Source organism: Variovorax sp. 10N432 (assembly GCF_056394465.1).
In genome coordinates this window covers 54,991-107,806 of record NZ_JBFTHX010000019.1, presented here as the reverse complement: position 1 = coordinate 107,806, position 52,816 = coordinate 54,991, and the positions used below count along the sequence as shown (strand labels likewise).

General features: G+C 68.5%; 62 protein-coding genes (2 of these 62 running past the window's edge). 44 read left to right on the top strand and 18 right to left on the bottom strand.

The window, feature by feature from the left end; all coding sequences use genetic code 11:
* The 6 genes from rplV to AC1DF3_RS21945 all read left to right on the top strand — a co-directional run.
* Positions 1-154, top strand: the 3' portion of a protein-coding gene (gene rplV, locus AC1DF3_RS21970; RefSeq protein WP_007838134.1) for a 50S ribosomal protein L22. The gene continues 179 nt to the left of window position 1, outside the view; the window shows 154 of its 333 coding nt (coding positions 180-333); its start codon lies beyond the left edge, outside the window; its stop codon occupies positions 152-154.
* Positions 155-167: 13 nt separating this feature from the next.
* The gene (gene rpsC / locus AC1DF3_RS21965; protein ID WP_286371178.1) at positions 168-1,094 is read left to right on the top strand and encodes a 30S ribosomal protein S3; all 927 of its coding nucleotides are present in this window, start codon (positions 168-170) and stop codon (positions 1,092-1,094) included.
* 28 nt (positions 1,095-1,122) lie between these two features.
* Positions 1,123-1,539 carry a 50S ribosomal protein L16 gene (gene rplP / locus AC1DF3_RS21960; RefSeq protein WP_028250943.1) on the top strand — a complete coding sequence of 139 codons (417 nt, stop codon included), beginning with the start codon at positions 1,123-1,125 and terminating at the stop codon, positions 1,537-1,539.
* Positions 1,540-1,553: 14 nt separating this feature from the next.
* Complete coding sequence (rpmC, locus tag AC1DF3_RS21955) at positions 1,554-1,799, top strand: 50S ribosomal protein L29 (RefSeq protein ID WP_286370948.1); 246 nt, start codon at positions 1,554-1,556, stop codon at positions 1,797-1,799.
* Positions 1,800-1,808: 9 nt separating this feature from the next.
* A complete protein-coding gene (gene rpsQ / locus AC1DF3_RS21950) occupies positions 1,809-2,078 on the top strand; it encodes a 30S ribosomal protein S17 (RefSeq protein WP_286521867.1) in 270 nt (89 codons plus the stop codon).
* Between the two features lie 163 nt (positions 2,079-2,241).
* Complete coding sequence (locus tag AC1DF3_RS21945; protein ID WP_286534990.1) at positions 2,242-2,748, top strand: peroxiredoxin; 507 nt, start codon at positions 2,242-2,244, stop codon at positions 2,746-2,748.
* On the opposite strand, the gene AC1DF3_RS21940 is transcribed toward AC1DF3_RS21945, so the two are convergent.
* Together AC1DF3_RS21940 and AC1DF3_RS21935 are read right to left on the bottom strand one after the other, a co-directional pair.
* Complete coding sequence (locus tag AC1DF3_RS21940; RefSeq protein ID WP_286534989.1) at positions 2,745-3,326, bottom strand: GNAT family N-acetyltransferase; 582 nt, start codon at positions 3,324-3,326, stop codon at positions 2,745-2,747. The genes AC1DF3_RS21945 and AC1DF3_RS21940 overlap by 4 nt on opposite strands.
* A 7-nt stretch (positions 3,327-3,333) precedes the next feature.
* Positions 3,334-4,047: a cytochrome b/b6 domain-containing protein gene (locus tag AC1DF3_RS21935; protein WP_286534988.1), complete on the bottom strand. Its 714-nt coding sequence runs from the start codon at positions 4,045-4,047 to the stop codon at positions 3,334-3,336.
* Between the two features lie 142 nt (positions 4,048-4,189).
* On the opposite strand from AC1DF3_RS21935, the gene AC1DF3_RS21930 reads away from it, so the two are divergent.
* Entirely contained in the window at positions 4,190-4,636 is a 447-nt protein-coding gene (locus AC1DF3_RS21930; protein ID WP_478140836.1) for a c-type cytochrome, read from the top strand.
* A 9-nt stretch (positions 4,637-4,645) separates the two neighbouring features.
* Here the strand turns inward: AC1DF3_RS21930 and AC1DF3_RS21925 are convergent, their stop codons facing one another.
* Positions 4,646-5,143, bottom strand: coding sequence for a TlpA disulfide reductase family protein (locus tag AC1DF3_RS21925; protein WP_286506358.1), 498 nt, complete (start codon positions 5,141-5,143; stop codon positions 4,646-4,648).
* A gap of 68 nt (positions 5,144-5,211) precedes the next feature.
* Here AC1DF3_RS21925 and AC1DF3_RS21920 point away from each other — a divergent pair, with 68 nt between their 5' ends.
* The 11 genes from AC1DF3_RS21920 to AC1DF3_RS21870 all read left to right on the top strand — a co-directional run bounded on the left by AC1DF3_RS21920 (position 5,212) and on the right by AC1DF3_RS21870 (position 13,839).
* Positions 5,212-5,739 carry a hypothetical protein gene (locus AC1DF3_RS21920; protein ID WP_286534986.1) on the top strand — a complete coding sequence of 176 codons (528 nt, stop codon included), beginning with the start codon at positions 5,212-5,214 and terminating at the stop codon, positions 5,737-5,739.
* 63 nt (positions 5,740-5,802) lie between these two features.
* Positions 5,803-6,258, top strand: coding sequence for a PTS sugar transporter subunit IIA (locus AC1DF3_RS21915; RefSeq protein WP_286534985.1), 456 nt, complete (start codon positions 5,803-5,805; stop codon positions 6,256-6,258).
* The gene (locus AC1DF3_RS21910; protein ID WP_286521874.1) at positions 6,227-6,496 is read left to right on the top strand and encodes an HPr family phosphocarrier protein; all 270 of its coding nucleotides are present in this window, start codon (positions 6,227-6,229) and stop codon (positions 6,494-6,496) included. The genes AC1DF3_RS21915 and AC1DF3_RS21910 overlap by 32 nt, the downstream gene beginning before the upstream one ends.
* Positions 6,493-8,292, top strand: a complete 1,800-nt coding sequence (gene ptsP / locus AC1DF3_RS21905; protein WP_286534984.1) for a phosphoenolpyruvate--protein phosphotransferase — start codon at positions 6,493-6,495, stop codon at positions 8,290-8,292. Before AC1DF3_RS21910 ends, ptsP begins: the two co-directional genes overlap by 4 nt.
* Positions 8,293-8,853: 561 nt before the next feature.
* Positions 8,854-9,201 (top strand): hypothetical protein, encoded by a 348-nt coding sequence (locus AC1DF3_RS21900; RefSeq protein ID WP_478140835.1) that lies wholly within the window; start codon positions 8,854-8,856, stop codon positions 9,199-9,201.
* Between the two features lie 22 nt (positions 9,202-9,223).
* Complete coding sequence (locus tag AC1DF3_RS21895; protein WP_478140834.1) at positions 9,224-9,682, top strand: hypothetical protein; 459 nt, start codon at positions 9,224-9,226, stop codon at positions 9,680-9,682.
* Between the two features lie 100 nt (positions 9,683-9,782).
* Positions 9,783-10,241 carry a Spy/CpxP family protein refolding chaperone gene (locus tag AC1DF3_RS21890; RefSeq protein ID WP_478140833.1) on the top strand — a complete coding sequence of 153 codons (459 nt, stop codon included), beginning with the start codon at positions 9,783-9,785 and terminating at the stop codon, positions 10,239-10,241.
* The gene (locus AC1DF3_RS21885; protein WP_478140832.1) at positions 10,234-10,692 is read left to right on the top strand and encodes a DUF4260 domain-containing protein; all 459 of its coding nucleotides are present in this window, start codon (positions 10,234-10,236) and stop codon (positions 10,690-10,692) included. The genes AC1DF3_RS21890 and AC1DF3_RS21885 overlap by 8 nt, the downstream gene beginning before the upstream one ends.
* Before the next feature lie 31 nt (positions 10,693-10,723).
* Positions 10,724-11,413, top strand: a complete 690-nt coding sequence (locus tag AC1DF3_RS21880) for a response regulator transcription factor (RefSeq protein ID WP_286534981.1) — start codon at positions 10,724-10,726, stop codon at positions 11,411-11,413.
* Complete coding sequence (locus AC1DF3_RS21875) at positions 11,410-12,702, top strand: HAMP domain-containing sensor histidine kinase (RefSeq protein WP_478140831.1); 1,293 nt, start codon at positions 11,410-11,412, stop codon at positions 12,700-12,702. Before AC1DF3_RS21880 ends, AC1DF3_RS21875 begins: the two co-directional genes overlap by 4 nt.
* Positions 12,703-12,807: 105 nt before the next feature.
* Positions 12,808-13,839 (top strand): NADP-dependent oxidoreductase, encoded by a 1,032-nt coding sequence (locus AC1DF3_RS21870; RefSeq protein ID WP_478140830.1) that lies wholly within the window; start codon positions 12,808-12,810, stop codon positions 13,837-13,839.
* Here AC1DF3_RS21870 and AC1DF3_RS21865 read toward each other — a convergent pair whose 3' ends face one another.
* The 4 genes from AC1DF3_RS21865 to AC1DF3_RS21850 all read right to left on the bottom strand — a co-directional run bounded on the left by AC1DF3_RS21865 (position 13,840) and on the right by AC1DF3_RS21850 (position 18,151).
* On the bottom strand, positions 13,840-14,685 hold the full coding sequence (locus AC1DF3_RS21865) for a DMT family transporter (protein WP_286534977.1): 846 nt from the start codon (positions 14,683-14,685) through the stop codon (positions 13,840-13,842). It abuts the gene before it with no gap.
* A 71-nt stretch (positions 14,686-14,756) separates the two neighbouring features.
* Entirely contained in the window at positions 14,757-15,458 is a 702-nt protein-coding gene (locus tag AC1DF3_RS21860; RefSeq protein WP_286534976.1) for an AraC family transcriptional regulator, read from the bottom strand.
* Between the two features lie 37 nt (positions 15,459-15,495).
* A complete protein-coding gene (locus AC1DF3_RS21855) occupies positions 15,496-16,626 on the bottom strand; it encodes an SLC13 family permease (RefSeq protein WP_478140829.1) in 1,131 nt (376 codons plus the stop codon).
* Positions 16,607-18,151 carry a class I adenylate-forming enzyme family protein gene (locus AC1DF3_RS21850; protein ID WP_478140828.1) on the bottom strand — a complete coding sequence of 515 codons (1,545 nt, stop codon included), beginning with the start codon at positions 18,149-18,151 and terminating at the stop codon, positions 16,607-16,609. The genes AC1DF3_RS21855 and AC1DF3_RS21850 overlap by 20 nt, the downstream gene beginning before the upstream one ends.
* Before the next feature lie 172 nt (positions 18,152-18,323).
* Here AC1DF3_RS21850 and AC1DF3_RS21845 point away from each other — a divergent pair, with 172 nt between their 5' ends.
* Positions 18,324-19,403, top strand: coding sequence for a hypothetical protein (locus tag AC1DF3_RS21845; RefSeq protein WP_478140827.1), 1,080 nt, complete (start codon positions 18,324-18,326; stop codon positions 19,401-19,403).
* 59 nt (positions 19,404-19,462) lie between these two features.
* Entirely contained in the window at positions 19,463-20,032 is a 570-nt protein-coding gene (locus tag AC1DF3_RS21840) for a hypothetical protein (RefSeq protein ID WP_478140826.1), read from the top strand.
* A gap of 49 nt (positions 20,033-20,081) precedes the next feature.
* On the opposite strand, the gene lipA is transcribed toward AC1DF3_RS21840, so the two are convergent.
* The 4 genes from lipA to AC1DF3_RS21820 are packed head-to-tail and all read right to left on the bottom strand — an operon-like array spanning position 20,082 to position 22,965.
* On the bottom strand, positions 20,082-21,062 hold the full coding sequence (gene lipA, locus AC1DF3_RS21835; RefSeq protein ID WP_286534971.1) for a lipoyl synthase: 981 nt from the start codon (positions 21,060-21,062) through the stop codon (positions 20,082-20,084).
* 21 nt (positions 21,063-21,083) lie between these two features.
* Positions 21,084-21,764, bottom strand: a complete 681-nt coding sequence (lipB, locus tag AC1DF3_RS21830; RefSeq protein WP_286522271.1) for a lipoyl(octanoyl) transferase LipB — start codon at positions 21,762-21,764, stop codon at positions 21,084-21,086.
* A complete protein-coding gene (locus AC1DF3_RS21825; protein ID WP_286521897.1) occupies positions 21,761-22,054 on the bottom strand; it encodes a YbeD family protein in 294 nt (97 codons plus the stop codon). Before AC1DF3_RS21825 ends, lipB begins: the two co-directional genes overlap by 4 nt.
* Positions 22,051-22,965, bottom strand: coding sequence for a D-amino acid aminotransferase (locus tag AC1DF3_RS21820; RefSeq protein WP_286534970.1), 915 nt, complete (start codon positions 22,963-22,965; stop codon positions 22,051-22,053). The genes AC1DF3_RS21825 and AC1DF3_RS21820 overlap by 4 nt, the downstream gene beginning before the upstream one ends.
* Positions 22,966-23,138: 173 nt before the next feature.
* On the opposite strand from AC1DF3_RS21820, the gene AC1DF3_RS21815 reads away from it, so the two are divergent.
* The 18 genes from AC1DF3_RS21815 to pdeM all read left to right on the top strand — a co-directional run bounded on the left by AC1DF3_RS21815 (position 23,139) and on the right by pdeM (position 42,445).
* Positions 23,139-23,636 (top strand): ATP synthase subunit I, encoded by a 498-nt coding sequence (locus AC1DF3_RS21815; RefSeq protein WP_286534969.1) that lies wholly within the window; start codon positions 23,139-23,141, stop codon positions 23,634-23,636.
* A 12-nt stretch (positions 23,637-23,648) separates the two neighbouring features.
* Positions 23,649-24,518, top strand: a complete 870-nt coding sequence (atpB, locus tag AC1DF3_RS21810; RefSeq protein WP_286534968.1) for a F0F1 ATP synthase subunit A — start codon at positions 23,649-23,651, stop codon at positions 24,516-24,518.
* 52 nt (positions 24,519-24,570) lie between these two features.
* The gene (atpE, locus tag AC1DF3_RS21805; RefSeq protein ID WP_019657641.1) at positions 24,571-24,834 is read left to right on the top strand and encodes a F0F1 ATP synthase subunit C; all 264 of its coding nucleotides are present in this window, start codon (positions 24,571-24,573) and stop codon (positions 24,832-24,834) included.
* A gap of 80 nt (positions 24,835-24,914) precedes the next feature.
* The gene (locus AC1DF3_RS21800) at positions 24,915-25,385 is read left to right on the top strand and encodes a F0F1 ATP synthase subunit B (RefSeq protein ID WP_286521901.1); all 471 of its coding nucleotides are present in this window, start codon (positions 24,915-24,917) and stop codon (positions 25,383-25,385) included.
* A 7-nt stretch (positions 25,386-25,392) separates the two neighbouring features.
* Positions 25,393-25,926: a F0F1 ATP synthase subunit delta gene (locus AC1DF3_RS21795; RefSeq protein WP_286534967.1), complete on the top strand. Its 534-nt coding sequence runs from the start codon at positions 25,393-25,395 to the stop codon at positions 25,924-25,926.
* Between the two features lie 37 nt (positions 25,927-25,963).
* Complete coding sequence (atpA, locus tag AC1DF3_RS21790; RefSeq protein WP_286535340.1) at positions 25,964-27,517, top strand: F0F1 ATP synthase subunit alpha; 1,554 nt, start codon at positions 25,964-25,966, stop codon at positions 27,515-27,517.
* 99 nt (positions 27,518-27,616) lie between these two features.
* On the top strand, positions 27,617-28,492 hold the full coding sequence (gene atpG, locus AC1DF3_RS21785) for a F0F1 ATP synthase subunit gamma (protein WP_286534966.1): 876 nt from the start codon (positions 27,617-27,619) through the stop codon (positions 28,490-28,492).
* 43 nt (positions 28,493-28,535) lie between these two features.
* Positions 28,536-29,951 (top strand): F0F1 ATP synthase subunit beta, encoded by a 1,416-nt coding sequence (atpD, locus tag AC1DF3_RS21780; RefSeq protein ID WP_286534965.1) that lies wholly within the window; start codon positions 28,536-28,538, stop codon positions 29,949-29,951.
* Between the two features lie 9 nt (positions 29,952-29,960).
* Positions 29,961-30,380, top strand: a complete 420-nt coding sequence (locus AC1DF3_RS21775; RefSeq protein ID WP_286506402.1) for a F0F1 ATP synthase subunit epsilon — start codon at positions 29,961-29,963, stop codon at positions 30,378-30,380.
* Between the two features lie 226 nt (positions 30,381-30,606).
* Complete coding sequence (locus tag AC1DF3_RS21770; RefSeq protein ID WP_286535339.1) at positions 30,607-31,776, top strand: ROK family protein; 1,170 nt, start codon at positions 30,607-30,609, stop codon at positions 31,774-31,776.
* Positions 31,773-33,263: a sugar ABC transporter ATP-binding protein gene (locus AC1DF3_RS21765; RefSeq protein ID WP_478140825.1), complete on the top strand. Its 1,491-nt coding sequence runs from the start codon at positions 31,773-31,775 to the stop codon at positions 33,261-33,263. The genes AC1DF3_RS21770 and AC1DF3_RS21765 overlap by 4 nt, the downstream gene beginning before the upstream one ends.
* Positions 33,241-34,260 (top strand): ABC transporter permease, encoded by a 1,020-nt coding sequence (locus AC1DF3_RS21760; RefSeq protein WP_286521907.1) that lies wholly within the window; start codon positions 33,241-33,243, stop codon positions 34,258-34,260. The genes AC1DF3_RS21765 and AC1DF3_RS21760 overlap by 23 nt, the downstream gene beginning before the upstream one ends.
* A gap of 58 nt (positions 34,261-34,318) precedes the next feature.
* Positions 34,319-35,284 carry a substrate-binding domain-containing protein gene (locus AC1DF3_RS21755; RefSeq protein ID WP_286534963.1) on the top strand — a complete coding sequence of 322 codons (966 nt, stop codon included), beginning with the start codon at positions 34,319-34,321 and terminating at the stop codon, positions 35,282-35,284.
* The gene (locus AC1DF3_RS21750) at positions 35,284-36,450 is read left to right on the top strand and encodes a Gfo/Idh/MocA family protein (RefSeq protein ID WP_286534962.1); all 1,167 of its coding nucleotides are present in this window, start codon (positions 35,284-35,286) and stop codon (positions 36,448-36,450) included. The genes AC1DF3_RS21755 and AC1DF3_RS21750 overlap by 1 nt, the downstream gene beginning before the upstream one ends.
* A 93-nt stretch (positions 36,451-36,543) precedes the next feature.
* Complete coding sequence (locus AC1DF3_RS21745) at positions 36,544-37,581, top strand: ligase-associated DNA damage response exonuclease (protein WP_301806446.1); 1,038 nt, start codon at positions 36,544-36,546, stop codon at positions 37,579-37,581.
* Complete coding sequence (locus tag AC1DF3_RS21740) at positions 37,578-39,224, top strand: ATP-dependent DNA ligase (protein ID WP_478140824.1); 1,647 nt, start codon at positions 37,578-37,580, stop codon at positions 39,222-39,224. Before AC1DF3_RS21745 ends, AC1DF3_RS21740 begins: the two co-directional genes overlap by 4 nt.
* On the top strand, positions 39,224-41,737 hold the full coding sequence (locus AC1DF3_RS21735; protein ID WP_478140823.1) for a ligase-associated DNA damage response DEXH box helicase: 2,514 nt from the start codon (positions 39,224-39,226) through the stop codon (positions 41,735-41,737). Before AC1DF3_RS21740 ends, AC1DF3_RS21735 begins: the two co-directional genes overlap by 1 nt.
* A 33-nt stretch (positions 41,738-41,770) precedes the next feature.
* Positions 41,771-42,445, top strand: a complete 675-nt coding sequence (gene pdeM / locus AC1DF3_RS21730; RefSeq protein WP_286534956.1) for a ligase-associated DNA damage response endonuclease PdeM — start codon at positions 41,771-41,773, stop codon at positions 42,443-42,445.
* Between the two features lie 12 nt (positions 42,446-42,457).
* On the opposite strand, the gene AC1DF3_RS21725 is transcribed toward pdeM, so the two are convergent.
* The gene (locus AC1DF3_RS21725) at positions 42,458-43,378 is read right to left on the bottom strand and encodes a LysR family transcriptional regulator (RefSeq protein WP_478140822.1); all 921 of its coding nucleotides are present in this window, start codon (positions 43,376-43,378) and stop codon (positions 42,458-42,460) included.
* A 126-nt stretch (positions 43,379-43,504) separates the two neighbouring features.
* Between AC1DF3_RS21725 and AC1DF3_RS21720 the strand changes: the two genes are divergently transcribed.
* Both AC1DF3_RS21720 and AC1DF3_RS21715 read left to right on the top strand, forming a co-directional pair.
* A complete protein-coding gene (locus tag AC1DF3_RS21720) occupies positions 43,505-43,843 on the top strand; it encodes a protocatechuate 4,5-dioxygenase subunit alpha (protein WP_478140821.1) in 339 nt (112 codons plus the stop codon).
* Between the two features lie 20 nt (positions 43,844-43,863).
* Positions 43,864-44,697 (top strand): class III extradiol dioxygenase family protein, encoded by an 834-nt coding sequence (locus tag AC1DF3_RS21715; RefSeq protein ID WP_286534952.1) that lies wholly within the window; start codon positions 43,864-43,866, stop codon positions 44,695-44,697.
* On the opposite strand, the gene AC1DF3_RS21710 is transcribed toward AC1DF3_RS21715, so the two are convergent.
* The 3 genes from AC1DF3_RS21710 to AC1DF3_RS21700 are packed head-to-tail and all read right to left on the bottom strand — an operon-like array spanning position 44,694 to position 46,793.
* Positions 44,694-45,209 (bottom strand): TPM domain-containing protein, encoded by a 516-nt coding sequence (locus tag AC1DF3_RS21710; RefSeq protein ID WP_286534951.1) that lies wholly within the window; start codon positions 45,207-45,209, stop codon positions 44,694-44,696. The genes AC1DF3_RS21715 and AC1DF3_RS21710 overlap by 4 nt on opposite strands.
* Positions 45,210-45,211: 2 nt before the next feature.
* Complete coding sequence (locus tag AC1DF3_RS21705) at positions 45,212-46,180, bottom strand: TPM domain-containing protein (protein WP_478140820.1); 969 nt, start codon at positions 46,178-46,180, stop codon at positions 45,212-45,214.
* A 16-nt stretch (positions 46,181-46,196) separates the two neighbouring features.
* On the bottom strand, positions 46,197-46,793 hold the full coding sequence (locus tag AC1DF3_RS21700) for a LemA family protein (RefSeq protein WP_478140819.1): 597 nt from the start codon (positions 46,791-46,793) through the stop codon (positions 46,197-46,199).
* A gap of 45 nt (positions 46,794-46,838) precedes the next feature.
* Between AC1DF3_RS21700 and AC1DF3_RS21695 the strand changes: the two genes are divergently transcribed.
* From AC1DF3_RS21695 to AC1DF3_RS21680, 4 genes are read left to right on the top strand one after another with little or no spacing between them, the layout of a single operon-like run.
* On the top strand, positions 46,839-47,594 hold the full coding sequence (locus AC1DF3_RS21695) for a hypothetical protein (RefSeq protein ID WP_286534948.1): 756 nt from the start codon (positions 46,839-46,841) through the stop codon (positions 47,592-47,594).
* Positions 47,595-47,640: 46 nt separating this feature from the next.
* Complete coding sequence (locus AC1DF3_RS21690) at positions 47,641-48,093, top strand: YybH family protein (protein ID WP_286506421.1); 453 nt, start codon at positions 47,641-47,643, stop codon at positions 48,091-48,093.
* An 8-nt stretch (positions 48,094-48,101) separates the two neighbouring features.
* Positions 48,102-49,076 (top strand): YheT family hydrolase, encoded by a 975-nt coding sequence (locus AC1DF3_RS21685; protein ID WP_478140818.1) that lies wholly within the window; start codon positions 48,102-48,104, stop codon positions 49,074-49,076.
* Positions 49,077-49,107: 31 nt separating this feature from the next.
* Positions 49,108-49,644 carry a DUF2946 family protein gene (locus AC1DF3_RS21680; RefSeq protein ID WP_478140817.1) on the top strand — a complete coding sequence of 179 codons (537 nt, stop codon included), beginning with the start codon at positions 49,108-49,110 and terminating at the stop codon, positions 49,642-49,644.
* Positions 49,645-49,687: 43 nt separating this feature from the next.
* On the opposite strand, the gene AC1DF3_RS21675 is transcribed toward AC1DF3_RS21680, so the two are convergent.
* The 3 genes from AC1DF3_RS21675 to AC1DF3_RS21665 all read right to left on the bottom strand — a co-directional run.
* Positions 49,688-50,302, bottom strand: coding sequence for a c-type cytochrome (locus tag AC1DF3_RS21675; RefSeq protein ID WP_286534945.1), 615 nt, complete (start codon positions 50,300-50,302; stop codon positions 49,688-49,690).
* 100 nt (positions 50,303-50,402) lie between these two features.
* Positions 50,403-51,812 carry an efflux transporter outer membrane subunit gene (locus tag AC1DF3_RS21670; RefSeq protein WP_478140816.1) on the bottom strand — a complete coding sequence of 470 codons (1,410 nt, stop codon included), beginning with the start codon at positions 51,810-51,812 and terminating at the stop codon, positions 50,403-50,405.
* Positions 51,805-52,816, bottom strand: partial view of an efflux RND transporter permease subunit gene (locus AC1DF3_RS21665; RefSeq protein ID WP_286534943.1) — the 3' end only. 2,150 nt of this gene lie beyond the right edge of the window; 1,012 of the gene's 3,162 nt are visible here — the last part of the coding sequence; its start codon lies off the right edge, out of view; the stop codon is at positions 51,805-51,807. The genes AC1DF3_RS21670 and AC1DF3_RS21665 overlap by 8 nt, the downstream gene beginning before the upstream one ends.

The following is a 52,816-nucleotide window of genomic DNA, read 5'->3' as shown; positions in this document are numbered from 1 at the left end:
GCACAACGACGGTGCCGACATCGACGAACTGAAGGTCAAGACCATCTACGTCGAGCAAGGCGCCACGCTCAAGCGCTTCACCGCGCGCGCCAAGGGTCGCGGCAATCGCATCAGCAAGCCCACGTGCCATGTGTACGTGACGGTTGGCAATTAAGGCTGGAAGAAATATGGGACAGAAAATCCACCCTACCGGCTTCCGCCTCGCGGTCAGCCGTAACTGGTCCAGCCGCTGGTACGCAAGCAACAAAGACTTCGCCGGCATGCTGGCCGAAGACATCAAGGTGCGCGAGTACCTGAAGAAGAAGCTCAAGAACGCATCGGTTTCGCGCGTGCTGATCGAGCGTCCCGCCAAGAACGCCCGCATCACGATCTACTCGGCACGTCCGGGCGTCGTGATCGGCAAGAAGGGCGAAGACATCGAGAACCTCAAGCGTGAACTCGGCCGCCAGCTCGGCGTGCCGGTCGCGGTCAACATCGAAGAAGTGCGCAAGCCCGAAATCGATGCCCAGCTGATCGCCGACAGCATCACGCAGCAGCTCGAAAAGCGGATCATGTTCCGCCGTGCCATGAAGCGCGCCATGCAGAACGCCATGCGCCTGGGTGCCCTCGGCATCAAGATCATGTCGTCGGGCCGCCTGAACGGCATCGAAATCGCTCGTTGCGAGTGGTACCGCGAAGGTCGCGTGCCGCTTCACACGCTGCGCGCCGACATCGACTACGGCACCTCGGAAGCCAAGACCACCTACGGCGTCATCGGCGTCAAGGTCTGGGTCTACAAGGGCGACACGCTGGGTCGCAACGACCTGCCGGCCGTCGAAACGCCGCGTCCCGACGACGAGCGCCGCCCCCGCGGTCCGCGTCGCGATGGCCGCCCGGGTGGCGACCGTCCGGGTTCGGACCGTCGCGGTCCTGGCCCGCGCGCCGGTGCCCGTGGCCCGATCGGTGGCAACACCGCGCCGGCCGATGGCAGCGACAAGCCCGCAGAAGCCACTGGTGGAGCTCCGGCTCAACCGGGTGCAGACTCGAAACCCGCCGTTAAGCGCGTACGCAAAGCCGCGCCAGCTGCAGCAGCTGACGGTGCCAAGACCGAGTGATCGGTCTTAGAACTACGGAGTAACAAAAATGCTGCAACCTGCACGCAGAAAGTTCCGCAAGGAACAAAAGGGCCGCAACACCGGCATCGCGACGCGCGGCAACGCAGTGTCGTTCGGTGACTTCGGCCTGAAGTCGATCGACCGCGGCCGCCTGACGGCCCGCCAGATCGAAGCCGCACGTCGCGCGATCTCGCGCCACGTCAAGCGCGGTGGCCGCATCTGGATTCGTGTGTTCCCCGACAAGCCGATCTCCCACAAGCCCGCAGAAGTGCGGATGGGTAACGGCAAGGGCAACCCCGAGTACTACGTCGCCGAAATCCAGCCTGGCAAGGTGATCTACGAGATCGTCGGCGTGCCCGAAGAACTCGCTCGCGAGGCCTTCCGTCTGGCCGCTGCCAAACTGCCGCTGCGCACGACCTTCGTCGCACGCCAGCTCGGCGCCTGATCGAGGACAACACCATGGCAACACGTAAGAAGAAGGAAGTCGCGGCTCCGGCCAAGACTTCGAAGGCCGCAGTGCTTCGCGACAAGGACGTCGCCGGCCTGCAAACCGAAATCAAGGACCTGCAGAAGGCCCATTTCGGCCTGCGCATGCAGAAGGCCACGCAACAGCTGTCGAACACCTCGACGCTGCGCGTCACCCGCCGCGACATCGCGCGCGCCAAGACCATTCTTGCTCAGAAGCAGCAAGAAGCCGCCAAGTAAGGAGTGACCATGACGGAAGCTAAAAAATCCCTCAAGCGCACCTTGATCGGCAAGGTGGTCAGCGACAAGCGCCAGAAGACCGTGACCGTGCTGGTCGAGCGTCGTGTCAAGCACGAGCTCTACGGCAAGATCGTGGCCAAGACCAGCAAGTACCACGCCCATGACGAAAAGGGCGAGTACAAGCTGGGCGACACCATCGAGATCACCGAAAGCCGGCCGATCTCGAAGTCGAAGAACTGGGTCGTGACCCGCCTGGTGCAGAAGGCCGTTCTGGTCTGAATGTAGTAGCCCCCACGCTCCCCACTGCGTGTGGTTCGCTGCCCCCCGAGGGGGCCGCAGGCCGCCTTGGGAGCGGCCCGGCGCCGGCCTGAGCCCCGCGGCAGACGTCCAACCCGAAAGCGGCCCACAATGTGGGCCGTTTTTCTTTTTCTGGAGTACACACATGATCAAAGTCGGCGATTCCCTTCCTTCGGCCACCCTGCAGGAGTATTCCGAGGTGGAAGGCGAGGGCTGCAGCATCGGACCGAACCCGGTCGACGTCACCAAGGCGGCCGCGGGCAAAACCATCGCCTTGTTCGCGCTGCCCGGCGCCTTCACGCCCACCTGCTCGGCCAAGCACGTGCCGGGCTACGTGCAGCACTACGATGACTTCAAGGCCGCCGGCGTCGACGAGATCTGGTGCGTGAGCGTCAACGACGCCTTCGTGATGGGCGCCTGGGCGCGCGACCAGAACACCGGCACCAAGGTCCGCATGCTGGCCGACGGCAGCGCGGCCTTCGCGACCGCCACCGGCCTCACGCTCGACCTGACCTCGCGCGGCATGGGCGTGCGCAGCAACCGCTATTCGATGCTCGTGAAGGACGGCAAGGTCGCGACCCTCAACGTCGAAGGCCCGGGCAAGTTCGAAGTCAGCGACGCCGACACCCTGCTGGCCCAGGCCAAGGGCTAAAGATCCACCTTGAGGTAGTGCGACCCCGCGATGGGGTTGTGATAGTAGGGCGGCACTTCGGAGAAGCCCAGGTCCTCGTAGAGGGCCCGGGCCGACTCCATGTCGTCCAGGGTGTCGAGCAGCACGCAGGCATAGCCGGCGCCGCGGGCGGCATCCAGGATGGCCTCGGCGAGCTGGCGGCCGAGCCCCACGCCCCTGAACTGCGGCCGGACATAGAGCCGCTTCATCTCGGCGGCATTGGGATAGTCGGCCGTGTCGAGCGGCCGCAGCGCACAGCAGCCGGCCACGTGCGCCAGCTGGCCCTGCGACCTCGCCAGCGGCGCTGCATCGACCGGCACCGCCACTTCGCCGACGTCGACCACCGCCAGCAGCAAGGCACCGCGCGGCTCCGCGTACTCTCCCGGCAGGCTGGCCAGTTCCTGGTCGAAATTCTGGAAGCCGAGATCGATGCCCAGCGAATCGGCATAGTCCCGGAAGATCGCGCGCACGGCGTCCAGCTCGTGCGGCTCGTCCGGCGTGATCATGACGATTTCCGGCGTGTCTGCCAGGGGCAGCGGACGCGACAGGGAATGGCTCATTGGCGGTTCATGGACGCAGCGACGCAATCCAGGTCGCGAAAGCGGCACAGGCCGCGAACACGGCCATCGCCAGCAGGCGCGAGGCGGCGTCGTCGCGGCTCGGCGCCGTGCCGCCGTCAGGGAGCCGCTTGTCGCCGGTGATCATCGGCCGCACCAGCCGCTGGCGCCGGACGCCCACGTAGAACAGCACCGCCAGCACATGGAGGCTGGCCAGGCCGATCACGATCCACTTGCCGATCATTGCATGCCAATAGGTCGCTGCGCTGACGATGGCGCCGGGAACGAATTGCGCCAGCGGCCCGGAGGCGGCGATCTCGTCGTCGGACACGAGGCCGGTCGCGACCTGGACCGCCAGCAGCAGAAGCAGGGCGAACACCGACAGCGCGCCGAGCGGCGAATGGCCGACCAGATGGTCGGGAGGGGCCCGCCCTCGCAGGTAGTCGCGCAGCGAGCGCGGCGAATAGAGAAAGGACGAGAAGCGCGACCAGCGGCCGCCCACGAAGCCCCAGGCGATGCGAAACAGCAGCAGCGCCAGCAGCGCGTAGCCGATCCGGAAATGCCATTCCATGGCGCCGCCGAAGCCGGTCGCGATCTGGGCGATCACGGCCACGGCCAGCGCCCAATGGAACACGCGCGTCGGGAGGTCCCAGATGCGGGTCTGCGTGGCGGGACTGGCGTCCAGCCCCGCGCGCTGCGCCTGGGCCGGGATGGAAGCGGTCATCGGTCGGAAAGAAGCGGCTGGAGGCGCAGATTAGCAAACTTCCGGGGTTCCGCGACCTGCGGGTTGTCTCTAGTCGTATGCGGCGGCAAATCCCTAAACTGGCGCGGCGGCATCGCCCGCGCCCCAGAAGAAGGTCCCACGAATGAAGAATTCAGCCCTGCTGGCCTTGGCGGCCACCTCTTTCGCGCTGGCGCTGCCGGCGTCTGCGCAGTTCGCCAAGCCCGAGGATGCGATCAAGTACCGCCAGAGCGCGATGTTCATCCAGAACCAGCACTTGGGCCGGGTTGCGGCGATGGCGAGCGGTCGGGTCCCCTATGACGCGGCGGCCGCGACCGCCAATGCGGAGGTGGTGGCGATGATCTCGAAGCTGCCCTGGGCCGGTTTCGGGCCGGGCACCGAGGGCGGCAAGGCCAAACCCGACATCTGGAAGGAACAGGCCAAGTTCAAGGAACTCAACGAGCGCCTGATGGCCGAGACGGAAAAGCTCGCAGCGGCCACCAAGGCCGGCAACCTGGACGCCGTCAAAGCCGCGGTGTCGAGCGTCGGCGAGACCTGCAAGACCTGCCACGACACTTTCCGCAGCCGTTGAATACCGCGGCTACGCTTCGGCGAGCAGTTTCTCGATCAGCTTGTGCAGTTCGGCGAAGTCGGGTTCGCCGACATAGCGCTTGACGATCTCGCCGCGCTTGTTGACCACGTAAGTGGTGGGCGTCAGCTGGACATCGCCCCAGGCCTTGGCGACGGCGCCGGTGTTGTCGATCGCGACCTTGAACGGAAGCTTGCGCGTTTCGGCGAAATTGACCACATAGCTGGGGGGGTCGTAGCTCATGGCCACCGCCAGCGTGTCGTAGCCGCGCCCCTTGTACTTGTCGTAGGTGGCGATGACCTTGGGCATCTCGCCGACGCAGGTGACGCAGCTGGTGGCCCAGAAATTGACCAGCGTGACCTTGCCCTTGAGGTCCTCGGTGCTCTTCTTGCTGCCGTCGAGCAGCACGAAAGTCGAGGCCGGCGCCGCCGAGACGCCGGTGTTCAGGTAGACGCCGACCCCGACCGCCAGGGCGAGCGCGACAGCGGCGGCGGATATGACTTTTTTCATGGGCAAGGGATGGAGCGGGCCGCCGGATTTTAGTTCCGATCGGCGGCAGTTCGATAATCGATCTCCCGATGCCCCTGTCCACCCGTTCCCACGCCGCCGCCCTGGCTCTGGCCCTGGCCGGTGCGCTCGCCGGCTGCAGCCCGACCTTCAATTGGCGCGAAGTGCCGATCGGCAGTGAGGGCGTCATCGTCTTGCTGCCCTGCAAGCCGGACCGGGCGACCCGCGCGCTGCCGCTGGGTGTCGAGGCGGTCACGGTGGACATGGCCGGCTGCGAGGCCGGCGGCGCCACCTTCGCGGTGGCCCATGCGGTCGCTGGCAGCCCGGCGCAGGCCGAAGGCTGGGCCCGGGCCTGGCGGGCGGCGACGCGCAGCCAGCTGGCCGGGGCCCCGGCGACCGAGCGCCCGGCCGACTTGCCGCGGGCGGCCTCCGCGCCGCCACCGGTGCGGCTCGACACGCCCGAGGCCGGCGGGCTGCACGTGCTGTGGTTCGCCCAACAGCGCCCGGACGGCGTCTCGCTCTACCAGGCGACCGTGCTCGGCAGGCCGTCGTCGGCCGAGGCGCTCCCCACCTTCTTCGAGGGCTTGCGCCTGCCATGAGCCGTACCGAGGTTGCCTGACGAGCCCGCCCCCGCATAATCGAGAGACCGCCCACCGATCCGCATGACCAGCATTTTCATCATCGCCCACTCGCCGCTCGCCCAGGCGCTGCGCCAGTGCGCGCTGCATGTCTTTCCCGACAGCGAAGCGTCGATCGTCGCGCTCGACGTGCTGCCCAACGTATCGCCGGACGAAACCCTCGCCGCCGCCCGCATCATGCTGGCCCAGATCCAGGCCGCCCCGCGGTCCCAGGTGCTGGTGCTGGCCGACGTGTTCGGCGCGACTCCCTGCAACGTGGCGCAGAAGCTGGTCGATGGCGTCCGCTCGCGTCTCGTGGCGGGGGTCAACCTGCCGATGCTGCTGCGCGCGGTTAGCTACCGCAACGAGCCCCTCGACACGCTGGTGCAGCGGGCGGTCACCGGCGGAACGGCCGGCGTCATGCAGGTGGCCGTGGCGGCGCCGCAGAACCAGGCAAGAAGAAAGCACAGTGACCAAGACATCCGTGACCATCAGCAATAAGCTGGGCCTGCATGCGCGCGCCTCGGCCAAACTCACCAAGCTCGCAGGCAGCTTTCCGTGCGAGGTCTGGCTGTCGCGCGGCGACCGCCGCGTCAACGCCAAGAGCATCATGGGCGTCATGATGCTGGCCGCGGGCATGGGCGTCACGGTGGACGTCGAGACGATCGGCGACAGCGAGCAGGAGGCGCTCGATGCCATCGTCGCCCTCATGAACGACAAATTCGGCGAGGGCGAGTGACCTTCGTCGTCCACGGCCTTCCCGTTGCCCGAGGCATCGCCATCGGGCGGGCGGTGCTGGTGGTTTCGAGCCGCATCGACGTGGCTCACTACTTCATCAAGCCGGAACAGATCGAAGCCGAGATCGACCGGGTCCGCATTGCGCGCAACGCGGTGGCCGAAGAGCTGCTGAAGCTGCAGGCCAACGTCGCGCTGATGGGCCCCAACGACGCGCCGCACGAACTCGCGGCCCTGCTCGAAGTGCACCAGATGCTGCTGCAGGACGAGGTGCTCACGGGCGGCGTCAAGCACTGGATCGTCGAGCGGCTCTACAACGCCGAGTGGGCGCTCACCACCCAACTCGAAGTGGTGGCGCGCCAGTTCGACGAGATGGAGGACGAATACTTGCGCGAGCGCAAGGCCGACCTGGAGCAGGTCGTCGAGCGGCTGCTGCACCGCATGAAGGGCACGGCGGCGGTGCTGGCGCCGACGCCGCCGCGGCGCAAGCGCACCGCCGACGAGGACGATCACCACGACCTGATCGCCGGCGATGCCTTCGATGCGCCGCTGGTGCTGATCGCGCACGACCTGTCGCCGGCCGACATGCTGCAGTTCAAGAAGAGCGTGTTCGCGGGCTTCGTGACCGACGTCGGCGGCCGCACCTCCCACACCGCGATCATCGCCCGCAGCATGGACATCCCGGCCGTGGTCGGCGCCCGCAGCGCCAGCCAGCTGGTGCGCCAGGACGACTGGGTCATCATCGACGGCGATGCCGGGGTGATGATCGTCGACCCGTCGCCGATCATCCTCGCCGAGTACGGTTTCAAGCAGCGCCAGGGCGACCTCGAACGCGGCCGGCTCTCGCGGCTGCGCCACAAGCCGGCCGTCACCCTGGATGGCCAGCGGGTCGACCTGCTGGCCAACATCGAGATGCCCGAGGACACGATCGGCGCGGTCAAGGCCGGTGCGGTCGGCGTCGGCCTGTTCCGCAGCGAGTTCCTGTTCATGGGCCGCGAGGCGCACAACCTCGCGCGGCTGCCCGACGAGGAGGAGCAGTACCAGGCCTACCGGCGCGCGGTCGACGGCATGAAGGGCATGCCGGTGACGATCCGCACCATCGACGTCGGCGCCGACAAGCCGCTGGACGGAAAGCAGCAGCGCGAGGACTACCACCTGAATCCGGCGCTGGGCCTGCGCGCGATCCGCTGGAGCCTGGCCGATCCGGCGATGTTCCTGACCCAGCTGCGCGCCATCCTCAGGGCCGCGGCGCACGGAGAGATCCACCTGCTGATCCCGATGCTGGCGCATGTCAGCGAGATCCGCCAGACGCTGTCGCTGATCGACTTCGCGCGCGCCGAACTCGATAACCGCGGGGCGGTGCACGGCCATGTGAAGCTGGGCGCGATGATCGAGATCCCGGCCGCCGCGCTGACGCTCAAGACCTTCCTGAAGTACTTCGACTTCCTGTCGATCGGCACCAACGACCTGATCCAGTACACGCTGGCGATCGACCGTGCCGACGAATCGGTCGCGCACCTTTACGACCCGGCCCACCCGGCGGTGCTGCGCCTGGTGGCCGAGACCATTGCCGAGTGCCGGCGCCAGGGCAAGGGCGTCAGCGTCTGCGGCGAGATGGCCGGCGACGTCGTCTTCACCCGGCTGCTGCTGGGCCTGGGGCTGCGCAGCTTCTCGATGCATCCCTCGCAGATCCTGGCGGTCAAGCAGGAGGTGCTGCGGGCCGACACCAGCAAGCTCGAAGCCTGGGCGCAGGAGGTGCTGGAGTCGGAGAACCCGGCGGCGGCGCTGGTGCGAACCTAGCCAGAGGAATTCGGCGCCGTGCAGCGGGACGCGCAGTCCTGCGAGGGGCTTCTGCAAAGAAAGGTCGCTGCCGCCCGAGCCTCGATGCGCGACGGCCGGGGCGTATCGAATGAAGAGGTCGAGGCCGAATTCGCCGTCCGGCGCGCAGGCGCGTGAAGTGGTCTGGACGCCGGAAGCCCTGCAAGACCGGCCGCGACATCTGGGACCATATCGTGACCGACAATCCGGCCGCTGCGGCCCGGATGGACGCGCTGTTCAGCGAGGCTGCGGACAGACTGGCCGACCACCCGAAGTGCTTCTGCGCGTCGACGCGGGCAAGCTCGAGGCCTGAGTGCCCCGCGCAATCCAGATTCCAACGAGGTTTCGGCAAATCGTGTCGCATCGGGTCCACGCAGCTTCTCGCGCGGTCCCGATGGCGCGCGGAAATTTCGGAAGCACATGCTTCCTCCCGGATGCTCCGGGCGCGGGGACTAGGCTCGGTATCTCGATCATGGCCGGCTCTTCACGCGGAGAGGTGGGCCAGCCACTGTCGGGACAACACACGAATCAACGGAGATGCCAGTGTCCGAGCTTGCACCGGAAATGAAGGCCTATCTGAGCTCGGAAGAGCAAGGAGGTTTTTGCGCCAGGATCGCAGCGTCGATCGATTTGGCGCGGCGACAGGTCTTTGTGAGACAAATGGCCATTTTTGCCTGGAGCAATCAGGAACAAGTCCGATTCAAAAAATGGTTTGGAACCACGGACGACATGGCGGCCGCGAGAATCCAACAAGGGCTCATTTGCATGAAATCAGTACTGGAAAAATTGCGGTGCGATGATTTCTTGCCGCGAACAGCTGAGATGTTCATCGGGCCCTTGCTCTCGCCAAATCAGCGCCCGAGCGGGCGCTCTACAACAGCGACAATGTAGCTGGCTACGTCATGGCGGACGAATGAAGCGACGTGCATGCATTTTTATTTTGGCTTCGCTCATTGGGGCGGTTCACGGTGCATGTTCGCGTGGCTCGGATCTCGATGTTCATTTCGAGGTGAATTCCGATGAGTTGAGGGTTGCCGAAGTCAAGCGCCTGGCGAATTGGCGCATGGACAACCGGACTCGCTTCCCGGTTCAAGACCTGCTCATCATCGTCGGCAGTGCCGAAGCCACGGAAAAAAATGCCAGCGATCTTGCCGAGAGGCGCTCGGCTGTCGTGGCGGAATATTTCCGGCGGACAGGCTATAACGAGGCCGAGATCATCATCAAGCACATGGTTTACACCCAGGAAGCCGGTCGTTTCGGCGAAGGCTTCAAACGTGTGGAGTTGGAGATGATCCCGGCCTGCACGAATCAAGGTGAGATCGCCCCTGCATCGGGCGCCATGCCCCGCCAGGGACCCCCTCGCTCGCAATAAAACGAAACACGCCGAAACCGCCGCGAAAGGACTTCGGCGGGCCCCGCGCCGACCATCGAGTCTTCCGGATCACCCCGATCCCCTCTGAAGGAAGACTCTCATGAAACGCTGGTTCAAACGATCTCTTTTCGGCATCGCCGGTGCCGCCCTGCTGGCCGGCAGCCTGGCCGGATGCGGCGGCCATCGCTACGGCTGGAGCGGCTCCGAGCAGGACCGGGCCGAATTCCGGGCCCGGATGGTCGAACGGGTGGGCAGCAAGCTCGAACTCGACGCCGCCCAGAAGCAGAAACTCACTGTCCTGGCCGAGAAGCTGCAGGCGCAGCGGGCGGCGCTGCGCGGCGGCGGCGACCCGCGGGCTGAGTTCCGCAGCCTGTTCGCCGGCGCCAAGCTCGACCAGGCGCGGGCGAAGCAGCTGGTCGACGACAAGACGGCCGCGGTGCAGGCGGGCAGTCCGGAGGTGATCGCCGCGGCGGCGGATTTCTTCGACAACCTGAACCCGGCCCAGCAGCAGAAGGTGCGTGACTTCATGGACCGTCCGCGCTGGGGGCGCCGTGGCTGAGGCCCCTGTCGCCTGGGGGGCGGCCGGGCGCCGTCCGAGACCGGCCGAATCCGATGCGGTGCCGGCGGCAGGCGCCGCCAGTGGTGGCGTGCGCCTGCTGCTGCGGCTCGAAGGACTGGTCGTGCTCGCGGCCTCGCTGGCCGGCTATTCGCAGCTCGGCGCCGGCTGGGGCTCTTTCGCCTTGATGTTCCTGCTGCCCGACCTGTCGTGGCTCGGCTACCTCGCCGGCCCGCGCCAGGGCGCGGCGGCCTACAACGCGGCCCATTCCTACCTGGGGCCGGTGGCGCTGCTGGCGCTCGGCGGCCTGGGCGGCCAGCCGGTGGCGCTGGCGCTCGGGCTGGTCTGGTGCGCCCACATCGGCTTCGACCGGATGCTGGGCTACGGGCTCAAGTACGCGAGCGGCTTCGGCCACACCCACCTCGGCCGTCTCGGACCCGCGGACCCTTGGTGAGCGGCGCAGGCGGTGGGCCAAAATGCAGCGGATGCGCATCCTCCTGATCGACGACGACGAGCACCTCGGTGCCCCGCTGGCGAGCTACTTCGCGCGCTTCGACTTCGCGCTGGACAGCGCCAGCCGGCCGAGCGAAGGCCTGGCGAAGCTGCGCGCCGGGCACTATGACGCCGCGATCCTCGACGTCATGCTGCCCGAGATGGACGGCTTCGCGCTGTGCCGCGAGATCCGCCGGGAGAGCGACATCCCGATCGTCATGCTGACGGCGCGCGGCGACGTGATGGACCGCGTCGTCGGCCTCGAGATCGGCGCCGACGACTACCTGCCGAAGCCCTTCGAGCCGCGCGAGCTGGTGGCGCGCGTCCAGACCATCCTGCGGCGCCGGCGCGCCGTGGCGCCTCCCGCGGCGGCGCCGCAGCAGCGGCTGTTCGAGGGCCTGGCGATCGACCTCGACAAGCGCGAAGTGCTGCGCCACGGCGAGCGGATCGAACTGACCGGCACCGAATTCGAATTGCTGGCACTGCTGGCCGACCCGCCCGGCCGTGTCTGGAGCCGCGACGAGATCCTGAACCGGCTGCGCGGCCACGAGGCCGAGCTCTACACGCGCGCGGTCGACATCGTGGTCAGCCGGCTGCGCAAGAAGCTGGAGCCGCTGGACTGCATCAAGACGCTGCGCAATGCCGGCTACGCCCTGGCCGTCGGGCGGAGCACGCCGCCGTGAGGCCGGCAGGCCCGGGGCGCTCGCGCCGCTGGCGCCACAGCCTGCGGCATTCGCTCAGGGTGCGCCTGATCGTGGTGTTCGTGCTGCTGGCGCTGGCGATGACCGCGGTGTTCCTCGGCGGCGCGCAGCGGGCCTTCTCGACCGGCTGGCGCGACGCTGCCCGGCCGGTCGTGGCCGACTACATGGACCGGATCGTGACCGAACTCGGGACGCCCCCAGATGTCGCCCGTGCCCAGGCGCTGGTCGAACGGCTGCCGATCTCGATCCGCATCGAAGGGCCGGCCGTCAACTGGGATTCGCACCCCGACAGCCATCGCTTCGGCTTCGGCCCTCGCGGCGATTGGCTCAGCCGCACCACGGCGGATGGCCATCGCGTGAGCTTCGGCATCGGCACCTTGCCCTGGCAGCGCGAGCCCCAGGGCATCGGCTGGATCACGCTGGCCCTGCTGCTGGCCCTGATCGCCCTGGCCTATGCCTATGTCCGCAAGCTGCTGCGGCCGCTCGACGACATCCGCGCCGGCGCCGAGCGCTTCGGCCGCGGCGCCTTCGACACGCCGATCCCGCTGCGCCGTCGCGACGAGCTCGGCGACCTGGCGCAGCGGATCAACACCATGGCGCACGACATCCAGGCCATGCTCGATGCCAAGCGCGGGCTGCTGCTGGCGCTGAGCCATGAGCTGCGTTCGCCGCTGACCCGGGCCCGGCTCAATGCCGAGCTGCTGCCGGCGACGCCCGAGGGCGCGGCCGAGCGGGCCGCGCTGCTGCGCGACCTGGCCGAGATGCGCGACCTGATCAGCGACCTGCTCGAGAGCGAGCGGCTGGCCAGCCCGCATGCCGCGCTGCAGCGCGAGTCGGTCGACCTGGTGGCGCTGGTGCGCGAGGTGGTGGCCGAGCACCCCGAGGGCAGCCGCGTGGCCGCGGACCTGGCCGAGGGCCTGCCGGCCCAGGCGCTGGACCGATCGCGGCTCAAGGTGCTGGTGCGCAACCTGCTCGACAACGCGCTGCGCCACGGCGCCGGCGCGGCCCAGCCGCCGCGCATCGCTTTGCGCGGTGACGACGCGGGCGTCGAACTGGAAGTGCGCGACTTCGGGCCCGGCGTCGACCCGGCGCAGCTGGTTCACCTGACCGAGCCCTTCTACCGCACGGACGGAGCGCGCCAGCGCGCCACCGGCGGTGTCGGCCTCGGCATGTACCTGTGCCGGCTGGTGGCCGAGGCGCACGGCGGCAGGCTCGCGGTGCGCAATGCACAGCCGGGGCTGGCGGTCAGCGTCTGGCTGCCTGGCGCCTGAAGTCGCTCGGCTGAAAGCGACCGGGCGTTGTCGCCTGCGCTACCGACCGCCGGGCGGCTTGGGTCTACGATGCGCCGGCATCAGACACCCCAAGGAGACCCGCGCATGAGCACCCTCACCAATCGCCAGGTGCGCCTGGCCAAGCGACCCGAAGGCGCCGCGACGCGCGACAACTGGCAGTTCACCGACGAGCCGGTCGGCGAACCGGCCGAAGGCGGCGTTCTGGTCCAGACCCTGTCGCTCTCGCTCGACCCGGCGATGCGAGGGTGGATGAACGAAGGCAAGAGCTACATCGCGCCGGTCGAGATCGGCGCCGTGATGCGTGCCGGCGGGGTCGGCCGCGTGGTGGCCTCGCACAACCCGGCCTTCGCGGTCGGCGACACCGTGTACGGCACGCTCGGCGTGCAGCAGTACGCGCTGATCCCGCAGGAAGAGATCAAGCGCAACGGCCTGGTCAAGATCGACCTGCGCGCCGGCACCATCGGCCAGTGGCTCAACGTGCTGGGCATGCCGGGCATGACCGGCTACTTCGGCCTCATGGACGTCGGCCAACCGAAGCCTGGCGAGACCGTCGTGGTGTCGGGGGCCGCCGGCGCGGTCGGCCAGACCGTGGGCCAGCTGGCGAAGATCAAGGGCTGCCGCGTGGTCGGCATCGCCGGCGGCGCCGCCAAGTGCGACTGGGTCGTGAAGGAACTCGGCTTCGACGCCTGCATCGACTACAAGGCCGGGCCTTCGGCCGTGCGCGAAGGCCTGAAGGCCCATTGCCCGAAAGGCGTCGACATCTATTTCGACAACGTCGGCGGCGACATCCTCGACACGGTGCTGGTGAAGCTGGCGCGCGGCGCCCGGATCATCATCTGCGGCGCCATCAGCCAGTACAACAACACGACGCCGGTGCAGGGCCCGAAGAACTACCTCAGCCTGCTGGTCAACCGCGCGCGGATGCAGGGCATCGTCGTGTTCGACTACGCCGACCGCTATGGCGAGGCGGTGGCCGAGCTGTCGGGCTACCTGAAGGACGGCCGCATGAAGAGCCGCGAGGACGTCGTCGAGGGCATCGACACCTTCCCGGAGGCGCTGACCCGCCTCTTCACGGGAGAGAACTTCGGCAAGCTGGTGCTCAAGGTCAGCGACTGATCAGCGGGCCCGCGTCCCCATCACCGCGGCGCTGATGATCAGCACCGCGGCCAGTGCGATGCTCCAGCTGAGGGCCCGGCCGGTGACCAGCATCAGCAGCGCGGTCGAGGCCAGCGGCGTGAGGTAGCTCAGGATGCCGATCTGCCGCGCATCGCCGCGCTTGAGCGCCAGGTCCCAGAAGAAGAAGGCGGCGCCCAGCGGGCCCAGCCCGCACAGCACGACCAGCATCCAGTCGCGCGGCGACAGCGTGACCGAAGGTTCGAGCAGCGCATGGCAGACCAGCGAGAGTGCCCCCGACAGCAGGCCGAACAGGCCGATCGCGGTGGTCGGGAAGGCCGGCACGCGCTGCGTCCAGAGCGAATAGCTGGCCCAGATGAAGGCCGAGCCCAGCGCTGGCAGGAAGCCCCAGTACGAGCTCGCGCCCGCCGCGCCGGCGCCGCCGCGCGCGCCGAGGATCGCGATCGCCGCGCCGGCGAAACCCAGCAGCGCCGCCAGCACGTGCAGCGGACGCAGCGACATGCCGGGCAGCAGCACCGGCGCCAGCACCACCATGAACAATGGCCAGAGGTAGTTGACGAGGTTGGCCTCGACCGGCGGCGCATGGCGCAGCGCGATGAAGAGCAGGAAGTGGAAGCCGAACAGGCCGTAGACGCCGAGCGCCAGCGTGCGCGGCGGGATCGCCCAGGCCTTGCGGTCGCGCAGCGCCAGCGGCCAGCTCATCGCACTGCCGATCACCAGCGCGAGCCCGGTAAGCAGAAAGGGCGGCAGGTGCGAAAGCGAGGTGCCCAGCGAGGCCAGCGTCGCCCAGAGGGCGATCGCGGCGAGGGCATGGAGGGTCGACGACATGGCCGCCGAGCTTAAGCGCTGCGATCGTCGCGAATCGACGGGACGTCGTCGCGCGACGAGGGTTCGAGGCTTCAGCGCGCGCTGCCCGAACGCCGCATCGCTGCCGTCAGCGCCGACGGCGATCGATAGCCTGTTCTGCGGGCGGCTTCCGCGACGCCGATGCCGCGATCGCGCAACTGGCGCGCATGCAGCAGCCGTTGCGCGCGCAGCCAGTGCATCGCGCTCACGCCCTGTTCGTCGCGGCAGCGCTGCGCGAACTGGCTCGGGCTCAGGCAAGTGACGGCTGCGAGATCCGCGACGCCGAGCGGGCGATGCCAGCGGCTGCGCGCCCAGTCCGACAGACCCTGCCAGTCGATCGCGCGACGGCGGCCGTTCGGCACGATCGGCCCCCAGGCTTCGAGCAGCAGTGCCGGTGCATGGTGCAGGGCGGAGGCCGAGGTCGAGGGCGCTGAAACGCATAGCGCCAGATAGCGCGCCAACGCCAGCAGTTGCGGTGCCAGCGGCGCGCGGCCGGCGCATTGCGCCCAAAGGTCCTGGGCGGTGTCGAGGATGAGGCAGCGGCTGCCGTCCTTCGATTCGAAATCGTGCCGGTCGCCGGGCGTCACCACCCAGCCCTCGCCAGCGCCGACGCGGCGGCCCCGGCCTTCGACTTCCAGGTCGAGCACGCCGTCAATGCCGATCAGAACCTGGAAATGGTCGTGCGCGTGGCTGCCGCGCGAGGCGCCGTAGCGCCGCAGCGAAAGTCCCAGCGATGTGGAGTCCGGGGTGTCCATGGAAGTCGACGGATTTTCTCCCGCGCATGCGGCCCTGTCACCCCAGCCGCAGCAGCAGCGCCGAGGCGCCGCACACCAACAGGAACGGGATGCTCAGGCGATGGAATTCGCGCAGCCCGTTCGGCACCTTCGCCAGCCGCAGCGCGATCAGGTTGGCGAGCGAGCCCAGCACGCAGCCGAAGCCGCCGACGCTGACGCCCGCGGCCAGGGCCGGCAGGTCGTGCACGAAGGGATCGAGCACGATCGTGGCGGGCACGTTGCTGATGAACTGCGAGGTGAAGATCGCCGCCAGGTAGGCGCGCCAGCCCTCGCCGATCGGCAGTCCGCCGAGCAGGGTCGCCACCGCCGGCAGTTCGGCCAGTTGCCGCAGGTCCACGAACATCAGCGCGATGATCGCGAGCAGCGCCCAGTCGACCCCCAGCAGCACCCGCGGGCGCAGCAGCAGGAAGGCGCCGAAAACCACGCCGAGGCCTGCCAGCAGCCAGTGGCGGTCGAGCGCGATCACGAAGCCGACGAACAGCAGGCCCGACAGCGCCAGCAGCCGCGGCTGCACCGGCGCCGCTTCGGTCGATGGCTTGAGCGCGATCGGGATCCGCGGCACGCCGAACCAGATCGCCGCGAAGAGCCAGAACAGCATCACCCCCACGGTCGGGCCCATCATGGCCACGAAAGACAGGAAGCTCTCGCCCGAGCGATGCCAGAGGAACAGGTTCTGCGGGTTGCCGATCGGCGTCAGGGCCGAGCCGGCATTGACCGCCAACGCCTCGATCACCACCAGCCTTGCCAGCGGCAGATGGGCCTGAGTCGCCAGCACCCGCGTGAGCGGCACCAGCAGGAACAGGCTGACGTCGTTGGTCACCAGGGCCGACAGAACGGCCGCGCTGGCGGCCAGCAGCAGCACCAGGCTGCGCAGGTCGTCCGTGCGCGCCAGCAGCCGCGCCGCGGCGGCCTGCAGCATGCCGCTGCGCTCGACGCCCTGGGTGATCGCCAGCAGCCCGGCCAATGCCCCGATGGTCTGCCAGTCGACCAGCCGGAGGTAGTCCATCGGTGCGCGCGGCCGGACCAGGGCGAAGAGGACGGCCGCGGCAATCAGCACCCAGAGCAGGCCGTTGCCGCCGCCTTCGTGGGGCGCGGCCTCCGGGGTGGGTTCAGCGCGCGACGAGTTCACGCAGTTCGCGCTTGAGCACCTTGCCGATCGCGCTGCGCGGCAACTCGTCGATGAACTGCAGGCGAGCCAGGCGCTGGGTCTTGCCGAGCTGGTCGTTGGTCCATTGCAGGATCGTGTCGGCGGCCGTGTCGTCGCCGGCCCGGCGCACCACGAAGGCCACCGGCGTCTCGCCCCATTGCTCCGACGGAACGCCGACCACCGCGACATCGGCCACTGCCGGATGGGCCCGCACCACGGTCTCGAGGTCGCTCGGGTAGATGTTGAAGCCGCCGCTGATGATCATGTCCTTCTTGCGGTCGAACAGCGTCAGGAAGCCGTCGTCGTCGAAGCGGCCGACGTCGCCGGTGCGGATGAAGCGCTTGCCGCTCGGGTCGAACCATTCGGCCTCGCGCGTCTTGGCGGGCTGACGGTGGTAGCCGACCATCATGCCGGCCGAATGCCCGACCACTTCGCCCGCTTCGCCGCGCGCCACCTCGCGGCCTTCCTCGTCGATCAGCCGGATGTCGCTGCCCTCGGCCGGCTGGCCGACGGTGTGCAGCTTGTCGGGGTGCAGGTGGGCTTCGAGGATGCAGGTGCCGCCGCCTTCGGTCATGCCGTAGAACTCGATCAGGCCGCCGGGCCAGCGCTGGAGCACGTCGGCCTTGAGGGCCGCATTGAAGGGCGCGCTGGTGCTGAACTTGTACTGGAAGCTCGTCAGATCGTGGGCTCCGAAATCGGGCCGGGCCATCAGGCGCTGGTACTGCACCGGCACCAGCATGGTGTGCGTGACGCGGCGGCTTTCGGCGAGCTTCAGATACGCCGCCGCATCGAACTTCGGCATCAGCAGCACGCAGCCGCCGAAGGCCAGGGTCGGGAAGAACACGACCAGCGTGGTGTTGGAGTAGAGCGGCGTCGACAGCAGCGTGACCGTCTCGGGGCGGTACTCGTACCTGGCGCCGCGCTGCACGTGCGCCCAGCGCATGCCGTGGCCCTGGACGATGCCCTTGGGCTCGCCCGTGGTGCCGGAGGAATAGATGATGTTGAAGGGCGACGAGCGCTGCAGCTCGACCGCGGCGGGCCGAACGCCCGCTGGTGCGAGCCAGGCCTCGAAGTCGCCGCCGGCGGCCGAGCCGTCGAGCGCGAGGCGCGGGATGGCGTCCGGTGCCGCCGGCCCGATCACCTCGGCCGCCGCCTGGTCGACGAACAGGATGCGCGCGCCCGCATCCTCGATCATGCGCGCGAGGCTGGCTTGTGTGGAGCCGGGTGCGAGCGGCGCGACCGCGACTCCGGCGCGCAGTGCACCCAGGAACACGGCCGCGTAGTTCACGCTCGATGCGGCGCAGATCGCGATGGAGTCGCCGGCCGCCAAGCCGTCGCGCTGCAGGCTGGCGGCGATGCGGTCCATCAAGGTGTCGAGCGCGCCGTAGCTCAGTTCATGCGTGGCGTCGGCCAGGGCGGGCCGTTCGGGCGCTTGCTGGGCATGGATGGAGATCAGTTCGGCGATCAGGCCGAAATCGCGCTGGATGGCGGCTTCGAAGTTGCTCATTTTTCGGTGGCTTCAATGGATCAGCGGTGGCCGCAAGGGCTGCGCAATCTTACGCGTCGCACCCGTGGAGGGCGGCGGGTGCGATTACGACTTTTCTGATTTCCTTGCCTCTCTCCGACCCCTAGCATCCTGCGTTCGGTCGAGTTCAATCAGCTGTTTTTCCAGGAGTTTCATGTCTTCCAAGAAGGTCAGGGTGGTGGTCCAGGGCGGCGACGGCAGGAACGTCGTCCAGGACCTTGCCTTGCACGGCCAAGCCCCCCGGATCAAGGTCCAGCCCAAGGTCAAGTACCTGCTCCAGGGCCATGACGATGGGTTGGGGCCCGAAAACGTCACGGCGACCCGGGTCGGCCACGATCTGCATATCGCGCTCGAAGGCGAATCGAGTCCGGGCCTGATCCTCGAGGACTACTTCTCCGGGTCGGATGTCGAGGGTCTCTTCGGCGGCGCCGAGGACGGCCGGTTGCACTCCTACGTGCCCACCGATGGCGGCGAGATCTTCGATCTGGCCGAAGGCGAGCCACTGCCACTGGGCCTGGGCAGCGAATCCCACGGCGCCGGCGCACCCTCTCTGATCGCGGACAGCCAGGACGGCGGCTTCGGCTTCCTGCCGCTGGCGCTGCTGGGCGGGCTGGCGGGGCTCGGCCTAAGCGGGGCTTTCGGTGGTCGCGGCCCCGATGGGGTCGATCATCCCGCCGGGGAGGCACCGGCGCCGTCGGCGCCGCTCGAACCCGAGGCGGACGCCCCTGCCGCCGAGGACCTCAGCCACCTCGTCACGGAGACCGGCGAATTCGCAGGCCTCGTCTTCGACGTCCAGGCGGGCAGCGAGGTGGACGGAGGCTCGGGCGACGATCTGATGAGGATCACCGCGACCGACTTCTCCCGGCTGGATGGCGGTGGCGGCATCGACACGCTGGTGCTGGATGGCAGCGACATGCGTCTCGACCTCTCGGCACTGGGCTCGAAGGTGCAGCACATCGAGAGGTTCGACCTCGGCGCGGGCCACAACACGCTGGCGCTGAAGGCGGGCGATGTGCTGGCCAACGGACAGCCCGACATGGTGCTGGAAGACGGCAGGACGCAGATGGTGGTCAACGGCGCGCAAGGCGAGGTGGATCTTCTCGACGGCGTGACCGACGGCTGGAGCAACCATGGCGCGGCCACCGTCGGGGGCGTGACCTACAACGTCTACACCAACCTGGCAGGCACAGCCGAGCTACTGGTCGAAGACCGGGTGCAGGTCGCGATCCTGTAGGCGGAACTTCAACCTTCTTGAATCCCGCAGAGGCTCCTTCGAGCTTCTTGCGTCTTCTCATGCATTCGAAATCCATTCCTTCCCTTGCGCGCCGGGGCGCCGGCCGCCGGTTCCTTGCTTCGGTGCTGTCGCTGCTGTGCCTGGCGGCCGCGCCGGCTGCATCCGCGCGGAGCGGCCCACGCGACGATGGGCCGGTCTACGTTCCGGTGCCGGCAGTTGCGTCGCACCAGGCCCAGCTGATTCTCTTCCGCGGCGCGGCACCGGATGCCGAAGTCGGCAAGCGCGGCCTCGGCGCGCATGTCTACGTGGACGGTGAGTTCCATGGCGCCCTGCTGCCCAACGGCTGGACCCGCCTGTGCGTGGCCCCCGGCGATCATTCGATCGAGGCCTACGTGGGCGACGCACCCCTGTACCGGGGTAAGGCGCGGCCGGCGACCCGTGTCAGCCTCGAAGGCGGCAAGACCTATTTCGCGGGCGTCCTGGAACAAGGCGCTGTGGAGCTCCGGCCCTTCCGTCGCGCCGAAGCCGAGGGGGCGCTGGAGGGCAAGCGCGAGCAGCGCCACCTGCTCAGCCGCGCGAGCGCGGTGGTGCGCTGCGAGGGTCGGCCTGCATCGGCCTCGCTCCAATAGGTATGCAGTTCGAGGATCGCGGCGCGCGACCGGACCCTCGTCCTTCGCCCTAGACGCCCGCGGCGTGCGCCTGCTGGTCCGCGTGGTAGCTCGAGCGCACCATCGCGCCGACGGCCGCATGGCTGAAGCCCATCTTGTAGGCCTCTTCCTCGAACATCTTGAAGGTGTCGGGATGCACGTAGCGGCGCACCGGCAGGTGGCTGTTGCTGGGCGACAGGTACTGGCCGATGGTCAGCATGTCGATGTCGTGGGCGCGCATGTCGCGCATCACCTGCAGGATCTCTTCGTCGGTCTCGCCGAGGCCGACCATGATTCCGCTCTTGGTCGGCACGTCGGGGTGCAGCGCCTTGAACTTCTTCAGCAGGTTGAGGCTGAACTGGTAATCGCTGCCCGGCCGCGCTTCCTTGTAGAGGCGCGGTGCGGTCTCGAGGTTGTGGTTCATCACGTCGGGCGGCGCGGCCTTGAGGATCTCCAGCGCGCGGTCGTCGCGGCCGCGGAAGTCGGGCACCAGGATCTCGATCTGCGTCGTCGGCGAGAGCTCGCGGATGTTGCGGATGCAATCGACGAAGTGCTGGCTGCCGCCGTCGCGCAGGTCGTCGCGGTCGACGCTGGTGATCACCACGTACTTCAGGCGCAGCCTGGCGATGGTCTTGGCCAGGTTCAGCGGCTCGTCGGTGTCGAGCGGGTCGGGCCGCCCGTGGCCGACGTCGCAGAACGGGCAGCGCCGGGTGCACTTGTCGCCCATGATCATGAAGGTGGCCGTGCCGTTGCCGAAGCACTCGCCGATGTTCGGGCACGAAGCCTCCTCGCACACCGTGTGCAGGTTGCTCTCGCGCAGGATCTGCTTGATCTCGTAGAAGCGGGTGGTCGGCGAGCCGGCCTTGACCCGGATCCACTCGGGCTTCTTGAGCACCTCGCCCTGCACCACCTTGACCGGGATGCGCGACAGCTTGGCCGCGGCCTTCTGCTTGGCGAGCGGGTTGTAGTTTTCGGGGCCTTGTGCGTCGCGGACGACTTCGACGGTGCTCATGGCAACTCTCTTTGACGGGGCTCAGGGCGCGAGGTAGGCGGCCAGCTTGCGGCCAAGCACCTGCGCGGCTTCGTCCCAGGTTGTTCGAACGCCGATTGTAGAAAGATCGACGGTTTCAAGCCCTGCGTAGCCGCAAGGGTTGATGCGGGTGAAGGGTTCCAGGTCCATCGCCACGTTGAGCGCCACGCCGTGGTAGGTGCAGTGGCGGCTGACCTTGATCCCGAGCGCGGCGATCTTGCCCAGGCCCCGGAAAGGGTCGGCGGGATGCTGCGGGCCAGTGAGCGCCGCATGCGAGAACGGGTCGTCCAGCCGCACGTAGATGCCGGGTGCGCCGGCCACCCGGTGCCCCGTGACCTCGAAATGGGCCAGCGTGCGGATCACGGCCTCCTCGATCCGGTAGACGTATTCCTTCACGTAGTAGCCGGCCCGCTTGAGGTCGATCAGCGGGTAGGCCACCACCTGGCCCGGGCCGTGATAGGTCACCTGGCCGCCGCGATCGGTCTGCACCACGGGAATCGGGCCCGGGTTCAGCACGTGGTCGGCCTTGCCCGCCAGGCCCTGGGTGTAGACCGGCGGATGCTCGCAGAGCCACAGCTGGTCGGGACTGTCGGGGCTGCGCGCCTGCGTCGCCTGCTGCATGGCGGCGTAGGTCGGGGCGTAGTCGACGCGGCCGAGCAGCGTCGGCGCGAGCGCTGGGGTCAGAGCACCACCTTCACCATCGGGTGGCTCGACAGCGCGCGATAGATGTCGTCGAGCTGTTCGCGGCTGGTGGCGGTCACGGTGATGGTCACGCCGAGGTAGTTGCCGGCCTTGCTGTTGCGCAGCTCGATGGTGGTGGCGTCGAACGTCGGGTCGAACTGCTCGGCGATCAGCGTCACGGCATGCACGAAGCCATCGGCCTTCGCGCCCATCACCTTGATCGGGAACTGGGAGGGGTACTCGATCAGCGATTCCTTGCGGGCGTCGATCGGGGTGTCGGGGGCTTGGGTCATGCGGGCACTCCTTGAAATCCTTGTCGTTGCGTGCTGCGGGCCTTGGCCTGCTGGTAGCCGGCGTAGAGCGCCTGGTAGATCGGGCCGGGGCGGCCGGCGCCGATGGTGCGGCCGTCGAGCGTCACCACCGGCAGCACTTCCTTGCTGGCGGAGGACAGCAGCAGTTCATCGGCGCCGAACACCTCCTCGCGCGCGATGCGGCGGAGCGTGAACGGGATGCCGGCGTCGGCGCAGATCTGCTCGATCAGGCCGTAGCGGATGCCGGCCAGCACCAGCTGGTCCTTGGGCGGTCCGCTGACGATGCCGTCCTTCACCACCCAGACGTTGCTGGAGGAGGCCTCGCTAAGCCCTTCGTCGCGGAACATGATCGTCTCGGCGGCACCGGCCTCGACGCTGATCTGCCGCGCCAGCACCGCGCCGAGCAGGCTGGTGGCCTTGATGTGCGCTTTCTGCCAGCGGAAGTCGGGTGCGCTCACGCAGGCCACGCCCTGGGCGCGCACCGCGTCGGCGACCGGTTTCATGGGGTTCACCATCACGAACACCGTGGGCGCGAGGCCCTGCGGCATCGCATGGTCGCGCGGCGCCACGCCGCGCGTCACCTGGATGTAGATGCCCTGCATGCCGGCGCGCTGGTCCGGCGGCGCGGCGTCGACCAGCCGCATCGCGATCTCGCGCCATTGCGCGAGCGACAACGGATTGCGAATCTGGAGTTCGGCCAACGAACGCTCGAGCCGTGCCATGTGCAGGTCGAAGCAGAAGGGCTGGCCGTCGTAGGTCGGCACCACCTCGTAGACGCCGTCGCCGAAAATGAAGCCGCGGTCGAGCACGCTGATCTTGGCGTCGCGCAGCGGCGTATAACTGCCGTCGAGGTAGCAGAGGTTGTCCGGGAGGGCGTGGGCGATCGGGTGCATGGAGAATTATGGTGGGGGCGCGCAGAGCTTTCCCAAGCGGGTTCGGAGCGCCCCGGCGCCTCACTGGGGAACTTTTCCTCCGCATCCGTGTGGGCTGGCGGAACGCCATGGGTTTTTACTTATAATCAATGGCTTTGTAGAAATTCTGGTTCGTCATCCGGGCTTCATTCGAAATGAAAACAATCGCCCGCAGTGCATCGAAAGAGGTCCCCGAGGATCCCGAGGATGGCGATGGTCCGGAAGAAGAGTTCAAGCCGCTGACCGCCGAAGAGGCCCAGCGGCTGCGCGAACTGAAGCCGCTGATCTCGCCCTGGCGGGTGATCGCGATTCAGGTCGTTGGGGGGCTGCTGGTGGCATTGGCTGCCTGGGGTCTGACAGGGAGGCAAAATCTGGGGTGGTCCGCCGGATACGGCGCGCTGGCGGTGGTCATTCCGGCGGCGGTGTTCGCACGGGGGCTCACCGGACGTTTTGCATCCCTGAATCCGGGCACTGCGGTGTTCGGGTTCTTCTTGTGGGAAATGGTCAAGATGGCCTTGACGGTGGCGATGCTGATCGCCGCGCCAAGGCTGATTTCGGAACTGAGCTGGCCGGCGATGCTGGTGGGCTTGGTGGTGACAATGAAGGCGGCTTGGGTGGCGGTGATGCTGGCCCCTAGGCGCCTGAAACTTTGAGACGAGTAACGGATGGCTGCTGAAAACGCTGCGGAACACGGTATGACCGCTGGTGAATACATCGTTCACCACTTGACGCACCTGCAAAGCTCCAAGCCTGGAGGTGTGGCCGATCTCTCCGTCTTCAACTTCGACTCGCTGTTTTTCTCGATCCTGCTCGGCGTACTGGGCTGCTGGATCCTGTGGCGGGCCGCCCGCAAGGCGACTTCGGGTGTTCCCGGGCGCTTCCAGGCCGCGGTCGAGATCCTGGTCGAGGTCGTCGACCAGCAGGCCAAGGGCATCGTGCACAACGTCGAGAGCCGCAAGTACGTCGCTCCGCTGGCGCTGACGATCTTCGTGTGGATCTTCATGCTCAACGCGATGGACCTGTTCCCGGTCGATCTGTTCCCGGCCATCTGGGCCAAGATCTTCGGCATCGCCGGCCACGACCCGGAGCATGCCTACCTGCGCGTCGTGCCGACGGCCGACCTCTCGGTGGCGATGGGCATGTCGGTCACGGTGCTGATCATCTGCCTCTACTACAACATCAAGATCAAGGGCCTGGGCGGCTGGATCCACGAGCTCTTCACCGCGCCTTTCGGCAACCACTGGGCGCTGTACCCCTTCAACTTCGCCATGCAGATGATCGAGTTCATCGCCAAGACGGTCTCGCACGGCATGCGGTTGTTCGGCAACATGTATGCCGGCGAACTGATCTTCCTGCTGATCGCCCTGATGGGCGGCGCCTGGACGCTGTCCGCCACCGGCATCTTCCTGGCGCTCGGCCACATCATCGCGGGCACGGCCTGGGCCATCTTCCACATCCTGATCATCACGCTGCAAGCCTTCGTGTTCATGATGTTGACGCTGGTCTACATCGGCCAGGCGCACGATCACCACTGATCATTCGTTTTCGTTTTCTTTTCTCTTCAACCAAAGTCCTCTAGGAGTCATCATGGAAGTTATCAGCTTTGTCGCACTGGCCGCCGGCCTGATCATCGGTCTGGGCGCTGTCGGTGCATGTATCGGCATCGGCATCATGGGCAGCAAGTACCTCGAATCGGCTGCCCGTCAACCCGAGCTGATGGGCGAACTGCAAACCAAGATGTTCCTGCTGGCCGGTCTGATCGACGCCGCGTTCATCATCGGTACCGGTATCGCGCTGTGGTTCGCAACGGCCAACCCGTTCCTCTCGCAAATCGCCAACCTGCCGAAGTAATCGGGTCCAGGCTTTCTCGTCGAACCCATGTCGTTCCGCGCTGAATGGCCTCGGATTCATTCCCAAAGAGAGGGTGAAAAGTGAGCATTACCGGTACCCTGATCGTCCAGATGATCGTGTTCCTGATCCTTGTCGGGTTCACGATGAAATACGTGTGGCCGCCGATCGCCAAGGCGTTGGACGATCGTGCCCAGAAGATCGCCGAAGGCCTCGCAGCCGCCGACAAGGCCAAGAGCGAACTGTCCGCCGCCAACAAGCGCGTGGAAGTCGAACTCGGCCAGGCGCGCAACGAGTCCGCCCAGCGTCTTGCCGATGCCGAACGTCGTGCGCAGGCCATCGTTGAAGAGGCCAAGGGCCGCGCCACGGAAGAAGGCAACAAGATCGTTGCGGCCGCCCGCGCCGAAGCCGAGCAGCAAGCCGTGAAGGCCCGCGAGGCCCTGCGCGAGCAAGTCGCCGCGCTGGCCGTCAAGGGCGCCGAGCAGATCCTGCGCAAGGAAGTGAATCCGGCCGTCCACGCCGATTTGCTGGCCCGCCTGCAGACCGAACTCTGATCACGCCATGGCCGAACTCGCCACCATCGCACGTCCCTACGCCGAAGCGCTGTTCAAGGCGTCTTCGTCGGACCTCGCCGGAACCGGCGCCTGGCTCGACAACGTCGCCGCCATCGCCGCCAATCCCGAGTTGCTCCAGTTTGCGGACAACCCCAAGGCCACGCCCGAGCAGGTGCTCGGCGTTGTCGCCGCCGCGCACGGTTCGCCGCTGCCGCCTGCGGCGAACAACTTCCTGATGGCGCTGCTCGAGAACGGCCGCTTCACCGCGCTGCCCGAGATCGCCAAGCAGTTCCGCGTGCTGGCCAGCGCGCAGAGCGGCACGTCGGATGCCGTGGTGTACAGCGCCTTCCCGATCGACGGCGCCGCCCTGGGCAACATCTCCGCCGCGCTCGAAAAGCGTTTCGGCCGCAAGCTGCAGTTCACGGTCCAGCAGGACCCGTCGCTGATCGGCGGCATTCGTGTGGTGGTCGGTGACGAAGTGCTCGACACCTCCGTCAAAGCGCGCCTTGAACAAATGAAAGTTGCGCTGGCAGCCGCTTGAGGTCGCCAGCCCCTTACAAAGAAAGAAGGAAAGAGTCATGCAACTCAATCCCGCAGAAATTTCCGAACTGATCAAGAGCCGCATCGAGGGCCTCGGCGTCAGCGCGAACATCCGCAACGAAGGCACCGTGGTGTCGGTGACCGACGGCATCGTGCGCGTGCACGGCCTGTCGGACGCGATGCAGGGCGAAATGCTCGAGTTCCCGCCGTCGGCCGACGGCACGCCGTCGTTCGGCCTGGCGCTGAACCTCGAGCGCGATTCGGTCGGCGCCGTGATTCTGGGCGAGTACGAGCACATCTCCGAAGGCGACACCGTCAAGTGCACGGGCCGCATCCTGGAAGTGCCGGTGGGCCCCGAACTGATCGGCCGCGTGGTGAATGCACTGGGCCAGCCGATCGACGGCAAGGGTCCGATCAACGCCAAGATGACCGACGTGATCGAAAAGGTCGCCCCGGGCGTGATCGCCCGCAAGTCGGTCGACCAGCCGATGCAGACCGGCCTGAAGTCGATCGACTCGATGGTGCCGATCGGCCGTGGCCAGCGCGAGCTGATCATCGGCGACCGCCAGACCGGCAAGACCGCCGTGGCGATCGACGCGATCATCAACCAGAAGGGTCAGAACATGACCTGCGTCTACGTCGCGATCGGCCAGAAGGCTTCGTCGATCAAGAACGTGGTGCGCGCTCTGGAACAAGCCGGCGCGATGGAATACACGATCGTGGTTGCAGCTTCCGCTTCGGAATCGGCCGCCATGCAATACGTGTCGGCCTATTCGGGCTGCACGATGGGCGAATACTTCCGCGACCGCGGCCAAGATGCTCTGATCGTCTATGACGACCTGTCCAAGCAGGCTGTGGCCTACCGCCAGGTCTCGCTGCTGCTGCGCCGCCCGCCGGGCCGCGAAGCCTACCCCGGCGACGTGTTCTATCTCCACAGCCGCCTGCTCGAACGCGCAGCCCGCGTCAACGCCGAATACGTCGAAGCCTTCACCAAGGGTGAAGTCAAGGGCAAGACTGGCTCGCTGACCGCGCTGCCGATCATCGAAACGCAAGCCGGCGACGTGTCCGCTTTCGTTCCGACCAACGTGATCTCGATCACCGACGGCCAGATCTTCCTGGAAACCAACCTGTTCAACGCCGGTATCCGCCCCGCCATCAACGCCGGTATCTCGGTGTCGCGCGTGGGTTCGTCGGCGCAGACCAAGGTCATCAAGGGCCAGTCGGGCGGTATCCGTACCGACTTGGCGCAGTACCGTGAACTGGCTGCGTTCGCGCAGTTCGCTTCCGACCTCGACGAAGCGACCCGCAAGCAGCTCGACCGCGGCGCCCGCGTGACCGAACTGCTCAAGCAGACCCAGTACAGCCCGCTGCCCATCTCGCTGATGGGTGCCACGCTGTTCGCGGTCAACAAGGGTTTCATGGACGACATCGAGATCAAGAAGATCCTGCCCTTCGAACACGGCCTGCACCAGTTCCTGAAGTCCAGCCATGGCGCGCTGCTCGACAAGATCGAGCAGTCCAAGGCGCTCGACAAGGACGCCGAAGCCGAACTGAACACGGCCGTCGCCGCGTTCAAGAAGTCGTTCGCCTGATCGACGACCAAGGAAGAGCTATGAGCCCCCACACTCGCATTCGCTCGTTGCCCCCCGAGGGGGCGCGTACCTCCTTGAGGCGGCTCGGCGGAGGTACCCATGGCAGCTGGTAAGGAAATCCGCGGCAAGATCAAATCGGTGGAGAACACCAAGAAGATCACCAAGGCCATGGAAATGGTCTCGGTTTCCAAGATGCGCAAGGCGCAGGAACGCATGCGCGCGGCCCGCCCCTACAGCGAGAAGATCCGCGACATCGCGGCCAACCTCGGCCAGGCGAACCCGGAGTACACGCACGCCTTCATGAAGACGAGCGAGGCCAAGGTGATCGGGTTCATCGTCGTGACCAGCGACAAGGGCCTGTGCGGCGGCTTGAACACCAACCTGCTGCGCGCCGTGACCGCCAAGATGCGCGAGGCGCAGGCGGCCGGCAAGACGATCGACTCGGTCGCCATCGGCAGCAAGGGCCTGGGCTTCCTGAACCGCATCGGCGCGCGGGTCGTCTCGCACGTCACGCACCTGGGCGACACGCCGCACCTCGACAAGCTCATCGGGCCGGTCAAGGCGCTGCTCGACGCCTACGCCGAAGGCAAGGTCTCGGCCGTGCACCTCTGCTACACCAAGTTCGTCAACACCATCAAGCAAGAGCCGGTGGTGGAGCAACTGCTGCCCCTGGCCGCGGACACGCTGCGCACCGAGTCGGGCCATCACTCGTGGGACTACATCTACGAACCCGATGCGCAAAGCGTGATCGACGAGCTGCTGGTGCGCTATGTCGAATCGCTGGTGTACCAGGCGGTGGCCGAGAACATGGCGTCCGAGCACTCCGCCCGGATGGTGGCCATGAAGGCCGCGACCGACAACGCGGGCAACGTGATCGACGAACTCAAGCTGGTCTACAACAAGACCCGCCAGGCAGGCATCACCAAAGAGCTGTCGGAAATCGTCTCGGGCGCCGCGGCGGCCGCCGGCGTCTGAGCCTTTCGGCCCTCAACAGATTTAAATTTTTATCGGAGCAGACATGGCTCAAGCAGAAGCAGTTCAAGGCAAGATCGTTCAATGTATCGGCGCCGTGGTCGACGTGGAATTCCCGCGCGACAAGATGCCGAAGATCTACGACGCGCTCAAGTTCGAAGGCAGCGCACTGACCCTCGAAGTGCAGCAGCAGCTCGGCGACGGCGTGGTCCGCACGATTGCGCTGGGTTCCTCCGACGGCCTGCGCCGCGGCCTGATCGTGACCAACACGCAAGCCCCGATCACCGTGCCCGTGGGCAAGGGCACGCTGGGCCGCATCATGGACGTGCTGGGCGCGCCGATCGACGAGCGCGGCCCGGTCGACCAGACCCTGACCGCCTCGATCCACCGCAAGGCCCCGGCCTACGACGAACTCTCGCCCTCGCAAGACCTGCTCGAAACCGGCATCAAGGTGATCGACCTGGTGTGCCCGTTCGCCAAGGGCGGCAAGGTGGGCCTGTTCGGCGGCGCCGGCGTCGGCAAGACCGTGAACATGATGGAGCTCATCAACAACATCGCCAAGGCGCACTCGGGTCTGTCCGTGTTTGCCGGCGTCGGTGAGCGCACCCGCGAAGGCAACGACTTCTATCACGAGATGGCCGACTCCGGTGTCGTGAACCTGGAGAACCTCGGCGAGTCGAAGGTGGCCATGGTCTACGGCCAGATGAACGAGCCCCCGGGCAACCGTCTGCGCGTGGCGCTGACCGGCCTGACCATCGCCGAGTCGTTCCGCGACGAAGGCCGCGACGTGCTGTTCTTCGTCGACAACATCTACCGCTACACGCTGGCCGGTACCGAAGTGTCGGCACTGCTGGGCCGGATGCCTTCCGCCGTGGGCTACCAGCCCACGCTGGCCGAGGAAATGGGCCGCCTGCAAGAGCGCATCACCTCGACCAAGGTCGGCTCGATCACCTCGATCCAGGCCGTGTACGTGCCGGCCGACGACTTGACCGACCCGTCGCCCGCCACCACCTTCGCCCACCTGGACTCCACCGTGGTGCTGTCGCGCGACATCGCTTCGCTCGGTATCTACCCGGCCGTGGACCCGCTCGACTCGACCTCGCGCCAGCTCGACCCGAACGTGGTCGGCGAAGAGCACTACAACGTGGCCCGCGCCGTGCAAGGCACGCTGCAGCGCTACAAGGAACTGCGCGACATCATCGCCATTCTGGGCATGGACGAACTGGCGCCCGAAGACAAGCTGGCCGTGGCCCGCGCCCGGAAGATCCAGCGCTTCCTGTCGCAGCCCTTCCACGTGGCCGAAGTGTTCACCGGCTCGCCCGGCAAGTACGTGCCGCTGAGCGAGACCATCCGCGGCTTCAAGATGATCGTGAACGGCGAAGCCGACCACCTGCCGGAACAAGCGTTCTACATGGTGGGCAGCATCGACGAAGCGTTCGAAAAGGCCAAGAAGGTCGCTTAAGGAATCCCCATGGCAGGCACCATTCACGTCAACGTGGTCAGCGCCGAGGAGTCGATCTTCTCGGGCGAGGCCAAGTTCGTTGCTCTGCCCGGTGAAGCCGGCGAGCTCGGCATCTACCCGCGCCACACGCCGCTGATCACGCGCATCCGCCCCGGCGCGGTGCGCATCGAGACGGCCGACGGCGGCGAGGAATTCGTCTTCGTGGCCGGCGGCATTCTCGAAGTGCAGCCCACCACCGTGACCGTGTTGTCCGACACCGCGATCCGCGGCAAGGACCTCGACAGCGAAAAGGCCAACGCCGCCAAGGCCGCGGCCGAGGAAGCACTCAAGAGCGCCAAGACCGACATCGACATCGCGATGGCACAGTCGGAACTGGCCGTGATGGCGGCCCAGCTGGCCGCCCTGCGCAAGTACCGCCAGAAGAAGTAGGCGCGCCCGCGCTTTCCGAGTCAAAGCCGCCTTCGGGCGGCTTTTTCGTTTCCGCGCCTGGCAGTCAACAACTTCGGACTTTATTTGGTCGAAGATGGGACTTGTTTGGCTGAAGCCGCGCCCCTAGTATTCGCCATCGTTCAGGCCGGCCCCGGCCAGGCACGACAGAAGAACGAATACCGGAGACAAGCACTTGGCCCCCTGGAGCCGATTGACCGCGGACGAGATGCAGCTGCTGGAGACCACCTTCTGGTCGGCCGGCGGGTCGCGCCACGGCATGGCCGAACAGCTCGGCTTCTCCAAGAGCAAGACCAACGCGCTGATCGCCGGATTGGTTGAACAGGGCCTGCTGGCCGAAGCCGGCCTGCAGCGCTCGTCGGGCGGACGCCGGCCCGAGAACCTCCAGCTGCATGCGGGCCTGGGCGTGGTGGTCGGCATCGACATCGGCGCCACCAGCGTCGATGTGGCGGTGCTCGGTCCCGACCTGGCCGTGCTGGCCCACCATGGCGAGCCGGCGGACGTGCGCGAGGGCCCGGGCGTGGTGCTGGCGCGGGTGCGGGTGCTGGTGCGCGAACTGCTGTCGCGTGCGGGTTTCGCGCCGCGCCAGGTGATCGGCATCGGGATCGGCGTGCCGGGCCCGGTCAATTTCGAGATCGGCCAGCTCGTGAATCCGCCGCTGATGCCGGCTTGGGACAGCTTCTCGATCCGCGACTATCTGCGCGAGGAGTACGCCGCGCCGGTGTTCGTCGACAACGACGTGAACCTGATGGCGCTCGGCGAGTTGTGGCGGCTGCGGCGCTCGCTCACCAACTTCCTGGTGATCAAGGTAGGCACCGGCATCGGCTGCGGCATTGTCTGCCACGGCGAGGTCTATCGCGGCGCCGCCGGCTCGGCCGGCGACGTCGGCCACATCTGCGTCGACCAGGAAGGCCCGCGCTGCCATTGCGGCAACCTGGGCTGCGTCGAGGTGATGGCGGCCGGCCCGGCGATCACGCGGATGGCGGTGGAGGCCGCCATGGCCGGCGAGAGCGCCGCGCTGGCGGAATGCCTGCGTGCCCAGGGCCGGATCGACGCCATCGATGTCGGCGAGGCCAGCCGCGCCGGCGATGCCTCGGCCAATGCGATCGTGCAGCGCGCCGGCAGCCTGATCGGCCAGATGCTGGCGTCGATCGTCAATTTCTTCAATCCCTCGCATGTGTTCATCGGCGGCGGCATCACGCGGATCGGCCCGCTGTTCCTGGCCGCGGTGCGCCAGAGCGTCTACCAGCGCTCGCTGGCGCTGTCGACGCGCCACCTCGAGATCCAGTACACGCCGCTCGGGGCGCAGGCCGGGCTGATCGGCGCCGGCGCGCTCGCGATGCACGAGACGCTCAAGGTGCGGGGGGTGGCGCCATGAAGAGCGTGTCGGTCTCGTTCGAGCAGGTGCGCAAGTCCTTCGGCCCGGTGCAGGTGCTGCACGGCGTGTCGTTCGCGCTCGAGCCCGGGCGGGTGTATGGCCTCCTGGGCGAGAACGGCGCAGGCAAATCGACGCTGATGAAGATCCTGGCCGGCTACGAATCGCTCACCGACGGCACGCTGCGCGTGAACGGCGAGGCGCGCCAATTCGCCAGCTCGCGCGATGCCGAGGCGCTGGGCATCGTGCTGATCCACCAGGAGTTCAACCTCGCGGAAGACCTCAGCGTGGCGCAGAACATCTTCCTCGGGCATGAAAAGAAGAAGGGCTGGCTGCTCGACGACGCCGCAATGGAGCGCGAGGCGGCGAGCGCGCTGGCCGCGGTCGGGCTCGATGTCGACCCGAGGACCAAGGTGCGGCGGCTGATCGTGGCCGAGAAGCAGCTGGTCGAGATCGCCAAGGCGGTCTCGCGCCATGCCCGGCTGCTCATCATGGACGAGCCGACGGCGACGCTGACGCCCGGCGAGACCGAACGCCTGTTCAAGCTGATCGCGCAGCTGCGCGCCGAAGGCGTGACCATCGTCTACATCTCGCACAAGCTCGACGAGGTGGAACAGGTCACGGACGAGGTCATCGTGATGCGCGACGGCCGCTTCGTGACCCGGGCGCCGACCGCCGAGGTCACGCGACAGCAGATGGCGAACCTGATGGTCGGGCGCGAACTCGCCGACCTTTATCCGCCGCGCGACGTGGTCGTCACGGCGACGGAACCGGCGCTGCGGGTGCGCGACTTCGTCGTGCCCGGCTGGGCCCGGGACGCGAATTTCGACGTCCGTCCGGGCGAGATCCTCGGCTTCGCGGGCCTCGTCGGCGCCGGGCGCACCGAGTTGTTCGAGGGCGTGCTGGGCCTGCGCCCGGCCAGCGGCTCGGTCGAGATCGACGGCCACGTGCGCAGCTTCCGCAATCCGCGCGACGCCGCCCGCCATGGCCTGACCTACCTGAGCGAGGACCGCAAGGGCAAGGGCCTGCACGTCAACCTGGGGCTGCGCCAGAACCTCACGCTGATGGCGCTGGAACGCTATGCGCAGCCCTGGCTCAAGCCCGACGCCGAGCGCGCCGCGCTGGCCGAGGCCGTGAAGGACTACGGTATCCGCACCGGCGACCTCGACGCCCGCGCCTCGTCGCTGTCGGGCGGTAACCAGCAGAAGCTGGCGCTGGCCAAGGTGCTGCAGCCGCAGCCCAAGGTGGTGGTGCTCGACGAGCCGACCCGCGGCGTCGACGTCGGCGCCAAGCGCGACATCTATTTCCTGATCCAGCGGCTGGCCCGGCAGGGACTGGCCGTGATCGTCGTCTCGTCCGAGCTGATGGAGCTGATCGGACTCTGCCACCGCGTCGCCGTGATGCGTGCGGGCAAGCTGGTCACCACGCTCGACGCCGAACATCTCACCGAAGAGGAGCTCATCGCCCATGCCACCGGAACAGCTCCCTAGCACCGACACACAGGCCGCGCACCGCCCGGTCGTCCAGCCGCGCTGGACCGAGCGCCTGCATGGCTTCGGTCCGGTCATCGGGCTGGTGCTGCTGTGCATCGCCGGCACCTTGCTGAACGGCGACTTCGCCACGCTCGACAACGCGATGAACGTGCTCACCCGCACCGCCTTCATCGGCATCATCGCGGTCGGCATGTGCTTCGTGATCATCTCGGGCGGCATCGACCTGTCGGTCGGCTCGATGGCCGCGCTGATCGCCGGCTGCGTGATCATGTTCATCAACGCGATGGGCCCGGCGCTCGGCTCGCCGCTGCTCGCGGTGGTGCTCGGCGCGGTGCTGGCCGTGGTGCTCGGCGCCGTGTTCGGCCTGGCGCACGGCCTGCTGATCACCAAGGGGCGGATCGAGCCCTTCATCGTGACGCTCGGCACGCTGGGCATCTTCCGGGCCTACCTGACCTACTTCGCCGACGGCGGCGCGCTGACCCTGGACAACGAGCTGTCGGACCTCTACGCGCCGGTGTACTACGCGAGCCTGCTGGGCATTCCGGTGCCGGTGTGGGTGTTCTTCATCGTCGCGGTGATCGGCGGGCTGATCCTCAACCGCACCGCCTACGGGCGCTACGTGCAGGCCATCGGCTCGAACGAGCAGGTGGCGCGCTACGCCGCGGTGGGCGTCGACAACGTGAAGATCATGACCTACGTGCTGCTGGGCGTGTGCGTCGGCATCGCCACCTTGCTGTACGTGCCGCGGCTCGGCTCGGCCTCGCCCACCACCGGCCTGCTGTGGGAGCTCGAGGCGATCGCGGCGGTGATCGTCGGCGGCACGGCGCTGAAGGGCGGTGCCGGCAGCATCACGGGCACCGTGATCGGCGCGATCCTGTTGTCGGTCATCAGCAACATCCTGAACCTCACCAGCATCATCAGCGTGTACCTGAATGCCGCGGTGCAGGGCATCGTGATCATCGTCGTGGCCTTCCTGCAGCGCGGCAAGCGCTAGGGGCCGAATTCGCTTTCCCGTCCGTTCCACTTCTTTTTCACAACAGGAGACAAGCAGCATGACTTCCCTCACACGACGCCTGGCGCTCGGCGCCATTGCCGCCGCGAGCATCGCGGCCTTCCCGGCGCTGGCGGCCGCCGAGACGGTCAACCTCGGCGTGTCGATCCCGGCCGCCACGCACAGCTTCATGGGCGGCATCAACTACTGGGCCAACCAGGCCAAGAAGGATCTCGAGAAGGAGCACAAGGATCTGAAGATCACGATCAAGACCGCGGCCAACGCGCCCGAGCAGGCCAACCAGCTGCAGGATCTGTCGACCGTGACCAAGATCAACGCCCTGGTGGTGTTCCCGTTCGAGTCGGCGGCGCTGACCAAGCCGGTGGCCCAGGTCAAGGCCAAGGGCGCCTACGTCACGGTGGTCGACCGCGGCCTGACCGACACCAGCGCGCAGGACGCCTACGTGGCCGGCGACAACACCGCCTTCGGCAAGATTCCGGCCGAGTACATCGCGAAGAAGCTGGACGGCAAGGGCAACGTGGTGGCGCTGCGCGGCATCGCGACCACGCTGGACAACGAGCGCATGGACGCCTTCAACAGCGTGCTCAAGAACTACCCCGGCATCACCTTGCTGGACGCCAAGTACGCCAACTGGAACCGCGACGATGCCTTCAAGGTCACGCAGGACTACCTGACGCGCTTCAAGAAGATCGACGCCATCTGGGCCGCCGACGACGACATGGCGGTGGGCGTGCTGAAGGCGATCGAGCAGGCCAAGCGCGACGACATTCTGGTGGTGTTCGGCGGTGCCGGCGCCAAGGGCATGGTCAAGACCATCATGGACGGCAAGGACCCGCGCATCCAGGCCGACGTGAGCTACTCGCCGAAGTTCATCTACGACGCGATCAAGCTCACGGCCGAAGCGCGGCTGAAGGGCGAGAAGCTGCCGGCGACGACGATCATTCCGTCGGTGCTGATCACCAAGGACAACGCGAAGAGCTTCTACCACCCCGACTCGCCATTCTGATGTCTCCGGAGACCTCTGGCCGCAAGCTGCGCTACGCGATGGTCGGCGGGGGGCGCGACGCCTTCATCGGCGCGGTGCACCGCAAGGCGATCGCGCTCGATGGGCAGGCCGAACTGGTGGCGGGCGCGCTGTCCGGGAGCCCGGACAAGGCCAAGGCCTCGGGGCGCGACCTGTTCCTGGCGGACGATCGAAATCATGGCGACTGGCAGGCGCTGCTCGACGATGAGTTGAAGCGCCCGGCCGCCGAGCGCATCGACTTCGTCTCGATCGTCACGCCGAACCATGTGCACTACCCCGTGGCGCAGGCCTTCGTCGACGCCGGCTTCCATGTTGTCTGCGACAAGCCGCTGGTGCATACGCGTGACCAGGCCGATGCACTGGTCGCGGCGGTGGCGCGCCGGGGCACGGTGTTCGGCGTCACCTACAACTACACCGGCTACCCGATGGTGCGGCAGGCGCGCGAGATGGTGCGCGCGGGCGAGCTCGGCGAGATCCGCAAGGTGGTGGTCGAATACAACCAGGGCTGGCTGGCGACCCGGCTCGAGGGCGAGGGCAACAAGCAGGCGGCCTGGCGCAGCGATCCGGCGCGCAGCGGTGCCGCCGGGGCCATCGGCGACATCGGCTCGCATGCGGAGAACCTGGTGGCGACCGTCACCGGCCTCGAGATCGAGAGCCTCTGTGCCGACCTGAGCGCGCTGGTGCCCGGGCGGCCGCTCGACGACGACGGCAGCCTGCTGCTGCGATTCCGCGGTGGCGGGCGCGGGGTGCTGATCGCATCGCAGGTCAACACCGGCCTGGAGAACGACTTGCGGCTGCGGGTCTCGGGCACGCTCGGCACGCTGGTCTGGCGGCAGGAGCAGCCGAGCGAACTCGTGCACTTCCCGCACGACGGCCCGAAGCGCATCTTCACGCGCGGCGCGCCATGGCTGTGCGAGTCGGCGCGGCGCGCGAGCCGCTTGCCGAGCGGGCATCCGGAGGGCTTCATCGAGGCCTTCGCCAATGTCTACGGCGGGGTGGTCGCGGACATCCGGGCGAGGCTCGCGGGCCAGGCGGCCGATCCCCTCGCGGCCGACTATCCGCGGGTCGAAGACGGTGCGCGCGGTGTGCGCTTCATCGAACGCACCGTGGCCTCGGCGGGCAGCGAGCAGAAATGGACGGCGTGGTAGGGCGTCGGGCGCGCGCGTAGGCCCCGGCCCACATCGCGTCGCGCCCGAGTCACGGCGCTGCCGGCCCTTGCGCGGCCTACCATGGCGGGAACCATGGTCACTGCGCCGCCCACGTCCTCCGGCGACCTCGTCGTCGCCCGCCCCGAAGGCCTCTACTGCCCGCCGGGCGACTTCTACATCGATCCATGGCGCCCGGTCGACCGCGCCGTCATCACCCACGCGCACTCCGACCATGCCCGCGTTGGCCACGGCCACTACCTGGCGCACACCGACAGCGAAGGCACGCTGCGTACGCGGCTCGGCGAGATCACCTTGCAGACCCTGCCCTACGGCGAGTCGATCGTGCAGAACGGCGTGCGCATCTCGCTGCACCCGGCTGGCCATGTGCTCGGCTCGGCCCAGGTGCGGCTCGAACACGGCGGCCGGGTCTGGGTCGCCTCGGGCGACTACAAGACCGAGCCCGACGGCACCTGCACGCCCTTCGAGCCGGTGCCCTGCGACACCTTCATCACCGAGTCGACCTTCGGCCTGCCGATCTATCGCTGGCCGACGCAGGCGGCGCTGTTCGCCGAGATCAACGACTGGTGGCGCGCCAACGCCGAACAGGGCAGGGCGTCGGTGCTGCTCTGCTATGCCTTCGGCAAGGCGCAGCGGATCCTGCACGGCGTCGATCCGGCCATCGGGCCGATCGTGGTGCACGGCGCGGTCGAGCCGCTCAACGCGGTGTACCGCGCCGCCGGCGTGGCGCTGCCGCCGACCGTTCGCGTGACCGATCCGGGCGTCGATGCCGCGCTGCTCAGGCGCGCGCTGGTGCTGGCGCCGCCATCGGCCCAGGGCACGCCCTGGATGCGCCGCTTCGGCAACTATTCGGATGCCTTCGCCAGCGGCTGGATGCAGCTGCGCGGCACGCGGCGTCGGCGCGGTGTCGATCGCGGCTTCGTGATGTCCGACCACGCGGACTGGCCCGGCCTGCAGCAGGCCATCGCGGGCACCGGCGCCGAGCGGGTGTTCGTCACCCACGGCAGCGTCGCGGTGCTGGTCCGCTGGCTGACAGAGAACGGGCTCGAGGCCCAGGGCTTCAAGACCGAATACGGCGACGAAGACACGGAGCCGGTCGCGCCTGCGCCATGAAGCAATTCGCCGCGCTCTATCGCGAACTCGACGCGACCACCTCCAGCCTCGCCAAGCAGGCCGCGCTGCAGCGCTATCTGCAGGACGCACCGGCGCCGGACGCGGCCTGGGCCGTGTACTTCCTGGCCGGTGGCAAGCCGCGCCAGCTGGTGCCCGCCAAGCTCTTGCGGCTGCTCGCGCAGGAGGCCGCGGGCCTGCCCGAGTGGTTGTTCGACGAAAGCTATGAAGCGGTCGGCGATCTCGCGGAGACGATCTCACTGCTGCTGCCGGCGCCGACCGACAGGCACGACATGGGCCTTGCGGAATGGATCGAGGCGCACCTGCTGCCGCTGCGAAAGACGCCTCCGGACGCCTTGCCCGATGCGCTGCGAGCGCAGTGGCAGCGCCTCGCCATCGACGAGCGGCTGGTCTACTTCAAGCTGATCACGGGCGGCTTTCGCGTCGGCGTGTCGAAGCTGCAGGTCACGCAGGCGCTGGCCGCGGTCGGCGCGCTCGACCCCAAGCGCGTGGCCCAGCGGCTCATGGGATACACCCACATCAGCGGCCAGCCGACGGCCGCCGACTATGCGGCGCTGATCTCGCCGGAGAGCACCGGCGAGCGCGACCAGAAGACCAGTGGCCAGCCCTATCCCTTTTTTCTGGCCCATCCGTTCAACCTGCCGCTCGACCAGTTCGATGCCGCCCTGGGTGCGCCTTCGCAATGGATCGTCGAGTGGAAGTGGGACGGCATCCGGGCCCAGCTGGTCAAGCGCGCGGGCCAGGTCTGGCTCTGGTCGCGCGGCGAGGAGCTGGTGACCGATCGCTTCCCCGAGCTCTCCGTGATGGGCGATGCATTGCCCGACGGCACGGTGCTCGACGGCGAGATCGTGGTCTGGCGCGAGGACCGTGTGCAGCCCTTCGCCGAGCTGCAGAAGCGCATCGGCCGCAAGACGCTCGGGCCGAAGCTGCTGCGTGAGATCCCGGTGGTGCTGCTGGCCTACGACCTGCTCGAATGGCAGGGCCGCGACCTGCGCGCCATGCCGCAGCAGGAGCGCCGCGTGCAGCTCGACGACCTGCTCGCCAGCGTGCGGCATCCGTCGCTGATCGCCAGCCCGATGCTGCACGGCGACGACTGGCCGGACCTGGCCCGGCAGCGCGAGGCGGCGCGCGCCATGGGCGTCGAAGGGATGATGCTCAAGCAGCGCGACGCCCACTACGGCGTCGGCCGCACCAAGGACGTCGGCACCTGGTGGAAATGGAAGATCGACCCGCTCTCGATCGATGCGGTGCTGGTCTACGCGCAGCGCGGCCATGGCCGGCGCGCCAGCCTCTACAGCGACTACACCTTCGCGGTCTGGGACGGGCCGCCCGAAGCGGCAGAGCGCAAGCTCGTGCCGTTCGCGAAGGCCTACTCGGGCCTCACCGACGCCGAGATGGCGAAAGTCGATGCGGTGATCCGCAAGACCACCATCGAGAGCTTCGGGCCGGTGCGCAGCGTGCGGCCGACGCTGGTGTTCGAGCTCGGCTTCGAAGGCATCGCGCGCAGCCCGCGGCACAAGAGCGGGATCGCGGTGCGCTTCCCGCGCATGCTGCGCTGGCGCGAGGACAAGACCGTCGAAGATGCCGATACCCTGCAGACCCTGGCGGCGCTGCTGCCTTCGTGATGACGACGAAACAAGCGCTCGATGCCTGGTTCGCGGCGCGTGGCTGGAAGGCCTTCAAGTTCCAGCGCGCCGTGTGGAAGGCGGTGGCGCAGGGCCGCTCGGGCCTGTTGCACGCGACCACGGGGGCCGGCAAGACCTACGCCGTCTGGCTCGGCGCGCTGTTGGCCTTCGCGTCGCCGCCGCAACGTCCCGGCGGCAAGCGGCCACAAGCCGCGGCGCCGCTCACGGTGCTGTGGCTGACGCCGATGCGCGCGCTGGCGGCCGACACCCTGCGTGCCCTGCAGCAGGCGCTCGACGCCGCCGGTGCCGAGATGCATCCGTGGAGCGCCGGCGCACGCAGCGGCGACACCGGCTCGGCGGAGCGCAGCGCCCAGAACCAGCGTCTGCCGACCGTGCTCGTCACCACGCCCGAGAGCCTGTCGCTGCTGCTCGCGCGCGCCGATGCGCGCGAGGTGCTCGGCACGCTGCGCATGGTGGTGGTCGACGAATGGCACGAACTGCTCGGCAACAAGCGCGGCGTCCAGGTGCAGCTGGCGCTGGCGCGCCTGCGGCGCTGGAACGACCGGCTCTGCGTGTGGGGCATGTCGGCCACGCTCGGCAATCTCGAAGAGGCGATGCGCACCCTGCTGGGCGACGAGCCGGGCCTGCTGGTGCAGGGCGAGGTGCCGAAGAAGCTGGTCGTCGACTCGCTGCTGCCGGGTCGGGCCGAGGGTTTTCCGTGGGGCGGCCACCTGGGCCTCACGATGCTGCCGCAGGTCATCGAGGAAATCGCCGCCAGCACCACCACGCTGGTCTTCACCAACACCCGCTCGCAGTCCGAGATCTGGTATCAGGCGATGCTCGAGGCGCGGCCCGACTGGGCCGGGCAGATCGCGCTGCATCACGGCTCGCTCGACCGCGCGGTGCGCGAGTGGGTCGAACTGGGCCTGAAGAACGGCGAGCTCAAGGCGGTGGTCTGCACGTCGAGCCTCGACCTGGGCGTCGACTTCCTGCCGGTCGAGCGCGTGCTGCAGATCGGCTCCCCGAAGGGCGTGGCCAGGCTGCTGCAGCGCGCGGGCCGCTCCGGCCACGCGCCGGGCCGGCCATCGCGCGTCACGCTGGTGCCGACCCACAGCATCGAGATGGTCGAGGGCGCGGCGGCGCGCGCCGCGATCGCGGCCGGCCACATCGAATCGCGCCGCTCGCCCGAGCATCCGCTCGATGTGCTGGTGCAGCACATGGTCACGGTGGCGCTCGGCGGCGGCTTCGTGCCCGACGCGCTCTACGACGAGGTGCGCAGCACGGCCGCCTATGCCGCGCTCTCGCGCGAGAGCTGGCAGTGGTGCCTGGACTTCGTCTCGCAGGGTGGCACATCGCTGGCCGCCTACCCGGACTACCGGCGCGCGGTGCCCGATGCCGAGGGCGTCTGGCGCGTGCCCGATGCGCGGCTGGCGCGCCGTCATCGCATGAACATCGGCACCATTGTGAGCGACGCCAGCCTGTCGGTGCAGTACCTGGGCGGCGCGAAGATCGGCAGCGTCGAGGAGGGCTTCGTGGCGCGCATGAAGCCGGGCGACTGCTTCCTCTTCGGCGGCCGCCTGCTCGAACTGGTGCGCATCCACGACATGACCGCCTGGGTGCGGCGCGCCAGCGGCAAGCGCTCCGCGGTGCCGCGCTGGAACGGCGGCCGGATGCCGTTGTCGAGCACGCTGGCCGACGCGGTGGTGCAGCAGCTCGCTCTCGCCGACGAAGGCCGCTACGAGACGCCGGAACTGCAATGCGTGCGTCCGCTGCTCGAGATCCAGCAGCGCTGGTCGGCGCTGCCCACACCCGAGACGCTGCTGGCCGAAGTGCACAAGTCGCGCGAGGGCTGGCACCTGTTCCTGTATCCCTTCGCGGGCCGGCCGGTGCACCTCGGGCTGGCGAACCTCGTCGCCTGGCGCGTCGCGCAGCACCAGCCGCGCACCTTCTCGATCGCGGTCAACGACTACGGCTTCGAGCTGCTCAGTGCCACCGAGGTCGACTGGCCGACGCTGCTGCCGAAGGTGCTGGTGGCCGGGCACGATGCCGAGGCCCAGGATGCGATCGCGCATGACGACGAGCGCACGGCACTGCTGCACGAGGTGCTGGCCTCGCTGAACGCCACCGAGCTTGCGCGCCGCCGTTTTCGCGAGATTGCGCGAGTCTCCGGGTTGATCTTCCAGGGCTATCCGGGCGAGAAGCGCAGCAACAAGCAGTTGCAGGCGTCGTCGTCGCTGTTCTACGAAGTGTTCCGCAAGTACGACCCGGCCAATCGGCTGCTGCAGCAAGCCGAGGCCGAACTGCTGGCGCAGGAGCTCGAGATCGGCCGCCTGCGGGCCAGCCTGGCGCGCATGCGTGCGCAACGGCTGGTGCTGCGCACGCTCGCCAAGCCCACGCCCTTCGCGTTCCCGCTGATGGTCGAGCGATTTCGCGAGAAGCTTTCGAACGAGAGCGTGGCCGACCGCATCGCGCGCATGGTGCAGCAGTTCGAAAGCGCGGCCGCGGGCCATTGAAGCCGCCGCGCCGCTTTCTGGGAAACTCGAACCGTGACCTCGCCGCTCGCTGCCTGCCGGATCGAACTGGCCGGCGAAACCATCGAACTGCTGCCCGAACGCGCACTCTGGTGGCCGGCTGCCGGCGTGCTGTTCGCGGCCGACCTGCACCTGGGCAAGGCGGCCACCTACCGGGCGCTGGGCCAGCCGGTCCCCGGTGGCACCACGCAGGAGAACCTGGCGCGGCTCGACCGCCTGATCGAGCGGCTGGCGCCGCGCGAGATCGTTTTCCTCGGCGATTTCCTGCATGCGGCGCAGGCCCGCACGGCCACGCTGCTGGCGGCGGTGGCGGCCTGGCGCGACCGCCACGCCGCACTGGCCTGCACGCTGGTGCGCGGCAACCACGACAGCCGCGCCGGCGACCCGCCGGCCGCGCTGCGCTTCCAACTGGTCGACGAGCCGCATCGGATCGGCCCCTTCGCGGCCTGCCATCACCCGCAGCGTCATCCGACCCATTTCGTGCTGGCCGGCCATCTTCATCCGGCCTGCAGGCTGCATGGCCGTGGCCGCGACAGCCTGCGCATGCCCTGCTTCGTGCGCGAGGGCGAACAACTGATCCTGCCCGCCTTCGGCGAATTCACCGGCGGCTGGCAGGTGGAGCCGGCGCCCGGGCGACGCTTCTACGCGGTTGGCGGCAATGGCGTCTGGGCGCTTCCCGGCCTGGCCTGAAGGGCGGCGCGGTCAGGACAGGTGCCGCGTCCCCGCCAAGGTGGCGGCCACCACGGCCTCGAGGTGGATGCGCAGCCAGCGGTGGATCGGATCGACCTGGTGGCGCTGGTGCCAGGCCATGTACATCGGCATCGCCGGCGTGTGCAGCGGCACCGGCACCGATGCCAGCCCGCGCAAGGCGCCCTCGATCAGCAGCGAGGGCGCGGTGGCCAGCCACGGCCCGCCGCGCACCAGCGCGCCCAGCCCGGCCATGCCGGGGACGCTGGCCACGATGCGGCGCTCCACATGGCGTTGCGCGAACCAATCGTCGATGTCGAGCCGCCGCAGCGGTTCATAGAGGACGCTCACGTGTTCGGCGGCGAGGTAGTCGGCCTCGGTGGTTGGCGCGGCGCGGCATTCGGCGTCGAAGTAGACGCGGTAGTGGTCCTCGAACAGCCGCTTCTGCATGATGTCCGAGCCCTCGGGCGGACGCGGCGTGATGATCAACTGGCAGGCCTGTTCCCGCAGCATCGCGGGCACCGGCGCGCCCGATGCGATGACCCGCAGCGTGACGCAGGGCGCCTCGGCCCGAAGGCGGCGCAGCAGCGCCGGCACCAGCAGGTCGCGCTGCAGGTCATTGGCGGCCACGGTGAAGCAGGCCGTGAGCCGGGCGGGCTCGAAGCCGGCCGCGGTGCTGAAGGCGCGCAACTCGTCGAGCAGCACGCGGGCGCGCCCGGCCAGCAGTTCGGCCTGCGCGGTCGCCACGATGCCGCGGCCGGACTTGACGAACAGCGGGTCGCCGACGATGGCGCGCAGCTTGTCCAGCAGATGGCTCACCGCCGATTGGGTGACGCCCAGGCGCTGCGCCGCGCGCGTGATAGAGCCTTCCTCGTGCACCGCGAGCAGCAGGCGCAGCAGGTGGCCGTCCAGATCCAAATGATCGAATTCGCTCATGGATGGCATGAGTATGTCGGCCTTTATCGGCGCGTCGATTGCCGGAACACTGCGCAGGCCGGTCTGGAGTGCACGCGATTGATCCAGGTCAAGCATTTGCCCAATCGACCCATCCAGGAGACCTTCATGTGCACCCCCGACATTCCCGGCACGACCCTGTTCGACGGCCGACAGGCCCGCAAGGGCTACGCGCTGAACAAGATGTGCTTTTCCTTCAACCAAGCCGCCAACCGCGAGGCCTTCGTGCGCGACGAGGACGCCTGCTGCGCAGCCTACGGATTGACCGCGCAGCAGCGCGAAGCCATTCGCGCCCGCAATGTGCTGCAGCTGATCGAGGCCGGCGGCAACGCCTACTACCTCGCCAAGTTCGCCGGCATCTTCGGCCTCGACATGCAGGACATCGGCGCCCAGCAGACCGGCCTGACGAAGGCCGAGTTCCAGGCCCGGCTCCTGGCCGCCGCCTGACCCGCCCGGAGACACCCGCCATGGCCAATCTCGTTGGTGCCATCACCACCTCCCACGTGCCGGCGATCGGCCGCGCGATCGCCCGCAACCTGCAGCAGGAGCCCTACTGGCGCCCCTTCTTCGATGCCTTCGCGCCAGTGCACCGCTGGCTGGCCGAGACCCGGCCCGAAGTGCTCGTGGTGTTCTACAACGACCACGGCCTCAACTTCTTCCTCGACAAGATGCCGACCTTCGCGGTCGGTGCCGCACCGGTCTACAGCGGCGCCGACGAAGGCTGGGGCCTGCCGGTCATGGCCTCGTTCGAGGGCGAGCAGACGCTGTCGTGGCAACTGATCGACGCGTTGGTGCAAGACGAGTTCGACATCACGAGCTGCCAGGAGATGCAGGTCGATCACGCCTTCGCGCTGCCGATGGCGCTGCTGTGGCCGGACCAGGCCTGGCCCGTGAAGGTCGTGCCCGTGTGCATCAACACGGTCCAGTTCCCGCTGCCTTCGGCCAGGCGCTGCTACGCGCTGGGCGAGTCGGTCGGCCGCGCCATCCGCGGCTGGGACAGCGACGCCCGGGTCGCCGTGATGGGCACGGGCGGCCTGTCGCACCAGCTGGACGGCCAGCGCGCCGGCTTCATCAACAAGGACTTCGACCTGCGGTTCATGGACAGCCTGGTTGACGACCCGAAATGGGCGACGCAGTTCAGCACCCATGAGCTGGTCGAGAAGGCCGGCACCCAGGGCGTCGAGCTGCTGATGTGGCTGGCCACCCGCGGCGCCCTCGGGTCAAGCGCCCGCTGCCTGCATCGGAACTACCACCTGCCGATCTCCAACACGGCCTCGGGCCTGATGCTTCTGGTGCCCTAAAGCACCACCGGCGCGTCCGGCAGTTCGTTGCGGTCGGCCTGGCCCTCGGCCAGCGGAAAGTGCGCGACCAGCAGCGCCGACACTTCTTCCAGCGCCTGGGTCAGCCCGTCCTCGAAGCGCCCCTCGCGAAAGGCGGCGCCCATGCGCTGCGCCAGGGCCGCCCATTGCGCGTCGTCGACCCGCGCATCGATGCCGCGGTCGGCGACGATCTCGATCGCGTGCTCGGCCAGCAGCAGGTAGATCAATACGCCGTTGTTGTGCTCGGTGTCCCAGACGCGCAGCTTGCCGAACAGCATGATGGCGCGCTCCCGCGCCGGCGCATCCCGCCACAGGTAGGACAGCGGCAGGCCGGCCTCGGCGCAGATGCGGATCTCGCCGGTGTGGCGCTTTTCGCTGGCGGATACGCGGCGCGTCAGGCGATCGAGCAGGTCGGCCGGCAGCGCGCGGCGCAGGTCGGCTTCGTCGGTCCAGCGATGGCGCCAGATGCGGGCGAGGCGTGCGAACAAGGCCATGACTACCAGTCTCCCGAGGCGCCGCCGCCGCCGAAATCGCCACCGCCGCCGGAGCCGAAACCGCCGCCGAAGCCACCGCCGCCACCGCCGCCGCCGCCACGAGAAGATCCGCCACCCCAGCCGCCCAGGCCGCCGGCGCCCAATCCGCCGCCCAGGCCGCCGCCGAAGCCGCCGCCGCGCCGGCCGATCGCGGGCCCGGCGCCGAAGGCGGTCGACAGCAGCGTGAAGAGCAGGGCGCCCAGCGCGGCCAGCACCGCGATCACGAGGCTGGATGTCAGCACCATCACCACCACGCCGGTCAGGCCGCCGAGCGCCAGCGAGCCCGGGATCTTGCCCAGGATGCGGCGCGCGATCGGGCCCCCCACGAGCACCACCGCGAACAGGAAGATGCCCAGGTCCTGCCAGTTGAAGCCGCTGCCGCCGCGCGGGGCCTCGCCGAAGTCGCCGCCGCGGGCGTCGACCTCGGGCAGCGCCTCGCCGTTGACCCGGGCGATCAGCTGGTCGGCCGCGGCATCGAGGCCGCCGGCGAAATCGTTCTGGCGGAAGCGCGGCTTCATCGCCTCGTCGATGATGCGGGCCGCGGCCAGGTCGGGCACCGCGCCCTCGAGCGCCTTGGCGACCTCGATGCGCATCTTGCGGTCGTCCTTGGCGACCACCACCAGGATGCCGTCGCCGACCGCCTTGCGGCCGATTTTCCAGGCGTTTCCGACCCGGTTGGCGTAGCTCGCGATGTCCTCGGGCTGGGTGGTCGGGACCATCAGCATCACGATCTGCGAGCCCTTCTTCTGCTCGAAGGCCTGCAGCTTGGCGTCGAGCGCGCTGCGCTGCGCGGCGCTCAAGGTGCCGGTCTGGTCGATCACGCGGGCGTCGAGCGCGGGCACCGGCAGCAGGCCCTGCGCCCGCGCGCCCAGCAGCGCCGCCGCCACCAGGAGGAGGGCCGTCAGTGCCTGCCGGATGCGGGCCGCCGTCATCGCCTGGCTGCCGCGCCTACTTCTTCGGGGCGCTGAAATCGACCGTCGGCGGCGCCGAGATCTGGGCTTCGTTCTGGACCGTGAAGTTGGGTTTGGGCTGGTAGCCCAGCACCTTGGCCGTCAGGTTGGTCGGGAAGCTGCGGGCCAGCACGTTGTACTCCTGCACCGTCTGGATGAAGCGGTTGCGCGCCACCGTGATGCGGTTCTCGGTGCCCTCCAGCGTCACGCGCAGGTCGCGGAAGGCCTGGTTGGCCTTCAGGTTCGGATACTGCTCCGACACCGCCATGAGCCGCGACAGCGCGCCCGACAGCTCGCCCTGCGCCTGCTGGAAGCGGGCGAAGGCCTCGGGGTTGTTGAGCGTCTCGGGCGAGACCTGGATCGAGGTCGCCTTGGCCCGCGCCTCGATCACCTTGGTGAGCGTCTCCTGCTCGAAGTTGGCTTCGCCCTTGACCGTGGCGACGATGTTGGGCACCAGGTCGGCGCGCCGCTGGTACTGGTTGAGCACCTCGCTCCAGGCCGACTTGCTGGCCTCGTCGAGGCGCTGGAAGTCGTTGTAGCCGCAGCCCGCGAGCGACAGCGCCGCGATCAAGATCAGTAGCCAGCGTTTCAACATGTCCGAGCCCTCTCTGTACGAAGTCGGCAAAGGTAGCATAGAAGGATGGCGCCCGATCCGCTCCAGGCCCTGCAGGCCGCGAACCGGCGACCCTCCGATGGCCGGCCGTCGAAGGGCGCGCTGCTGATCGCCGGCGCCACCGGCGTGCTGGGCCACGAACTGGTGCGGCGGCTCGCGGGCCGCCATCGCTTCGACCATACCTACGTGCTCGCGCGCGAACCCATCCGCGACGGCCTGCCCGGCGTCGAGACCGTGCAGGTGCCGGACCTGCCGATGGCGCAGTGGCCGCCGGTGGCCGCCCGCACGGCGCTGGTGCTGTTCGAGCCGCCGCGGCTTTTCTACGACCGCGAACGGGCGCTGTGGACGCCCGAGCCGGCGCAGCTGCCGGCGCTGGCCGGCTGGCTGCGGTCGTGCGGCGTCCAGACGCTGGCGGTGGTGCTGCCGCACGACCAGGGCCGGCTGCCCGAGGCGCTGAAGCGAGGCCTGGCCAGCCTCGACGAGCAGGCGGTGGTGGCGCTGGGCTTCGAGCGCGTGCTGCTGGTGCGCTCGGCGCAGAAACCGGTGGCGCGGCGCCTGGCCCATCCCGCCGAGCGGCTGGCGGCCTGGATGCTGTCGATCGCCCGTTTCATGGTGCCGCCCAGCGAGCAGCCGGCGCGGGCCTCCAAGGTGGCCGAGCTGGTCGACGTCGCATTGGCGCTGGCGCCGCCCGGGGTGCACGTGGCGGCGCCCGAACTGGTCTGGCGCGCCACCCAGGGCGAACTGCGCTCGGTGGTGCAAGGCTGGGTGGCCGCCGGCCCTTGAGGCGTCGCGCGACCGAGGCAAAATCGCTACTTCCGGCAGCACCACCATGTCCACCAAAGCCAAACTCCGCGCCAGCACCATCGGCGGCACCGCCGACGATGTCGAAGCCGCCTTCTACGAAGCCCTGCAGCGGGGCGACGTCGACGCCCTCATGGATTGCTGGGCCGACGAGGAAGAGGTGTTCTGCGTCCACCCGGGCGGCCCGCGCCTGGTCGGGGCCGAGGCGATCCGCGCCGCCTTCGAGCACATGTTCGGCAACGGCGCCATCCAGGCCACGCCGGCGCGGGTGCGCAAGGTCGAATCGCTCGCCAGTGCGGTCCACAACGTGCTGGAGCGCATCGAGGTGCTGACCGCCGAGGGGCCGCGCCATGCATTCGTGCTGGCCACCAACGTCTATCACCGCACGGCACAGGGCTGGCGCATGGTCGCGCACCATGCGAGCCCCGGCAGTGCGCACGAGCCCGGCGACGCCAGCGAGGCGCCGCAGACGCTGCATTGAGCGCGGCCATGCAGTACGTCGCCCCACGCTGGCTGCCCGGCGGCAACCTCCAGACCATCTGGCCCGCGCTGTACGCGCGGCGCGCCGAGGCACCGTTGCCGGCCTACCGGCGCGAGCGCTGGGACACGCCCGACGGCGACTTCGTCGACGTCGACTTCCTGGATGCCGCGGTGGCCGGCCCGAGGCCGCTGCTGGTGCTGTTCCACGGCCTCGAGGGGTCGTCCAGAAGCCACTACGCCGAGGTCTTCGGCGCCTACGCCCATGCCCGGGGCTGGGACTATGCCGTGCCGCATTTCCGCGGCTGCAGCGGCGAGCTCAACCTGGCGCCGCGGGCCTACCATTCGGGCGACTTCGAGGAGATCGGCTGGATCCTGGCCCGCCTGCGCGCACAGCGCGACCCGGCCCAGCCCCTGCTGGCGGCGGGTGTCTCGCTCGGCGGCAATGCGCTGATGCGCTGGGCCGAGGAGGCCGGGTCCGAGGCCGCCAAGGTGGCCAGCGCGGTCGCCGCGATCTCCGCCCCGCTGGACCTCGCGGCTGGCGGCGCCGCCATCGGCCGCGGCTTCAACCGGCTGGTCTACACGCGCATGTTCCTGTCGACCATGAAGCCCAAGGCGCTGGCCAAGCTGGCCCAGCACCCGGGCCTGTTCGACCGCGAGAAGCTGCTCGCGGCGCGCGACCTCTACGCCTTCGACGATGTCTTCACTGCGCCGCTGCACGGCTTCCGCAGCACCGACGACTACTGGTCGCGGGGCTCGGCCAAGCCGCACCTGCACCGGATCCGGATCCCGGCGCTGGTCGTGAACGCCGTCAACGATCCGTTCGTGCCGGCCGCGAGCCTGCCGCGCCAGGGCGAAGTCGGCAGCCACGTGACGCTCTGGCAGCCCGCTCACGGCGGCCACGTGGGCTTCCCGCTCGGTGCACCTCCGGGCCACGTGCGGGCCATGCCCGAGCGTGTGGTGGCCTGGCTGAACGAACACCGCTGAGGCACAGACCCGCACGGCGCAAAATGGCGCCATGGATGAGATCGTTCTGAAGGCTCTTGCCAAGTGGCCCAACGTGCCCCACTGCTACGGCTGGCTGGGGCTCGACGCCCGCGGCAACTGGTTCCTGCGCGACGACCGCACCCAGGCCCTGGGGCCGTTCAGCCAGGCCAGGGGCTCACAGCTGCGGCACGACAAGCTGATCGACTTCATCCAGCGCAACTACGAACACGACGACCAGGGCCAGTGGTTCTTCCAGAACGGGCCCCAGCGGGTCTACGTCGAGCTCGAGGCCGCGCCGTGGATCTGGCGGGTGTCGGAGGATTTGTCGGTCCGCTCGCATTCCGGTCTGCCGATCGAGCCCACGGCCTGCCTGCTCGACGGCGAAGGCCGGCTCTACCTGGTGGCGGACATCGGTCTCGGCCTGGTCCATACGCAGGATGTCGGTCTGGCGGCCGAGGCGATCGAGCAGGGGCGATGGGTCCCCGAGGATGTCCGCGCCGAAGACCTTCCGGCCCGTTTCGGCCATGTGCTGAGCCCGTCCGCCGGCCAGCCGTCGCCCCGGCCATGAAAAAAGCCCGCATCGCGCGGGCTTCGGGTCGGGTCGCGGCGGCTTACTTGCCGCTGGCCACCGCGGGGGCCGCATCGGCCGGGGCTGCGCCCTCGGCCGCCGGGGCCGCGGCCGGACGGTCGGGCACCGGGAAGGTGGCGCCGCCCGCGTTGGCCATGTAGACCACCGCGCGACCGATCTCGATGTCGTCGAAGTCGCCGCCGCCCTGGGCCGGCATCGCGCCCTTGCCCTTGAGCGCGTGCTCGACCAGCGTGGCGTAGCCCTGGCCGATGCGCGGGCCCCAGGCTGCGGCGTCGCCGTAGTGCGGCGCGCCCGGGATGCCCGGCGCACCGTGGCAGGCCACGCACTGGGCCTTGAACACGGCCTCGCCGGTGGCCAGCGGCCGGTTGGCGTCGCGGATCTCGATCGAGCCGACCTTCTTCAGGCGGTCGGCGATGTCGCGGTCGCGGGTGTCCTTGGAGACGCCGTACAGCGACATGCTGTCGCCTTGCGCCGAACCCGAGGGATGGGTGCCCGAGACGACGAACGACACGAGGCCGACGATGATCAGGATGGGAGCGATGAAGGAGAAAAAGACCGCGAGCAGCAGTTGCTTCGGATTCTTGATCGGGCCGGTGTGGGCTTCTTCTGTGGCCTGGTAGTGCGGGTCGTCGCTCATTGCGTCCTCAGTATCGGGGGCTTTATTCGGATCAACGGCGGATTATAGAGAGGCCCCCGGACCCGGCCGCCTCAGGCCGGACCCGGGGCGTCCCGCGGCCCTACCGGGTGGCCCAGCCGCCACCCAGGGTCTTGTAGAGCACGACCTGGTTCTGCAGGCGCTGCTGCCGGATCTGAGCGGTCGCGAGCTGAGAGGTGAACAGCGAACGCTGGGCATCCAGCAGGTCGAGCCCACTGGCGACGCCACCGCGATAGCGCATGTCCGACAGCTGGAAGCGGGTTTCCTCGGCCTTGGACTGGGCCACCAGCGCGCGCAGTTCCTCGTCGTAGGTGGCGCGGCCGGCCAGCGCGTCGGCGACCTCGCGGAAAGCCGACTGGATCGACTTCTCGTACTGCGCCACCGCGATCTTCTGTCCGGCGCGGGCCGAGTCCAGGTTGGCCTGGTTGGCGCCGGCGTTGAAGATCGGCAGCGTGATCTGCGGCGCGAAGGCCCAGGCCTTCGTGCCGCTGCTGAACAGGTTGGAGAACTCCGAGCTCGTGGTGCCGATCGAGGTGGTCAGCGTGACCCGCGGGAAGAAGGCGGCGCGCGCGGCACCGATGTTGGCGTTGGCCGCGATCAGCTGCTGCTCGGCGGCACGGATGTCGGGCCGCTCGACCAGCAGGTCGGACGGCAGGCCCGCCGGCACCTCGGGCATCGGCGCCAGCGCCTGCAGTCCCTCGGCGGCGCCGACGATGGTCTCCGGCGGCACCGGGGCACCGAGCAGCAGTGCCAGCGCGTTCTCGTCCTGCAGCCGCAGCCGCTGCTGCTGGGCGTAGGTGGCGCGCGCGGTCTCGGCTTGCGCCTCGGCGAAGCGGTAGTCGATCTCGGAGGCCACGCCGTTGTCGAAGCGCAGCTTGGTCAGCTTGAGCGAATCATCGCGCGTGACCATGGTGCGGCGCGTGATCTCGAGCGCCTCGTCGTCGCCGAGCACCGCCAGCCAGCCGTTGACCACGGAGGCGATCAGGCTGATCTGGGTCGCCTTGCGGGCTTCCTCGGTCGCCAGGTACTGGGCCAGCGCGGCATCCTTCAGGCTCGCCACGCGGCCGAAGAAATCGAGCTCCCAGGCCGTCACGCCCAGGCCCACCGAATAGACGGAGCTCACGCCGTCGCCGACCAGCGACGGACGCTGGCGCGTGCCGCTCGCGCTGGCGTTGAGCGCCGGGTACAGCGCCGCGCGCGTGATCTGGAACTGCGCCCGCGCCTGCTCGATGTTGAGGATCGACACCTGCAGGTCGCGGTTGTTCGTGAGCGCGAGGTGGATCAGCTGCTGCAGCCGCGGGTCGGTGAAGTAGTCCTGCCAGGCCACGGTCGCGGCCAGCGGCTGGCCGGGCGCGGTCGGCGCCGCCGCCGCGTTCGGGAAGGTGGCCGGCACCGGGGCCGCCGGGCGCTCGTAGGTCGGGATCAGCGAGCAGCCCGCCAGCATCAGGGCGGCGGCGCCTGCCAGCGCGGTGGTGATGAATCGCTTAGTCATGTTTTTCTTCCTCGATGCCGGCGGCCTGGGCGTGCCGCTTGTCGGCCTCGTGCTGTCGGGCGCTGCCCTTGAAGAATCCGCGCACCACCACGAAGAACACCGGCACGAAGAACACCGCGAGGGTGGTGCCGGTGATCATGCCGCCGAGCACCCCGGTGCCGATCGCGCGCTGGCTCGCCGAGCCGGCGCCGGTGGCGAAGGCCAGCGGCATCACGCCCAGGCCGAAGGCCAGCGAGGTCATGATGATCGGCCGGAACCGCAGGTGTGCGGCCGCCAGCGCCGATTCGACGACGCCCTTGCCCTGCGCCTGCAGGTCCTTGGCGAACTCGATGATCAGGATCGCGTTCTTCGCCGACAGGCCGATGATGGTGATCAGCCCGACCTGGAAGTACACGTCGTTGGAGTAGGCCCGCAGCATCGTCGCCAGCAGCACGCCCAGCACGCCCAGCGGCACCACCAGGATCACCGCCAGCGGGATCGACCAGCTCTCGTAGAGCGCCGCGAGGCACAGGAACACCGCCAGGATCGCGAAGCCGTACAGGATGATGGCCTGCGAGCCGGCGAGCTTTTCTTCCCGCGACTGGCCGGTCCATTCGTAGCCGAAGCCGGGCGGCAGCTGGGCGGCAAGCCGCTCCATCTCGGCCATCGCCGCGCCGGTGCTGTAGCCCGGCGCCGCGTCGGCGCTGATGCGCATCGCGGGATAGCCGTTGTAGCGCACGGTCTGCTGCGCGCCGGTGATCCAGCGCGTGGTCGCGAAGGCCGACAGCGGCACCGGCTTGCCCTGCGCATTGGCCGCGTTCAGCTTGAGCAGGTCCTCGGGCTGCATCCGCGCCGGGGCGTCGGCCTGCACCACCACGCGCTGCAGGCGGCTCTGGTTCGGGAAGTCGTTGACATAGCTCGAGCCGAGCGCGGTCGACAGCGTCGCGTTGATCGCATCGAAGGTCACGCCCAGCGCATTGGCCTTGTCGCGGTCGATGTCGATCTGCAGCTGCGGTGCGTCCTCG

What these genes read in the sequence shown, in the direction of transcription:
- rpsC (WP_286371178.1), top strand. Translation starts at nt 168, where the DNA reads ATGGGACAGAAAATCCACCCTACCGGCTTCCGCCTCGCGGTCAGCCGT.
- rplP (WP_028250943.1), top strand. Translation starts at nt 1,123, where the DNA reads ATGCTGCAACCTGCACGCAGAAAGTTCCGCAAGGAACAAAAGGGCCGC.
- rpmC (WP_286370948.1), top strand. Translation starts at nt 1,554, where the DNA reads ATGGCAACACGTAAGAAGAAGGAAGTCGCGGCTCCGGCCAAGACTTCG.
- rpsQ (WP_286521867.1), top strand. Translation starts at nt 1,809, where the DNA reads ATGACGGAAGCTAAAAAATCCCTCAAGCGCACCTTGATCGGCAAGGTG.
- AC1DF3_RS21945 (WP_286534990.1), top strand. Translation starts at nt 2,242, where the DNA reads ATGATCAAAGTCGGCGATTCCCTTCCTTCGGCCACCCTGCAGGAGTAT.
- AC1DF3_RS21940 (WP_286534989.1), bottom strand. Translation starts at nt 3,326, where the DNA reads ATGAGCCATTCCCTGTCGCGTCCGCTGCCCCTGGCAGACACGCCGGAA.
- AC1DF3_RS21935 (WP_286534988.1), bottom strand. Translation starts at nt 4,047, where the DNA reads ATGACCGCTTCCATCCCGGCCCAGGCGCAGCGCGCGGGGCTGGACGCC.
- AC1DF3_RS21930 (WP_478140836.1), top strand. Translation starts at nt 4,190, where the DNA reads ATGAAGAATTCAGCCCTGCTGGCCTTGGCGGCCACCTCTTTCGCGCTG.
- AC1DF3_RS21925 (WP_286506358.1), bottom strand. Translation starts at nt 5,143, where the DNA reads ATGAAAAAAGTCATATCCGCCGCCGCTGTCGCGCTCGCCCTGGCGGTC.
- AC1DF3_RS21920 (WP_286534986.1), top strand. Translation starts at nt 5,212, where the DNA reads ATGCCCCTGTCCACCCGTTCCCACGCCGCCGCCCTGGCTCTGGCCCTG.
- AC1DF3_RS21915 (WP_286534985.1), top strand. Translation starts at nt 5,803, where the DNA reads ATGACCAGCATTTTCATCATCGCCCACTCGCCGCTCGCCCAGGCGCTG.
- AC1DF3_RS21895 (WP_478140834.1), top strand. Translation starts at nt 9,224, where the DNA reads ATGAAGCGACGTGCATGCATTTTTATTTTGGCTTCGCTCATTGGGGCG.
- AC1DF3_RS21890 (WP_478140833.1), top strand. Translation starts at nt 9,783, where the DNA reads ATGAAACGCTGGTTCAAACGATCTCTTTTCGGCATCGCCGGTGCCGCC.
- AC1DF3_RS21880 (WP_286534981.1), top strand. Translation starts at nt 10,724, where the DNA reads ATGCGCATCCTCCTGATCGACGACGACGAGCACCTCGGTGCCCCGCTG.
- AC1DF3_RS21870 (WP_478140830.1), top strand. Translation starts at nt 12,808, where the DNA reads ATGAGCACCCTCACCAATCGCCAGGTGCGCCTGGCCAAGCGACCCGAA.
- AC1DF3_RS21865 (WP_286534977.1), bottom strand. Translation starts at nt 14,685, where the DNA reads ATGTCGTCGACCCTCCATGCCCTCGCCGCGATCGCCCTCTGGGCGACG.
- AC1DF3_RS21860 (WP_286534976.1), bottom strand. Translation starts at nt 15,458, where the DNA reads ATGGACACCCCGGACTCCACATCGCTGGGACTTTCGCTGCGGCGCTAC.
- AC1DF3_RS21850 (WP_478140828.1), bottom strand. Translation starts at nt 18,151, where the DNA reads ATGAGCAACTTCGAAGCCGCCATCCAGCGCGATTTCGGCCTGATCGCC.
- AC1DF3_RS21845 (WP_478140827.1), top strand. Translation starts at nt 18,324, where the DNA reads ATGTCTTCCAAGAAGGTCAGGGTGGTGGTCCAGGGCGGCGACGGCAGG.
- AC1DF3_RS21840 (WP_478140826.1), top strand. Translation starts at nt 19,463, where the DNA reads ATGCATTCGAAATCCATTCCTTCCCTTGCGCGCCGGGGCGCCGGCCGC.
- lipA (WP_286534971.1), bottom strand. Translation starts at nt 21,062, where the DNA reads ATGAGCACCGTCGAAGTCGTCCGCGACGCACAAGGCCCCGAAAACTAC.
- AC1DF3_RS21825 (WP_286521897.1), bottom strand. Translation starts at nt 22,054, where the DNA reads ATGACCCAAGCCCCCGACACCCCGATCGACGCCCGCAAGGAATCGCTG.
- AC1DF3_RS21820 (WP_286534970.1), bottom strand. Translation starts at nt 22,965, where the DNA reads ATGCACCCGATCGCCCACGCCCTCCCGGACAACCTCTGCTACCTCGAC.
- AC1DF3_RS21815 (WP_286534969.1), top strand. Translation starts at nt 23,139, where the DNA reads ATGAAAACAATCGCCCGCAGTGCATCGAAAGAGGTCCCCGAGGATCCC.
- atpB (WP_286534968.1), top strand. Translation starts at nt 23,649, where the DNA reads ATGGCTGCTGAAAACGCTGCGGAACACGGTATGACCGCTGGTGAATAC.
- atpE (WP_019657641.1), top strand. Translation starts at nt 24,571, where the DNA reads ATGGAAGTTATCAGCTTTGTCGCACTGGCCGCCGGCCTGATCATCGGT.
- AC1DF3_RS21795 (WP_286534967.1), top strand. Translation starts at nt 25,393, where the DNA reads ATGGCCGAACTCGCCACCATCGCACGTCCCTACGCCGAAGCGCTGTTC.
- atpA (WP_286535340.1), top strand. Translation starts at nt 25,964, where the DNA reads ATGCAACTCAATCCCGCAGAAATTTCCGAACTGATCAAGAGCCGCATC.
- atpG (WP_286534966.1), top strand. Translation starts at nt 27,617, where the DNA reads ATGGCAGCTGGTAAGGAAATCCGCGGCAAGATCAAATCGGTGGAGAAC.
- atpD (WP_286534965.1), top strand. Translation starts at nt 28,536, where the DNA reads ATGGCTCAAGCAGAAGCAGTTCAAGGCAAGATCGTTCAATGTATCGGC.
- AC1DF3_RS21775 (WP_286506402.1), top strand. Translation starts at nt 29,961, where the DNA reads ATGGCAGGCACCATTCACGTCAACGTGGTCAGCGCCGAGGAGTCGATC.
- AC1DF3_RS21770 (WP_286535339.1), top strand. Translation starts at nt 30,607, where the DNA reads ATGCAGCTGCTGGAGACCACCTTCTGGTCGGCCGGCGGGTCGCGCCAC.
- AC1DF3_RS21765 (WP_478140825.1), top strand. Translation starts at nt 31,773, where the DNA reads ATGAAGAGCGTGTCGGTCTCGTTCGAGCAGGTGCGCAAGTCCTTCGGC.
- AC1DF3_RS21760 (WP_286521907.1), top strand. Translation starts at nt 33,241, where the DNA reads ATGCCACCGGAACAGCTCCCTAGCACCGACACACAGGCCGCGCACCGC.
- AC1DF3_RS21755 (WP_286534963.1), top strand. Translation starts at nt 34,319, where the DNA reads ATGACTTCCCTCACACGACGCCTGGCGCTCGGCGCCATTGCCGCCGCG.
- AC1DF3_RS21750 (WP_286534962.1), top strand. Translation starts at nt 35,284, where the DNA reads ATGTCTCCGGAGACCTCTGGCCGCAAGCTGCGCTACGCGATGGTCGGC.
- AC1DF3_RS21745 (WP_301806446.1), top strand. Translation starts at nt 36,544, where the DNA reads ATGGTCACTGCGCCGCCCACGTCCTCCGGCGACCTCGTCGTCGCCCGC.
- AC1DF3_RS21740 (WP_478140824.1), top strand. Translation starts at nt 37,578, where the DNA reads ATGAAGCAATTCGCCGCGCTCTATCGCGAACTCGACGCGACCACCTCC.
- AC1DF3_RS21735 (WP_478140823.1), top strand. Translation starts at nt 39,224, where the DNA reads ATGACGACGAAACAAGCGCTCGATGCCTGGTTCGCGGCGCGTGGCTGG.
- AC1DF3_RS21725 (WP_478140822.1), bottom strand. Translation starts at nt 43,378, where the DNA reads ATGAGCGAATTCGATCATTTGGATCTGGACGGCCACCTGCTGCGCCTG.
- AC1DF3_RS21720 (WP_478140821.1), top strand. Translation starts at nt 43,505, where the DNA reads ATGTGCACCCCCGACATTCCCGGCACGACCCTGTTCGACGGCCGACAG.
- AC1DF3_RS21715 (WP_286534952.1), top strand. Translation starts at nt 43,864, where the DNA reads ATGGCCAATCTCGTTGGTGCCATCACCACCTCCCACGTGCCGGCGATC.
- AC1DF3_RS21710 (WP_286534951.1), bottom strand. Translation starts at nt 45,209, where the DNA reads ATGGCCTTGTTCGCACGCCTCGCCCGCATCTGGCGCCATCGCTGGACC.
- AC1DF3_RS21705 (WP_478140820.1), bottom strand. Translation starts at nt 46,180, where the DNA reads ATGACGGCGGCCCGCATCCGGCAGGCACTGACGGCCCTCCTCCTGGTG.
- AC1DF3_RS21700 (WP_478140819.1), bottom strand. Translation starts at nt 46,793, where the DNA reads ATGTTGAAACGCTGGCTACTGATCTTGATCGCGGCGCTGTCGCTCGCG.
- AC1DF3_RS21695 (WP_286534948.1), top strand. Translation starts at nt 46,839, where the DNA reads ATGGCGCCCGATCCGCTCCAGGCCCTGCAGGCCGCGAACCGGCGACCC.
- AC1DF3_RS21690 (WP_286506421.1), top strand. Translation starts at nt 47,641, where the DNA reads ATGTCCACCAAAGCCAAACTCCGCGCCAGCACCATCGGCGGCACCGCC.
- AC1DF3_RS21685 (WP_478140818.1), top strand. Translation starts at nt 48,102, where the DNA reads ATGCAGTACGTCGCCCCACGCTGGCTGCCCGGCGGCAACCTCCAGACC.
- AC1DF3_RS21680 (WP_478140817.1), top strand. Translation starts at nt 49,108, where the DNA reads ATGGATGAGATCGTTCTGAAGGCTCTTGCCAAGTGGCCCAACGTGCCC.
- AC1DF3_RS21675 (WP_286534945.1), bottom strand. Translation starts at nt 50,302, where the DNA reads ATGAGCGACGACCCGCACTACCAGGCCACAGAAGAAGCCCACACCGGC.
- AC1DF3_RS21670 (WP_478140816.1), bottom strand. Translation starts at nt 51,812, where the DNA reads ATGACTAAGCGATTCATCACCACCGCGCTGGCAGGCGCCGCCGCCCTG.